Source organism: Nocardia sp. bgisy118, assembly GCF_057708605.1.
This window is the reverse complement of sequence record NZ_JBYISM010000033.1, coordinates 1-56,541: the sequence shown is the minus strand read 5'-3', so window position 1 is coordinate 56,541 and position 56,541 is coordinate 1. Positions and strand designations below refer to the sequence as shown.

The window sequence follows — 56,541 nt, the reverse complement described above, 5'->3', positions numbered from 1 at the left end:
GACCATCTCGAATGGACTTCCGGACCGTCGCGTGGTCGGCGAGCGATCCGAACTCGGGATCCGGCCGGACCGACGTCCGGGTGGGTCGCGAGAACCGGCCTTGGATCACGTGTGGACTTGCCCTCTGGGTGAAGCTGTGGCGCAACGGGATCTGTGACGCTGTGCTGGTTCTTTCGTAACGCTCGATGCCTCCCTCGGACGCCGGTTCGTGATGAACTCGGCGGCCGAAGAACGACCGTCGTCAATACTGTCACAATCCGTTATCCGAACGTTACAGATTTCCCGAACCAATGGAAAGCCCTGAGGCCGTGGGGCAACCAACCCTGGTGAGTGCATATCGGAACAGGGACGGGTCGCGAAGTGGGACTACGACGCGCATTGGCACCGCCCGGCCTTGAGCGCTGGCACTCTCGTGTATAGAGTGCTAGTGGCACTGGTGAACGTGGACGGCCGGGTAACCGTCCGCCCTCCGCATTCGCCGGGTGTCAGCAGTTGTGACTACTGAGCAGGGGTCCCGGCACCCGCGACGACGGGGCTATGCGCAGGGTCAGCACCGTGACCGAACCGATGGTCCGGGACAACAGTTCCGGACGACCGTAAATCCCCTGAAAGTGGAGGGCTCAACGTGGCGAGCGTGAACATCAAGCCGCTCGAGGACAAGATCCTCGTCCAGGCCAACGAGGCCGAGACGACGACGGCCTCCGGCCTGGTCATCCCGGACACGGCGAAGGAGAAGCCGCAGGAAGGCACCGTCGTCGCCGTCGGCCCCGGCCGCTGGGACGAGGACGGCGAGAAGCGCATCCCGCTGGACGTCCAGGAGGGTGACACCGTCATCTACAGCAAGTACGGCGGCACCGAGATCAAGTACCAGGGCGAGGAGTACCTGATCCTCTCCGCGCGCGACGTGCTGGCTGTCGTCAGCAAGTGACCGCGCTCGGCGCGGTCCGGATCGGATCGCGCTTCCCGGCCACGCCCGGGATCGAGTCGTAACGACGTTGCCCCGGTTCCCCTCCCAGCGGGGCCGGGGCAACGTCGTTTCAGCCCACCGGGCGGGTTCGCACGGCCCCACCGGGCCGGACCCGCCCAGGCATCCAAGGAAAAGGACTTATGGCAAAGCAGATCGAGTTCGACGAGAAGGCTCGCCGGGCTCTGGAACGCGGCGTCGACAAGCTCGCCGACGCGGTGAAGGTCACCCTCGGCCCGCGCGGTCGCCACGTGGTGCTCGCGAAGGCGTTCGGCGGCCCCACCGTCACCAACGACGGCGTCACCATCGCGCGCGACATCGACCTCGAGGATCCGTTCGAGAACCTGGGCGCGCAGCTGGTCAAGAGCGTCGCCACCAAGACCAACGACGTCGCGGGCGACGGCACCACCACGGCGACCGTGCTGGCCCAGGCGCTGGTGCGCGGCGGCCTGAAGAACGTCGCGGCGGGCGCCAACCCGATCGTGGTCGGCGCGGGCATCGCCAAGGCCGCCGAGGCGGTCTCCGAGGCGCTGCTTGCCGCGGCCACCCCGGTCTCCGGCGAGAAGGCCATCGCGCAGGTCGCCACCGTGTCCTCGCGTGACGAGCAGCTCGGCGAGATGGTCGGCAAGGCACTCACCACTGTTGGCAAGGACGGCGTCGTCACCGTCGAGGAGTCCTCGACGCTGGAGACCGAACTCGTCGTCACCGAGGGCGTGCAGTTCGACAAGGGCTACCTCTCGCCCTACTTCGTCACCGATGCCGACACCCAGCAGGCGGTGCTCGAGGACGCCCTGGTGCTGCTGCACCGCGAGAAGATCAGCTCCCTGCCCGACCTCCTTCCGCTGCTGGAGAAGATCGCCGAGAGCGGCAAGGCCGTGCTGATCATCGCCGAGGACGTCGAGGGCGAGGCGCTGTCCACCCTGGTGGTCAACTCCATCCGCAAGACCCTCAAGGCCGTCGCGGTGAAGGCGCCGTTCTTCGGTGACCGTCGCAAGGCGTTCCTGGACGACCTGGCCGTGGTCACCGCGGGCACCGTCGTCAACCCGGACATCGGCGTCACCCTGCGCGAGGCCGGCCTGGAGGTGCTCGGCAAGGCCCGGCGCGTTGTCGTCACCAAGGACGACACCACGATCATCGACGGCGCGGGCACCGCGGAGGACATCGCCGCCCGCAGCACGCAGCTGCGCCGCGAGATCGAGGCCACCGACTCCGACTGGGACCGCGAGAAGCTCGAAGAGCGCCTGGCCAAGCTGGCGGGCGGCGTCGCGGTGATCAAGGTCGGCGCGGCCACCGAGACCGCGCTCAAGGAGCGCAAGTACCGCGTCGAGGACGCGGTGAGCGCGGCCAAGGCCGCGGTCGAGGAGGGCATCGTCCCCGGCGGCGGTACCGCGCTGGTGCAGGCGGGCGCCAAGCTCGTCGAGCTGCGCGACTCGCTGTCCGGCGACGAGGCCGTCGGCGTCGAGGTGGTGCGGCGGGCGCTGCAGGCGCCGCTGTACTGGATCGCCACCAACGCGGGCCTGGACGGCGCCGTCGTGGTCAGCAAGGTCTCCGAGGGTAAGGAAGGCTTCAACGCCGCCACCCTCACCTACGGTGATCTGCTCACCGACGGCGTGGTCGACCCGGTCAAGGTGACCCGTTCCGCGGTGGTCAACGCCGCGTCGGTCGCCCGTATGGTGCTCACCACCGAGAGCGCCGTGGTCGACAAGCCCGCCGAGGAGGCGCACGACCACGGTCATCACGGTCACGCGCACTGACGCGTCGAGCGTGTGAAAGGCCCCCGGATGTTCGAATCCGGGGGCCTTTTCGTCGTGTGGGGGTCGGTGCGCCGCTCGGCAAGCCCGCTGCGGATCGTGAGAGGCGACAGGCGTCGGGTCGATCGCGCGGAAAAGGGACTACGCGAGACGCGCGGGAAGCGGCCCGGTGCGGAGACTTCGGCGCAGCAGACGACGCGGTCGCGCGCGGAAGCTCCGGCGGGGATGGCGAGCGGTCTCTCGGCGATCGGCGCGGGAGCGCGCGAGGTCACCGGAGATCGGTGCCGTGGCGCAGCCCTGGGCGCGCCGACTGGGGGTGTAGCTCAGGAGGCGACGGGAGGTTGCTCGGCAGCGATGGCCGCGAGCAACCGACCGCGAAGCGCGGCGGGCGGCGCGGTGGCCGTCACCGCCGCGAGCGCGGCCAAGGCATCCTTGGCCTGCCGCACCTCCGCGATGAACTCGGCGTGTAGCACCGGATCCTCGCCGTCGAGCAATTCCTGTACCGCGTGATGGTCTTCGTCGTCGATCGATCCGAGCGCGACGGTGTGCGCGAGATCGATCTGGGCTTCGTTCATCTCACGTCACCCCCAAACTTTTCTTCAGTCGTGTCAATCCATCCCGAATTCGGGACTTGACGGTCGGTAACCCTACGCCGAGATAGGTGGCCACCTCCGCGTAAGTTCGGCCGCCGTAGTAGGCCAGCGAGATGGCTTCTCGCTGGGTTTCCGTGAGGCCGGTGAGTCCCTCGAGGACCGCTTGCTGTTCGAGTCTGCGCTCGACCTCTTCGATCACCTCGTCGAACTCGTTGCCGAGAACCCTTATCCCGTACGCGACTTCGCGCAGGGTATGGGCCTGCTCGGCGCGGACCCGGTCGACGGCACGCCGATGGGCGAGCGTCATCAACCACGTCACCGCCGACCCCTTCGCGGGGTCGAAACTGGCTGCGGTACGCCAGAGCTGGAGATACACCTCTTGCGTGGTCTCCTCCGCGTACCCCGGATCGTGTAGCACCCGGAGCACCAGACCGAACACGCGCGCACACGTTCGGTCGTACAGTTCGGCGAAAGCTTCCTGGTCGGACTGGCCGCAGCGATGCAAGAGAGCGGCTAGTTCGATGCTTTCGGCTGCGCGTGCCGACACCGCAGAATCCACACTCGGTGGGAAGGCTTCTCTTCGGAACGAGTCGCCCTCTGCGGCTGGCGGCCGCGTTGTCACAACGCTCCATTCTGTGTCATCGGTCACTACCGTAGCGTGCCGCTATCGCCTCCTTCCAGTGGGGTGCCAGCAAACCGCAAGCAGCTCAGCTACTTTGCGGTGAACTCCCAAACGCCGGGCGAATTCAGATGTGACACGCCAACAGCAACCGATCGCCACCGGGCCGACAATCGCGCGGCTCCTGCTCGCCGCGACCGCGGGTACGGCGGTGGTGACCGCCTGATGCCGCGCGTCGGCGTCGGTTCCGGACCGGGACAGCGGTGTGCCATCGGGTTCGGCCGGGATCGTGTTTCTGGTGTTTCAGTGGCCGGTTATTTGCTAGGCATTCGGCGCGCCACGCGGTCCGGATGGGTCGCGGATTCGCGCTGTGGCTGCGGCGATGGCTGGTCGCGGCTCAGACGGCCATGCGACGGCGGTTGCGCCGCGCGTGCATCTCGCGCTCGGTCTCCGACATGCCGCCCCAGATGCCGTAGGGCTCGCTGACTTTCAGCGCGTGGCTGCGGCACTGCATGAGTACCGGGCAGGCGCGGCAGATCTCCTTGGCTCGCATCTCGCGTGCGGTGCGGGCGCGGCCGCGTTCGCCGTCGGGATGGAAGAACACGGCGGAGTCCACGCCTCGGCAGGAACCGCGCATCTGCCAGTCCCAGACGTCGGCGTTCGGTCCGGGGAGGTGGGTCGGCATGGGCATGGTGAACTCCTCGTATTGCGAGCTCGTCGGCGTTGTCGAGCAGTTGACTGCAACAGGTGGGGGACACGTGCGATCGGCGGTGTCCCTCGGCTCGCCCTTCCGGTCGCTGCAATTTCGCGCGGCGCCGTCCGTGGCGATGAGTTACGTTAGGGGTAGCCGCGAAATTCCGTCAATAGTTCGACGCACTGGTTTTCGAAATCTGGCAATGGCGAGATTTAACCTACCCGCTGTTTACTTTTAACGTGGGTTCCGGTGATACTGTTCGGTTGGCTAGAACGCGGCGGGTAGCTGCCTGTGTCGAGTATGTCAAGGTTTCCGCAGGTCGTGAGTCTTTTTTGGGACCGCTCACAGGTTACTGGTTCCATGGGGGACAGGTAACCGGAGTGACGGTGGCCACCGTACGGGCTGTGCGCGAGCACAGCCCATATGGCGGAAACGGGGCGCGGAGGTTAATTGCGCGAAACGCGCGTGAATTTGTGTCGCGGATGATCTCGCAATGCTGAGACGAGATTTACCTGATGGAAACATGGGCGGCGTACCAGAAATGCTGACAAGTAGCCAGGTCTTCGAGCCGCCATTTACTACGCGCGGTCGTCGGCCGCGGACGGGATAGAGTTCGCGCGTGTTCGCGCCAGTTCCGACCGTGGATGTCCGATATGAAGTCCTCGCTATGGGAGCCTTCGGGGCTCGTCCCGGCCTCGCCGCTGCCGAGTTGCCGGCCGCCGAGGACGCCCTGAGTTCCTGGCTCCGGGCGGTGATTCTCGGGGGACAGGGCCGCTACGCCGCGGCCCGCGCGGAATTGTCCGCGATGCGACGGCGGACCGCGGATCCGGTACTGCTCTCGTTGGCCGCGAGCACCGAGGGCTCGCTGCTGCGTCAACTCGGCTGGCACGCTGCGGCGTCCGGCCCGGACGGACGTGCGGCCGCGCTGGCGCTGCCGGGCGGCGACCTCGCATTCGCGCCCGCCGGGTCCGCGCCGGACCGCGTCGACGCGATCTGCGACGCCCTCACCGGCCTGGCCGCCGACGCGCTGGGCGCCGGCCGCCTCGCACTGGCGCGCAGGCTGCTCGACCGGAGCCGCGCCGCGCTGGATCCGGACGGCCTGCGATGGCGGGCCTGGATCCGCTGGCACTGGGTCAGCGCCGAGACCGCGTTGGCGTCGGGTGCGGCCCGGGAAGCGCTGCCGCACGCGCGCGACGCCCTCGCCCTCGCCGAGGCCGCGCCGTCGGTGCGGCACCGCGTCAAGTCCCGGCTCCTCGTCGCCGCGGCGACGGCCGCGTCGGGTGATGTCGAACACGCCCGAGTGCTGGCCGACACGGTGGCCGCCGAATGCCGGGAGCACGATCTGCTTCCGCTGCGCTGGGCGTGCGCGATGCTGCGTTCCGGCTTGTCGGATCCGGGCGCCGCGGGCGAGGCGGCAGCGTGCGCCGCGGGAATCGCCCGTCGTGGCGGGCGTTTTCGGCCACCGGGCGCCGCGTGACGGTCGGCGAGACGTTCTCGAGACAAGTGACCATGTTGCTCGGTTCCTCGTCGCCTATCGCTATTGTTAGATCCGTTCCGCCACATCCGCGGAAGCACAGGTCATCGGGCCCGTGCCACTTGTAACGCCAGGAATATCTCTGACGATGACGCACACGGGCGAAGAGTTGGACCTCGCCGTCGCTGCCGCAGCGCAGGGCGACAGATCCGCTTTAGCTCAGGTACTAGAGCTGATCCGCCCGCTGGTTGTCCGGTACTGCCGCGCGCGTATCGGCGCGGCGGAGCGTGGACAGCTCTCCGCGGACGACGTTGCGCAGGAGGTATGTCTGGCCGTGATGACAGCCTTGCCCAGGTATCAGGACCAGGGCAGGCCCTTCATGGCCTTCGTATACGGAATCGCTTCGCACAAGGTCGCCGACGCACACCGCAACGCCGCCCGTAACAAGGCGGAGGCGATGGCCGAAGTACCAGATGTCATATCCACCGACCAAGGACCGGAACAGCGAGCTCTCGAATCGGAGACGAGTAGGCAGATGAACCGTCTGCTCGCGACTCTCCCCGAAAAGCATCGAGAGATCCTGATCCTGCGATTGGTCATGGGTTTGTCAGCGGAAGAAACCGCGGTCGCCGTGGGCAGTACGGCGGGCGCTATACGGGTGGCCCAGCACAGGGCGCTCGCGAAACTGAAGTCACAAGTGGCGAGGGCAGGTGAAATGTATGGCTAGGGATGGCGAGCGCGGTCGGGGTGACTGGAAGGCGCGACGTGGATCGCGAAATAGCGGTCCCTACGCCGGGGGGACTGGTGACACCGGACCGGTGGACATCGCCGCGGTACGCCGTGACGATGTTCTGATCGACGCCATCGCCAGCGATGGACCGGTACAGACCGATAGCGCGGAGGAGTTTCAGCTAGCCGCACTGCTGGCTGACTGGCGTGCGGAACTGATTTCGCCGCCGCTGCCGAGCGCACCGGATCTGGACGCGGTCGTTGCCGCGGTCAACCAGGAGATCGGCGCGCGCAAGGTTCGAGTCGGCGCAGTCAACCGCGGCCGTCTTCGGCTTGTCGGTCCGATCGCGGGAACCGCGGCGGCATTGGCACTGGTCTTCGGCGGTGTGACGGCGTTCTCCTACAGCGCCGAGCCCGGCGATCCGCTGTGGCGGGTCAAAGAGGTCGTGTTCAGCGAGCAGGCGCAGACCACCGTGGTGCAGCGCGCAGGCAACGAGCTGGACCAGGCCGAGCAGGCTCTGGCGCAGCGCAATCCGGCGCAGGCGAAGGCGCTGCTGGAGCGCGCGTCGGTGAACGTCGACCAGGTCAGCGACTCGGGCAAGAAGCAGGATCTGGAGTCCGAGTGGCAGAAGCTGCTCACGCAGCTGCGTGAACTGTCGCCGGAGGCGGCGGCCGCGCTCGAACAGGCCACCACCACGAACCAGCCGCGGCCGACCGGCGCCACCGGTTCCACCACCACGCCGACGCAGCCTGCCCGCGAGACCACCACCATCACCAACATGATGGTGCCGCCGATCTCGGAGACCACGCCGCCGACCACCGTGGAGCCGGCTGGACCGACCGGACCTACCGGGCCGACCGGTGGTCCGACCGCGCCGACGACGCAACAGCCGGTGACCACCGTGCCGACCACGCCTGTCGAACAGCCGCCGAACCCGGGGCCGCCCACCACGCAGGCGCCGACGACGGTCGGCGTGCCGACCGGCGGAGATGTCGAAGCACCGACTCAGCCGGCGACGAGGTCGCCGATCCTGGAGGACGGGCCGGGCACGGTGAACATTCCGACCGCGCCCTCGGTCAGCCACACTCCGAGCAACTGAGCTCGGGCGTAAGCGAGTTCGTCTTCCCCCGGTGCCTGCCGGGTGTCCGGCCGGTCGCAGGTTGGATATTCACCGTGATCGCGTGTCGTTGATCGTGTGTCGTTCGACACCGACAAGAGGAGTGCGCGCACGCCGTGCGTCGGCGTGTCGCGGAGGCCGTGAGGGCCGTCACCCGAATACGCGCGCGTCGACCGATTGCCGACCGGCGGTCGGTATTTCGTCGTGTTCGGGTGTCGGGATCGCGAGATCAGCTGTCGAAGCCGTCGAACCCGTCGCCGTGGAATGCTTCGTTCATCGACGCGTCCGCGTAGCCCCTGCAGTAATCCCAGGTGACGTACGCCTCTGGCGTCGGATCGTAGGCGGGCTCGTGTGGCCGCACCGTGCCGTCGACCAACAACTGAAGCAGGTTGGCGCGCAACATGTCCCAGTCGTGGTAATGGTCCTGCCTACAGTCCTCGCAGCTGACGACGAGCCCGCGTATTCCGCGGTGCGCGAGCAGCGCTTCGTAGACCGCGAGGTCGGCGAGATCCTCCTCGACCGCAAGGCGCTCGTGGGGATCCAGCGGCTCGCCGGGCTCGATAGCGTCGAGCGCGGCGGACGGGTCGGAGGGGTCTCCGGCAAACGGATCCGGCGGCAAGCCAGGTGGTAGATGGTCACGCACACACCCACGGTACGCAGAACAGGGTGGTCTGCGCCAGCTATGTAGGGTGCCAGTTTCGCGACCGGGCGCGCCTCCGCCTGCCACTCCGGCCGGGTGCGGTCTTCCGCCGGACTTCGTCCCGGCTGCGCCCACTGGGCTCAGTTCATCGACGAGTTTGCGGGACAGATACCATAGGTGGCAGGCGCCGGACAGTTCCCGACACACTGACCTCGCCGCCACCGTCCATCCCATCAGTTGTGCGCGACGCCGGTCCATCCGGCGTCTCTCGCTTTCGACGTTCCAGGAGGGGTCGATCCGAATGAGTAATCCCGTACCGGGCGAACGACTGGCAGTCCGCCCCCCTACGGGTGGCGACGACCCGAACAAGATCGCCATGCTCGGCCTCACGTTCGACGACGTGCTGTTGCTGCCCGCCGCATCGGATCTGATTCCCAGTTCGGTGGAGACCTCGAGTCAGCTCACCAGGGAGATCCGGCTGCGCACCCCGCTGGTCAGCTCTGCCATGGACACCGTCACCGAGGCGCGCATGGCCATCGCGATGGCCCGTGCGGGCGGTATGGGCGTGCTGCACCGCAATCTGTCCGCCGCCGACCAGGCCGCCCAGGTGGAGACGGTCAAGCGCTCCGAGGCGGGCATGGTGACCGATCCGGTGACCTGTCGCCCGACCGACACGCTGGCCGAGGTCGACGCGATGTGCGCCCGGTTCCGCATCTCCGGCCTTCCGGTGGTGGACGAGACCGGCGCGCTCGTCGGCATCATCACCAATCGCGACATGCGCTTCGAGGTGGACCAGGACCGGCGCGTCGCCGATGTGATGACCAAGGCGCCGCTGATCACCGCCCAGGAGGGCGTCACCGCGGAGGCCGCGCTCGGGCTGCTGCGCCGCCACAAGGTGGAGAAGCTGCCGATCGTGGACGGCAACGGCCGCCTGCGCGGGCTCATCACCGTCAAGGACTTCGTCAAGACCGACCAGTACCCGAACGCCACCAAGGACCGCGACGGCCGTCTGCTGGTCGGCGCCGCGGTGGGCGTCGGCGAGGACGCCTGGTCGCGCGCCATGACCCTGGCCGACGCGGGCGTCGACGTGCTGGTCGTCGACACCGCACACGGACACCAGGTGCAGGTGCTGCAGATGGTCGCCAAGGTCAAGGCCGAGGTCGGCGACCGCATCCAGGTGGTCGGCGGCAACGTCGCCACCAGGGCGGGCGCGGCCGCGCTGGTCGAGGCGGGCGCCGACGCGGTGAAGGTCGGTGTCGGCCCCGGCTCCATCTGCACCACCCGCGTGGTCGCGGGCGTCGGCGCGCCGCAGATCACCGCGATCCTCGAGGCCGTCGCCGCGTGCAAGCCGCACGGCGTTCCGGTCATCGCCGACGGCGGCATCCAGTTCTCCGGCGACATCGCCAAAGCCATCGCGGCGGGCGCGTCCACCGTGATGCTCGGCTCGCTGCTTGCGGGCACCGGCGAATCGCCCGGCGAGCTGATCCTGGTGGGCGGCAAGCAGTTCAAGAGCTACCGCGGTATGGGCTCGCTGGGCGCCATGCAGGGCCGCGGTCAGGCCAAGTCGTTCTCCAAGGACCGCTACTTCCAGGACGACGTGCTCGCCGAGGACAAGCTGGTGCCCGAGGGCATCGAGGGCCGCGTGCCCTTCCGCGGCCCGGTGAATCAGGTGATCCACCAGCTCGTCGGCGGCCTGCGGGCCGGCATGGGCTACACCGGCGCGCAGTCCATCGCCGAGCTCCAGGAAGCGCAGTTCGTGCAGATCACCGCGGCTGGCCTGAAGGAGAGCCACCCGCACGACATCACGATGACGGTCGAAGCGCCGAACTACACCGGCCGCGGCTGACCCAACCGACGCGAGCCTCGGTAGCCGGGCAACCTGCCATCACAGGCCCGGCTGCCGCGGGCGGCGCGGGGAAGGGGCCCTGACGGAGTCGCCGGTCGAGTTCAGGACACCGGTGCACATTCCGGTTTTCGGCGCGAGGTACAGGACGCGATTGCGATCCGAGTGGGTACCCCGTGCATGATTAACCTGTTCGCGAGTCGACGTGCCCGCACGGGCGCTCCCTCCCGACCACCCCGAGGGCGAGTCTTACGAGCCCGTTCGCGGCCGTCTCGCTTCCGAGCGGTCGAAGCGCATGCGACGCAGTCGCGAGTCTCGACCGCTCGGAAGCGAGACATAAAAGGCCGCGAACACGCGCGCGCCAGCGCGCCAAAGACACGGCCGCGAACACGCGCGCGCCAGCGCGTAAATAAACACCGAAAGGACAGACAAGTGCGCGACATGGTCGAGATCGGCATGGGCCGGACGGCCCGGCGTACCTACGAACTGGACGATGTCGACATCGTTCCCTCGCGGCGTACCCGCTCGTCGAAGCAGGTGTCGCTGGCGTGGCAGCTCGACGCCTACCGGTTCGAGATTCCGTTCCTCGCGCACCCGACCGACGCCCTGGTGTCGCCGAAGTTCGCCATCGAGCTCGGCCGTCTCGGCGGGCTCGGCGTGATCAACGGCGAGGGCCTGTGGGCCAGGCACGCCGACGTCGAGGCGAAGATCGATCAGCTGCTCGAGCTGGTCGGCAAGGGCGGTTACGAGCGCGCGGTCGCCATGCTGCAGGAGCTGCACGCGGCGCCGATGCAGCCGGATCTGCTCGCGGCCGCGGTGGCCGAGGTGCGTGCGGCGGGCGTGACCGTCGCCGTGCGGGTCAGCCCGCAGAACGCCCGCGCGCTGACGCCCGCCCTGTTGCAGGCGGGCATCGATCTGCTCGTCGTGCACGGCACCATCATTTCCGCGGAGCACGTCGGTGACGGCGAACCGCTGAACATGAAGACCTTCATCGCGGAGCTGGACGTGCCCGTGGTCGCAGGCGGTGTCAGCGATCACCGCACCGCGTTGCACCTGATGCGCACCGGCGCCGCGGGCGTGATCGTTGGCTACGGCTCCTACCCCGGCGCGACGACCACCGGCGAGGTGCTCGGCATCGGGGTGCCGATGGCCACTGCCATCGCCGATGCCGCGGCCGCGCGCCGCGATTACCTGGACGAGACCGGCGGCCGCTACGTGCACGTCATCGCGGACGGCGATATCGCCACCTCCGGTCAGCTGGCGAAGGCGATCGCCTGCGGCGCCGACGCCGCCATGCTCGGGGTGCCGCTGGCGCTGGCCGCCGAGGCGCCGGGCCGCGGCTGGTACTGGCCGTCGGCGGCCGCGCACCCGTCGGTGCCGCGCGGTTCACTGCTGCACGTGGACGATCCGTGGGATCTGGGCGGCGAGTCCACCGAGCAGGTGCGCCCGAGCCTGGAGCGGGTGCTCTTCGGTCCGTCCGACGACCCGTTCGGCTCGCTGAATCTGGTTGGCGGCCTGCGCCGCTCGATGGCGAAGGCCGGGTACTCGGACCTGAAGGAGTTCCAGAAGGTCGGACTCAGCGTTCGCGCCTGAGGCCGTCCGCGTTCGCCTCGAGCCCGCGCCCGACCGATCGGGCGCGGGCTCAGCGCTGTTCGCTGTGCGAACCGGCGTCACCGCGCGTGTGTTGGCATCACGTGGTCGCGGAGGAACTGCCGGATCGTGTGATTCACCGGTTCCGGGTGGGTCATGGTGACCGCGAGGCGAGCGCCCGCGATCTCCACGTAGGTCGCCGACGCCAGGCCCGCGGCCAGCTGTTTGGCGCGGTCGTGCGTGATGCCGCTGTCGGTGGCGTGGATGACCAGTGCGGGACAGGTGATTTCGGGAAGCCGGTCGAGCACCGACTCCCTGGCGAGCAGGCAGCCCGCGGCGACCTCGATGCCGTCTCGGTCGCGGCCGAGCCAGCGTTTGGTCCAGATCGCCCGATACCAGTCGTCGTCGCCGATCAGCCAGGTGGCGAGCCGGCCGACCGCGTGCTCCCTGCTGTCGTCGTCGTACCACTCGTCGAGGAAGCGCTGGGTGGCCGTGGACTGCTCGGGCGTCGGTCCGTGCGCCTCGGTGCTGATGAGGATGAGTCCCGCGATCCGCTCGGGCGCGATGAGCGCGGCGCGCAGCGCGGTGAAGCCGCCCTGCGCCGTGCCGCCGAACACCGCGCGCTCGGCGCCGAGCTGGTCGAGCACGGTGAGCGCGTCGCGCGCCGCGGTCCAGTACGTGAAGGGTAGGCCCTGATCCCTGGTGCGTCCGTGCCCGCGAGCGTCCCAGGACACGATCCGGAATTCCGGCGCGAGCGCGGCCATCTGTGCAGCGAACATGGTGCGGTCCATGAGGAATTCGTGCGCGAGCAACACCACCGGACCGTTGCCGCCGCTGTCCTCGTAATGGATGTCGGCGTCTATCGCACGGGCGAAGGGCACGAGCAAGAGGATAACGAGCCGCGGCCCGGTCGATGCGGGATTCGAGCCGCCCGCTTCGAGATAGTCGGAGGAGGCCGAGGGCGCCCGGTGTGTCGGAGACAACGTGCCTGCACAGGGGACCTGCCCGTTGGTTCGGGCGCGCACCCGGCTCACTAGACTGTGGCCGTGGCAGAATCCCAGAGACCGGTCCTCGTCGTCGACTTCGGTGCCCAATACGCCCAGCTGATCGCTCGGCGGGTGCGCGAGGCAAGTGTGTACTCCGAGGTGATTCCGCATACCACCACCGTCGAGGAGATCGCCGAGAAGAACCCGCTCGCGGTGATTCTGTCCGGCGGCCCGGCCAGCGTGTACGCCGAGGGTGCGCCGCAGCTGGACGCGCGGCTCTTCGATCTGGGGCTTCCGGTCTTCGGCATCTGCTACGGCTTCCAGGCGATGGCGCAGGCGCTGGGCGGCACGGTCGCGCACACCGGCACCCGTGAGTACGGCCGCACCGAGCTGAACATCGACGGCGGCCTGCTGCACGGTGGTCTGCCCACCATCCAGCCGGTGTGGATGAGCCACGGTGACGCGGTCACCGACGCGCCGGAGGGCTTCGAGATCACCGGCACCACCGCGGGCGCGCCGGTCGCCGCGTTCGAGGACCGGGCCCGTCGCCTGGCGGGCGTGCAGTACCACCCCGAGGTGCTGCACTCGCCGCACGGTCAGCAGGTGCTCAGCCGCTTCCTGCACGAGCTCGCGGGCATCCCGTCCGCGTGGACGCCCGCCAACATCGCCGACGCGCTGATCGCGCAGGTCCGCGCGCAGGTCGGCGACGGGCACGCGATCTGCGGCCTGTCCGGCGGTGTGGACAGCGCCGTCGCGGCCGCGCTCGTGCAGCGCGCCATCGGTGACAGGCTGACCTGTGTGTTCGTCGATCACGGCCTGCTGCGCTCGGGCGAGCGCGAGCAGGTGCAGCAGGATTTCGTCGCCGCGACGGGCGCCAAGCTGGTCACCGTCGACGCGGTGGACAAGTTCCTCGGCGAGCTGAAGGGCGTCACCGATCCCGAGGAGAAGCGCAAGATCATCGGCCGCGAGTTCATCCGCTCCTTCGAAGACGCGGTGAGCGAGGTCGTCGCCGAGCACGGCACCGAGGACGGGCAGGCGCCCGAGGTCGAGTTCCTGGTGCAGGGCACGCTGTACCCGGACGTGGTGGAGTCGGGCGGCGGCAGCGGCACCGCGAACATCAAATCGCACCACAATGTCGGTGGGCTGCCGGAGGATCTGGAGTTCGAACTCGTCGAGCCGCTGCGGCTGCTGTTCAAGGACGAGGTCCGCGCGGTCGGCCGCGAGCTGGGCCTGCCCGAGGAAATCGTTGCGCGCCAGCCGTTCCCGGGTCCGGGCCTGGCCATCCGCATTGTCGGCGAGGTCACCGGTGATCGTCTCGCCACGCTGCGGCAGGCCGACGCGATCGCCCGCGAGGAGCTCACCGCGGCCGGGCTGGACCGCCAGATCTGGCAGTGCCCGGTGGTGTTGCTCGCCGACGTGCGCAGTGTCGGCGTGCAGGGCGACGGCCGCACCTACGGTCACCCGATCGTGCTGCGCCCGGTGTCCAGCGAGGACGCCATGACCGCCGACTGGACCCGTTTGCCGTACGAGGTGCTGGAGCGCATTTCGACTCGTATCACCAACGAGGTCGCCGAGGTCAACCGCGTCGTGCTCGATGTCACGAGCAAGCCGCCGGGCACCATCGAGTGGGAGTGATCCCCTGAGACCTCGACGGCCCCCGCACATGAGGTGTGCGGGGGCCGTCGGCGTTTCGGGATTCAGTCCGTCTCGGCGCGGCTCCAGCCGAGGCCGAGGACGAGGTGGCCGAGTAGTGTGCCGCCTCCGGCGTGGGCCCTGGCCGGCGTGACCGGCACGACCCGCGCGACGGGCGTGCCCGGTCGTTGCGGCGGCGTCGGATCGGCCGCGTCGGTCTCGAATTGTTCTCGCGCCATGAGGTTCTCCTGTGCGACTCGGGCCATCGCGCTAGTGCCGTCTGCGGGGGGAGATCACCAGCAGGACGCCGACGACGATGGCGGCGATGACGACGATCCAGCCGAAGGAGATCGCTCCGCTGGCCGTCGCGGTGGGGCCGATGAAGCCCCAGACGCTCACCGCGAGGGCGAGCAGGCCGACTATCAGCAGGGACGCCGACGGTCCGCGGCCTTCGGTCGGGTCGTTGGGGCGGGGTTGTTCAGCCACGCTGCACCTCCACACTGCCGAGATGAATGTCCACATCGAGGTCGAGCACCGGGGCGCCCGGGGTGTTCGGACCGGTGACGCCCTGCGGGCACAGGTTCTCGCCCATGTTGACGGTGCAATCGGTGCGAACGGTCATACCCGCCGGCACCAGGATGCGGGCCTCGCCCATCTGCACATCGACGTTCACCGTCCGGTTCTCGGTCAGGTTCAGCGAACGCAGGTCGAGCGTTCCCGAACCCATCGAGATCCGGTAATCCTGCTGTAGTTCGGCCATCGTCGCGGGCGTCCAGACGTGATCGCCCATGGCGCCCCTGTCGAATTCGATGGGTCCGATCATCGAGGCGAGCATGACGAAGCCGGCGAGCGGAGCGGTGACGACCAGCAGGCCGTAGCCGCGCCGCAGGAACGCGCCGAGCACCAGGCCGAGGCCGATCACGGCCAGGGCCACCGAGGCGATCCGGCCGGGCGTCATCCAGTCCACGCCCGCGGCGGCGATCGCGCCCGTACCCGCCGCGGCCAGGATGGCCAGGCCGAGCACGACCGGGGTGAGCCGGGAACGGGGACGCTTCGGCGGCAAGGCGACCACCGGGCGGGCCGGGGTCGGCTCGGGCAGGTCCCAGGCCAGCGGCGCCACGCCGAGCGGATCCCACGACGGCGGGGTCACGCCGGTGAAGGCCGCGGGCGTCGGGTGGGCCGGGATACGGGCAGGCTGTTCCGCGAGGGTCTTCGGCTCGGTGGGGGCTTTCGGCTCGGCGTCGGGCTTCTCCAGCGAAAGCGATTCCCCGGCGCTCGGCTGCGGTGACGAGGTCCGCGCTTCGAGCACTTCGGTTTTCGCGTCGGTCACCTCGGCGGGTTCGTCGACGCTTTTGTCCAGCGATACGGTCTCCGGCGCATCGGCGCGCAGCACGGGGGTCTCCGCCTCCGGCTCGCGCGGTGTGTCGGGAACGTAGGCGTCCGGCAGCTTGGTGTACGGGCTGTACACCGGCGGGACGTCGGGGACCGGGTAACCGGGGTTGCGCAGCGGGCCGGTCGGGAACGCGGCTCCGGGGTAGCCCGTCGCGGCGAGGCCGTCGGCGAACCCGCTGTCGGCGAAACCGCCGTCGAGTGCGCTGGTGCCCGGCGGCGGCTGCGGGCACCGCATGAACAGCATCCACCAGCCCGCCAGCATCAGGGCCAGGCTGATCATTCCGGAGCCCGCCAGCCCGACGCCGAACGGGCCGACCGTCGTGACCGCGATGGCCAGCGCCACGATCAGCACGACCGTCTTCGTCTGCGACTGTGAGCTGTGTCCCTTGCCGAACAGCGATTCGGCGGCCGAGGACTGATCCCCGGATTCGTTCAGCAGCAGCCAGGCGAGCAGGTACAGCACGATGCCCGCGCCGCCGAAGAAGGTGGACACCACGAACGCGACCCGCACCAGCACCGGGTCGACGTTGTAGCGCTGCCCGAATCCTGCCGCGACGCCCGCGACCGGACCCTGCCGCGGCAACCGGACGGGCCGCGTCTGCCACATCTGCTGCAGCTGATCGCCGAAGGTTGTTCTCGTCATAATCCCCATGGTGCGGCTGACCAGCGGCGCGGCGCATCGGGGGGAACCCTGAAATACATCCTGATCCGGTTGGACGGGCGGGCGCGGGCCCCGGCGATCACATCGTGAACGGATCCCCGAACACCGCGCCGTCCGCGGTCACCTCCGGCGTTTCCGCCGTGATGATCGCGTAAGCCTGCACCGTCAACGGCCCGCCGCAATCCTCGACGTGGACGCGCCGGTCCCGGCTGAACACGTACCCCGTGCTCCCTGGCAGCAGCTCCTTCTCGCCGACCGGCATGTCGACCACCTTGCCCGGGCTGATCGAGAGATCGACGCCGATCCCCGCGCTCAGGTACGGCCCGACGCTCACGTCCACCCCGGGCAGCAGCGACTCCGGCGTCAAACCCAGGTGCGCGTTCGCATCCGCGTCGATGCCGACCTCGGCCCCGAGATCGAGCTTTGCCTTCAGGTCGACCGCGCAGGCCACGAAGTACCCGGTCTTCAGGTGACCGGTTCCGTCCGACACCTGCCCGTAGAACGTATTGTCCAGGAACACGTCCCGATTCGTCGGCATGCCGTTCAGCGATCCCGTCGGCCGGGCCGCGTGCTCGGTGTGGCCCACCGTGAACTCCAGCCCGCCCGGGGCGGAGTACGTCTTCTCGTGCGGTGCGAGATCGACCGCCGCCGCCTGCGGTGCGAGCCCCGAGAGGCAACCCACCGCGATCGCGACAGCGGCCAGCCCAGACTTCCCATACATACGGGTATCCCCCTCGTTCCACGCCCGGGCTCCCTACCCGGCGCGACCACGGACTGCCCCCGTGGTCGCTTTCAGCATGGTCGGCGGTCCTGAAGGAATGCTTGGAAAGTCCCTGTAAGAGGGTGTGATTCAGGAGCAGGGTGGGCGGTAGGGGAGTTGGGGGAGGTGGCGTTGCCAGAGGTCCTCGGTCAGTAGGGAGCCGGTGACGTTGCAGATTCGATCGATGGCATGGGAGATGTCGAGGTCCCAGACGCGCAGCCCTCCGCCGGAGATGACGAGGTGGTTGCCGTGGGGGAGGAATTGGGCGGTCCAGTTCTCGCCGTCGCGCGGCGGTGCAATGGGGGCGCCGACCTGTCGAGGATTGGCGTGATCTGTCAAGTCCCACAGGGTTATTCGGCTGTCGCCACCTGTGATGACGGCGCTGCGGGAGTCTGCGGCGAAGGAGATACGGTCGACCGAAAGGCTGTCCGCGACGATCGGCGCGCTGATCGGTTGGATGTGGCTGCGGTCGCCGATGTCCCACACCTGCATCAGCTGGTTGTTCACCAGGAGCATCGTCCGGCCATCGGGAGCGAACTGTGCGGTGCTCAGGTTGGTGTCCAGGTCGGGAAGGGCGTTGCCGAGCGGGATAGGTCGTAGCGGATCGGCGAAGTCCCACAACGTGAGTGGCTCCCACACGACATGGCCCGGCACTAATGTGCGGACCGCGAGGAGGCTGCCGTCGCTGCTGAATGCGATGTCTCTCGCGCCGGCGACCGACACCTTTTCGCCGAGCGGGGTGGGGTTGGCGAGATCCTGGAGGCTCCACACTTGGAGCGAGTCGTCGTGTGACGTCACGGCGACCCGCCAATCCGGCCGGATCGCGTAGTGGTCGGTGCTCTCCAGCATTTTCGCCCAGTCGCCGAGACGACGCACGTTCGCCGGATCGGAGATGTCATACAGCGCGATGGGGCGTCCGAGCGAAGTGATGAGCAGGGTAGTGCCGTCTGGGCTGACCTTGGACGGGTAGCTGCCGGATTGGTGCGTGAAGCGACCTAGCAGCCGCCACCGCAACGGATCTCGGGTGTCCCAGATCTCGCTCGCGTCAGCGCCCGAATAGGTGACCGCGCGGTGGCCTGCCGCGTCGAAGAACGGAAAAGCCGACTTCTCTGCCGCGCCCGACACCAGTCCAGGCGGCATCGACCAGACGCGCAGGTTGCCGTCCGGGCCGCTCGCTGTCAGGGTCCGCCCGTCGGAACCGAACGCCAGGTCGGTGGGACCGCCGCGGCAGGGCATCGCCAAGCCGTTCGAGTACCGACAGGTCACCGGACTGATCGCCAGCGGCTCGTCGATAGGTGCGGGCCGGGACGGATCCGCTACGGTCCACAGTGCCGCCCGTTTGGTGGTGGCGACTGCGAGCACCAGGCCGTCCGGGCTGAAGGCGAACGACGACAGGACGAACTCGCCGATATCCACCGGTGCGCTGATCGGTGCGGGCGATATATCTCGCCCGACCCGCCACAGCCTCACCGCCGCCTGTTCCGCCTGCCGGTTGGGTCGCAGCGACCCGTCGCCCGTGCCGACGGCGAGAATTCGCCCGTCCGGGCGGAAGTCCATGTGGCGCAGTGCCGCCGTGTCGGCCTCGATCGGCGATCCGATCGGCACGATGCCCTCGGGGCGGCCGACGTCCCACAGCTGAATCCGCCCGTCGCTGGGCAGCGTAGTCGTAGACAGCTTGTTCGTCAGGACGGCCAACACCGGCTCGGTGGGGCTGAACAGCACGTCGGCACTGATGTCTCGTCCAAGCGGCAGCACCTGCCGAAGCTGTGGGCGAACGGGATCGGTGACGTTCCACAGCGTGACCGAGTCGGCGTTCACGGCGGCGAGGATGTTGCCGTCCGCACTGAAGCTCGTGGCCACGTACGGTCCAGCCTCGGCGCGCGGCAGCTCGGCCAACTGTCGTGGTGTGCCCGGCTCGGAGATGTCCAAGAGCCGCGTGACCTCGTTGCCGCTCGTCGCCATCACGCGACGGATCGGACTGAACCCGACATGCGAGATCTTGCCGGGGAGCTGCGTCAGCTTGCGGGGGTGCTGTGGGTTGCGCGTGTCCCACAGGTAGGCGACGCGGTCGTGGTCGACCGAGGCCAACAGCGCACCCCCTGGCTGCTGAGTCACCTCGACGTACCCGTTGACGTGGGCCGAGACGGTGGTCGCGAGTGGTTGATTCTGCGTGCTGAGCAGCTGGGTTCGCACCGCCTCGTCGCCGGGCCGCATCCGTTCGGCGACGAGATAGAGCTGCGCGGACAGCGAGGGATCGATGGCGCGCAGGCGCTGAGCCTCGGTCAGCACGGCGGCGAAATTCTTCTCCGCACGCTGTCGTTCCCCGAATTCGGTCTGGGTGTAGGCGGTGAGGCCGAGCACCAACAGCACCACTCCCGCCAACGCGAGACCGAGCCGGGTCAGCGAGGTGCGTCGGCGGGTCCGGCCGCGCGATGCGCGCGAGGCGTGCAGGAAGTCGTGGACTACCCCGTCGGCCGCCACGGCGTGGTCGAGCGCCGCCTCCAACCGGGACCCCCGATACAGCAGCGCCGGATCACGCCCCATCGAATCCCATTCGACCGCATCGGCTTCCACCCGCTGCCGCACCAGATAGCCGACCCGGTTCTCATCGATCCAGGCGCGCAGTCGCGGCCAGGCGTCGAGCACGATCTCGTGGGTGAGGAACACCGAGTCGGCGTCCAACGTCACAAGCCGGGTGCGCACGAGCAATTCCAGCGCCGTGGCGGCGGAGAGCGGGTCGGGACTGCGCTGCTGGAGTGCGGGGCGCACCGCGATGCGCCGGGTGTCGCGGGAGTCGCGCGCCACGGTGACGAGTCCGAGCAGGACGTCCTTCGCGGCAGACTGCTGCGGATCGGACAGTTCGCTCCACGCCTGTTCCGCGGTCGCGGCGACGGAGCCGACCACACCGCCCGCCGCGCGATAGCCCGCGACGGTCAGTTTGCGTCCCTCCCGGTGCTGCCAGGTGGCGGCCATGACGTGGGAGAGGAGCGGCAAGGCGCCAGGGTCGTAGCTCTGGCGGGTCCGATGGTCGCCGAGGCCGCAGAGTTCGGTGATGACGAGTTCGTCGAGTCCGGGTTCGAGTTTCAGTCCCGCGCGTTCGGCGGGGCCGGTGATCGCCTCGGTGAGCTCGTCGACGCGCATGGGGCCGAGCAGATAGCTGCGCTTTTCCAGGGACTCTTGCAGAACGGGATAGTCGAGGCAGCGGGCGTAGAAGTCGGCGCGCAGGGCGAGCACGACGGCGACGTTGTCGGTCTGTGTGGCGTGCCGATCGAGCAGCGCCAGGAACTCGTCGCGCTCCTGTTCGTCGGCGCAGACGGTGAACAGTTCTTCGAATTGGTCGATGATCAGCAGGAGCGATCCATCGGTCGACCTAGTCGCGGCGGCGCGGTCCTCGCCGGATGCTTTCACCGCGTCGGTGCTCGCGAAGTTCTCGCCCAGCACGCCAACAGTCTTCGCCGAGGCGATGCCAGCGGAGTCCTTGTCCTCCGTGCCGAATACTTTCGCCGAGTTGGTGTGGACAGAGTTCTTGCCTTGCGCGCCCGAGGGCTTCGCCGAGTCGGTGTCCGCGACGTCCCTGTCCTGTACGCCAGGAAACTTTGCCGTTTCCGTGCTCGCGGCGTTCTTCTCTTGCCCGCCAAGGGCCTTCGTCAACGAGTCCAGCGGATGCGCGCCGGGCGTCACTGTGACGATGTGCCAGTTACCTTGTCCCCGTGCGAGTTCGGACGACAACCCCGCCGCGAGCAGCGAAGACTTACCGGCTCCCGATGCGCCGATGAGCGTGACGATTCCGCCACCGTCGCGCCCAGTGTTCCGTACCAGCTCGGTGAGCTCCTCGGTCACCCGCTCGCGCCCGAAGAAGATGTCGCTGTCGGTGTTTCGATAGGACTGGAGGCCGAGGTAGGGGCACACGGCGTCGTCGGCGTCGTCGGGCGTCCACGAGTTCGACGCGGTCCACAGCCGCTTCCACTCCTGCGGGTCCGCGAGTTTCGCGGGCAGCGCGGTGCCGCGTTTCTTGGCGAGATCGATGAGCGTCAGCACCACCGGCAGCAGGGACTCGAAGCGGGCGGGCACATTTCGGCCCGCCTTCCAGTCGCTGATCCGCTGGGCGGACGCCGGGTTCGCCGCCGCGGCGGCCCGCATGCGGTTCTCCGCCTGGGCGGCGACCCTGCGCAGCGTCGGGTTGCCCGCAGCGGCATACAGGTCGGCGAATCGTTCAGCGAAAATCGCTCGTGGCGAACGAATTTCCCCCCGCAGCGCGTCCCCTGTCACGCGTGCCCACGGAAACGTTTGGGCGGTACGAACACAGGGACAATTTACCCGGCCGGGCCGCCGCTCACCTCCTCGACAGAGGCGGTGCGCCGCATCGCGCACCGCCTTCCATCTCGACCTCACAGGAAGATCGGGTCGCCGTAGACCGCTTCGCGCCCGCTGACTTCCGACGACTGCGCGTCGACGATCGTGTACGAGCGGATGGTGAGCGGACCGCCGCAATCCTGCACCGAGACGTGGAAATCGCGGCTGACGAGGTAGCCGGTGCCGCCGGGCGGCAGCTCTTTGGTACCGACCTCGAAGGGCTGGACCTTGCCCGGCGTGATCGACAGGTCGATGCTCGCGCCGATGTGCAGGTCGGGGCCGAGGCTCGCGTCCACGCTCGACGAGGCCGAGTCGCCGCTGCTGGAGCCGCCGACCTGGAATCCCGCGTCGAAGCCGATCGCCGCGCCGAGGTCGATGCCGACGGTCAGGTCGACCGCACAGGCGACCAGGTATCCGGCCTTCAGTGTTCCGGTCCCGCCCGCGTCGATCCGGCCGTAGAACGTGTCGTCGAGGAACACCTCCCGATTGGTCGGTATGCCGTTCAGCGGGGCCACCGGATGGAAGGCCTGATCGGAGTGTCCGACGGTGAACCGGAATCCGTTCGGCCCTTCGACCGTCTTCTCGTGCGGCGCCATCGGTGCCGCCCCGGCGAACGGGCTCCCCGTAAGGATCATGCAGACCACCAGGACGGCGGCCGAGAACAGCGACGCGAATACCGATATGTACTTCATGTGTTCCTCCCCGAAGTGCTTTCCCGCCGAAATGCGGGTGATCGAACCGGGTGATCCCGGTGGTGACCGGGTCTTCGGCGACCCAACGGAAAGGTATGGGGCGGTCGATGTCCGGGCCCAGCGCCGCAAGCGGGTCGTGAGCGGGAAAGCCCTGGTCGCGGCGTCGGTGCGGGTTTTCCGGACCGGCGAGGCGAGTGGGCGGGCCCGTGCCGCCGGTCGGGCTCGACGGCCGGGCGACAACTCGGCGGATGCTTGCATCTCCGCAGCTCAACAGGGTTCTTTGTCCGGTCCGGACGGCGTGGTGCGTCCGGATCGTGCTCCGGCTGGACCGGAAAGTCCGGGTTTCGGCGGGGCGGTTCTGCGTACCGGAATCGGTCAGCAGGCCGGGCGAACCGGTGGACCTTTGATTTCCGCAGTTCAACGGGATAGTCGGTCCAGAAGGACAACGTGGTGTGCCCGGTTCGCGATCCCCGCAGGGATGAGGGCGAGATCAGGGTGATTCCTGATGGCCGGGGTCGGGGGAGCGTGCCAGTATCGAAGCATGCACCCGACTGGTCCCGCGTTCGACGCTGCCCGCGGCGCCGCTCCGGGCTTCGGGAGCGCGCCCGGGTACGACGCCTCCCGCAGCTTCGGCGGCGGGCGCGGTCTCGGACCCGCCCCGGTGCTCGATCTCGGCAGACATCCGCAGCTGCGGCTGGTGCGCCGGTCCGGCGGACGGATCGTCGGCGGTGTCGCAGGCGGTCTCGCCGACCACCTCGGGCTCGACGTGTTCAAGGTGCGGATGGCATTCGTGCTGCTTTCCGCGCTGGCGGGGGCGGGCATCATCGCCTACGGCCTGCTGTGGATCTTCACCCCGAGCGGCGCCGATTCGGCCAAGCCGACCGGCACCGAGCGACGCCAGGCGATCGGTCTCGCGCTGCTCGGGCTCGGTCTCTCGGTGGCGGTCTCGTGGTTGATGAACGGCACCGTCGCGGCGAAGGTGATCGTGCCGATCGTCGTCGTCGCGGTAGGCGCCGCGCTGGTCTGGCGCGAATACGACACCGACGGCCCCCGTTCGCTGCTCGGCCTGCCCGCCCACCCCTCGGTGATCACCTGGGCGCGCGTCGTCGCGGGCGCCACCATGGTGGTGCTCGGGCTCGGCGTCGTCGTGCTGGCCAGGATCGACCTGAGCTCGCTCGGTTCCGCGCTGATCGCGGTGGCGGTCACCCTGATCGGCGCCGGACTGCTCACCGTCCCGCTGTGGCTGCGCATGATGCGCGCGCTGAACACCGAGCGCGCGGCCCGCATCCGCAACGAGGAACGCGAGGAGATCGCCTCGCATCTGCACGATTCCGTGTTGCAGACCCTGGCCCTGATCCAGCGTCAAGCGGACGACCCGCAGGAGGTGGCGCGGCTGGCCCGCAGCCAGGAGCGGGAACTGCGCAGGTGGCTGTTCGAGGATTCCGGTCCCGCGCAGTCGAGCCTGGCCGCGGCGCTGCGCACGATCGCGGGCGAGGTGGAGGACCAGCACGGCGTCAAGGTCACCCCCGTGACGGTCGGTGATGTCTCGATGGACGTCGACGACTCCGGAAACGGCCTGCCCAAGGAACATTTCACCGCGCTGCTCGGCGCCAGCAGGGAAGCGATGGTGAACGCCGCCAAGCACGCGGGCGTGCCGACCATCGATCTGTTCGCCGAGGCGGAGCCGCACCAGGTGAGCGTCTTCGTGCGCGACCGCGGCGCCGGATTCGACGTCGCCGCGGTGCCGCAGGACCGGCAGGGCCTCGCCAAATCCATCCGCGGCCGGATCGAACGCCGCGGCGGCCAAGTGGAGATCCTGTCGACTCCCGGTCGCGGCACCGAGGTGCGGATCTTCATGCCGCGCAGCGACTCCGGGGCGCACGAGGGCGCGGTCACCGACGCCGCGGGGGCCGGCGATCCGCCGACCGAGCGCGTCAGGCAGTCGGTGCGGTCCGGAAAGTAGTCGCGGAACCGGCAAGCGGTCGCACTCGGTCGAGTCGCGGGCGATGGACAACGTCGTGGCCGGGCCCGCGGTGTGGTACCGATGGAATGCGGACCTCCTCCTGGTGGGTCGGCGCAGTCAGGGTGGGTCGCTCCACCGAAGGTGAGGAGAAGCAGGTGAGCGTGCGGGTCTTTCTCGTCGACGATCACGCCGTGTTCCGTTCGGGTGTGCGCGCGGAGCTGAGCCGCGAGGCCGACATGGAGGTGGTCGGCGAGGCGGGCGGCGTGTCCGAGGCCATCGCCGGGATCAAGTCCACCCGTCCGGACGTGGTGCTGCTCGACGTGCACATGCCGGACGGCGGTGGCGTCGCGGTGCTGGCGGGTATCGAGGACGGCCCGGTGTGCTTGGCGCTCAGCGTGTCCGACGCCGCCGAGGACGTGATCGCGGTGATCCGCGCCGGCGCACGCGGCTACGTCACCAAGACCATCTCCGGCGCCGAACTCGCCGACGGCATCCGCAGGGTCGCCGGTGGTGACGCCGTCTTCAGCCCGCGACTGGCCGGATTCGTGCTCGACTCGTTCACCGGTAAGTCCCCGGTCCCCGAACCGCCGCTCGACCCGGAACTCGACTCGCTGACTCCGCGCGAACTCGAGGTCCTGCGCCTGCTCGCCCGCGGCTACACCTACCGCGAGATCGCCGAGAACCTCTTCATCTCGGTGAAGACCGTCGAGACGCACGCCTCCAACGTGCTCCGCAAAACCCAGCAGTCCAATCGCAATGCCCTCACCCGCTGGGCGCATCGCCGCCGCATCGATTAGTCCTCGCAAACCTTCCACACGCTTCGCAGCGGATACCCCTGCGAGGCGTGTGGAACGTCTGCGATGTGCCGTTACAGCGCGATGATGATGATGCCCATGATGATGAGCAGGCCGATGAAGAGGCCGATGGCTATGGCCAGGGGGGCGTTGTTGGGTTGGGATTTGGGAGCGCGCTGGGGGGCGGCAGGAGTAGTGGCTCTGGGGTTGGGAGCGGTGCGGTGAGGGCGGGGGAGAGGGGCCGAGTGCGGGCTGCGTAGGCCCGAGGCCGAATTCCGTGCCGCCCAGGGCGGGATGGTGCCGTCTTCGGTGCGCACGGGGGTGCCGAGGATATACGGCCCGGTACCGGGACCGAAAGCGGCGGTGAGGATTTCGTCGCGTGCCTCGGCCATGGTCGGCCTGCGCTGCGGCGCGGGCTCCATCATGTGCAGCAGGGCGTTGGTGAGGATGCCGCTGCGCGAGGGCGGAATGATCTGGGCCATCGCGGCGCGCTCCACCAGGACGTCGCTGTTCTCGTCCAAGCCGAACGGTGGCTGTCCTTCGATCGCGGTGTACAGCGTCGCGCCGAGCGAGAACACGTCGCTGGCCTCGGTCGGCTGCGCGCCGCGCGCCACCTCGGGCGGGAGGTAGGCGGGGGTGCCGGTGATGATCCCGTCCGGCTCGTCGGAGATCTCGCCTGCGCCGCGCGAGATGCCGAAGTCGCTGAGCTTGGCCATGCCGACGGCTTGGCCGCGGTCGGCGACGAGGATGTTGCCCGGTTTGATGTCGCGGTGGACGATGCCGACGGCGTGCGCGGCGGCCAGCGCGTCGGCGACCTGGGCGCCGATCTGTGCGACCTCGATCACCGGCAGCGTGTCGACCAGCGCCAGCGCCCGCGCCACGCTGCGCGAGGGCAGGTGTTCCATCACCAGCCATGGCTCGCCCGCTTCGAGCACCACGTCGTAGACGGCGATGGCGTGCTCATGCGACAGCTTCGCCGCGACCCGGCCCTCGTGCATGATCTGATTGCGCACCTCGGTGGCCTCGGCCTCGGGCAGTTCGGCGGTGGAGAGCACCTGCTTGATGGCGACCTCCCGGTCGAGCAGCCGGTCGTGCGCGAGCCACACCGCGCCCATGCCGCCGCCGCCGAGCTTGGACTTCAGGCGGTAGCGGCCTGCGACCAGATACTCGGGGCCGACGATGGGACGGGGGCGATCGATCATGGTGTGCAGGGTATCCGAATATCCCCGCGTCGCCGCGCCTCTTGCGCCGACAAGTGGCGGTGCGAGAACAAGTTACGGCGATACCTCGCTTTTCGGGCGGCCTGGCGTTCGGCGCCGGAAAAAGCCGGGCGCGGGGTGCGCGGTGATCCCGGGCGCGTCCGGTGCTCTTGACGGCATTCCGGGGGTGGGTTTCTACTTGAGGCGTATCGAACGTATATTCGATCAGAGATCGATAGCTGGATCGGTGCTGGCTTCCGTTCCTCCGCGTGGAGGTGGGGTCGGTCCGCTCGCTTCGCCTCGGAGTCCATCGTGGGAAGTAGGTGGTTGTGATGGGTTCGGACGTGCGGGTGGGGGAGACAGATAGACAACAGAAGCTGGCCGAGCTGCGCAGTCGGATGGCCGCCATCCCCGGCCGCGGCGAGTCGGCGGCCGCGCGCGTCCCGCATGCCGAGGACATGCGCCGCGAACCGCTACCGGTGCCCCGGGCCCTTGCGGAATTGTTGCCGGAGGGCGGTCTCGGCAAGGGTTCCGTGGTCGCCTACACGGGGGCGCGTTCGCTGCTCGCCGGTCTGCTCGCCGCGGTGACCGAGCACGGCGGGCACGCCGCGGTCGTCGGGGTGCCGAGATTCGGTCTGCTCGCGGCGGCGGAGATGGGCGCCGAGCTGGCACGGCTGGCCGTGATCGCCGATCCCGGCCCCGACCCGGTCGAGGTGGCCGCGGTGCTGCTGGACGGCCTCGACCTGGTCGTACTCGGGCTCGGCGGCGTCGCCGTCCCCCCGGCGCGCACCCGCGTGCTCGCCGCTCGCGCCCGCAGCAAGGGCGCCACCCTGATCGTCGCCGACGGCGATTGGCCCAACCCCACTCTGCGCCTCGACGCCCGTATCGCCGGATACGTCGGTCTCGGCACCGGACACGGCCGCCTGCGTTCCCTCAGCCTCGAGGTCGAGGCGCGGCACCGGGCGAGCCTGCCTCGGCGCGGACGAGTCGAACTGCGCCCCAGCGGTGGTCGTGTCGAATGGTTCGCCCAGGAGACCTCGCCCGCGCCCGTCGAACTGCCGATCGCGCGGGGTGCGGCGTCATGAGTCACCCGGAGACCGGCGCCACGCGGCGTCTCCGAGAGGAGCGGTGCGGCGACCGCCGTGGTGTCCAGAGTGGTGGTGCGGCACCGTGATCCGGCCGCGTGGCGCGACGCGGGTGCTCGCGGTGTGGTGTCAGGACTGGCCCGCGGTCGCGGCGGCGGCCGTGGCCGAGCTGCCGCCGACGCGGCCGGTGGCGGTGCTGTCCGCCAATCGGGTGGTGGCGTGCTCGGCGGTGGCGCGGGCCGAGGGGGTGCGGCGCGGGCTGCGACGCAGAGAGGCGCAGGCGCGGTGCCCGGAATTGTTTCTGGTGCAGGCGGATCCGGATCGGGATGCGCGACTGTTCGAGCCGGTGGTCGCGGCCGTGGACGCCACGGTGCCCGGCGTGGAGGTGCTGCGGCCCGGGCTGCTCGTGCTCGGCGCGCGCGGGGCGGCCCGGTTCTTCGGGTCCGAGGAGGCGGCCGCCGAACGGTTGGTCGACGCGGTGGCCGCGGTCGGGGTGGAGGCGCAGATCGGCATCGCCGACGAGCTGTCCACGGCGGTGATCGCGGCGCGGCGCGGGGCGATCGTGCCGTGCGGCGAGGGCGCGGAATTCCTGGCGCCGCTCGTGGTGTCCGAACTCGCGCTGGAGCCGAGCCTGGCCGCGCCGGAGCGCGCCGAGCTGGTGGACCTGTTGCACCGCTTGGGTTTACGCCGGATCGGTGATTTCGCGGCGCTCGGCCCCGCCGAGGTCGCCTCCCGCTTCGGCGCGGACGCCGTGCTCGCGCATCGCAGCGCGCGCGCCGTCCCGGAACGCCCGCCCGCCGCGCGCCGCCCGCCGCCCGAGCTCGCGGTGGAGCAGCGCTGCGACCCGCCGATCGACCGGGTCGACGCGGCCGCCTTCGCGGGACGCATGCTCGCCACCCGGCTGCACGCCAAGCTGTCCGACGCCGCGCTGGCCTGCACCCGGCTCGCGGTGTTCGCCGAAACCGAAGCGGGCGAACAGCTCTCCCGGATCTGGCGGTGCGCCGAGCCGCTCACCCCCGAGGACACCGCCGACCGGGTGCGCTGGCAGCTCGACGGCTGGCTGACCCGCCGCGATCGCCCCACCGCACCGGTTACATTGCTGCGCCTGGAACCCGTGGAGGTCGTGCGGGCGGGCGCGCTGCAACTCGGTCTGTGGGGCGGCGTCGGCGAGGAGGACGAGCGCGCCCGCCGCGCCCTGGTCCGGGTGCAGGGACTGCTCGGCGGCGAGGCGGTCCAGGTGGGAGTGCTCAGCGGCGGCCGCGGTCCCGCCGAACGCGTCACCATGGTCGTGCTCGGTGACGAACGGGTGCCCGCGGCCGATCCGGAGCTGCCATGGCCCGGCCGGCTACCGGAACCCGCCCCCGCGGTGCTGCTGCTGAACCGTCCCGTTGTGCGCCTGGAGGCGGCCGACGGAACGCCGGTCCTGGTCACCGAGCGCGGCCTGTTCACCGCCGACCCGGCCCGCCTGCACTGGGGCAGCCGCAGCTGGCCGCTGGCGGGCTGGGCCGGACCGTGGCCGATGGACGAGCACTGGTGGGTCCCCGATTCCGCCGCGGCGGCCCGCGCCCAGGTTCAGCTGGGCGGCGACGCGGGCGAGGTCCGGGTGTTGCTGCTCGTCTACAGCGACGAGTCGTGGCGAGCCGAGGGACTTTACGACTGATCCGCCCGCCAGTCCTGGCGCGCCGTCCAGTCACGCAGGCTGGTGGCTCCGGTCTCGAGCACCGACGGATCGGGTTCCGGAGGTGTCGGCGCTCCCGGGGGTGGCGGTGTGTATACCGAGGCGACGCCTTCGGCGGCCTCGATCCCGAGGTGCGGGGCGAGCATCTCCCGATAAGCGGTGGGAGATATGGAATTCCACCGCACCGGGTGTCCGAGGGCTGCGCTGAGTTCGGCGGCGACCTCGTCTCCCGTCAGTGCCTGTGGGCCCGCCACGATTCGCAGCGGGGGTCGAGCCGTCGCAGTGATCAAGGCCGCGACGGCTGCGCCGAGATCGTCCAGCGCGACCCATGGGACGGGTATTTCCCGCGGCAGCGGGTAGGCGATCTCTCCGGCGCGCACGAGCGGGGCGGACCAGGGCGCTACGAGGTTCTCCATGTACTGCCGAGCGGGTGCGACCACCGTGGCCGCCTCGATGTCGCGGGACAGTTCGGCGGACAGCAGCACGCGGGCATCCACGAACGGCACGCCGACGGGCGCGGGCGGCATCACGCTGCCGGTATTGAGAACGACTCGCCGCACGCCTGCCTTGCGGAGTCCGGCCAGCACGGACTCGGCCTGCCGGACGGCGAGGTCGGTGAAGACCAGCGGCAACTGCACGATCACGGCGTCGGCGCCCGCGTACGCGGCGGCCAGCGACTCGGGTTCGAGTAGATCGGCCTGGACCGGCTCGGCATCCGGATGCAGCCGGGTAGAAGAAGAGCGGACGATGCCCCGGACGCGGTGCCCCGCCGACAGCAGCCCGCGGACGATGGCCGCGCCCTGCGTTCCGGTCGCGCCGTGGACGATCACGGTTGATGTGTTCATGCTCGCGACGTTAGTTTCCAGAATGAAGCAATACCTAGAAAGTGATATAGTTTTCCAATGGGAACTATTGGCGTTGAGCAGCTGAAACGCTTGCAAGAAGCCGCTTGTTCTGGCTGCGGTGTAGAACGCACGCTGAAGGTCCTGGACGGAAAGTGGACGACGCTGATCGTCCGAGAACTACTGTCCGGCCCCAAGCGCTTCGGCGACCTGCGCGCGGCACTCGGTTCGCCGAGTGCCAAGACCCTCACCGATCGCCTCCGCGCCCTCGAACACCAGCGGATCCTCACCCGCACCGTCTATGCCGAAGTCCCGCCCCGCGTCGTCTATCAGCTCACCGAAGACGGCGAGAGTCTCAGCGACATCTTCTACGCCATGTTGAAGTGGGGCGAGGAACACCCTCTCGTCGAGGACTGACAGCCGCGCCGAACGGTGCCTTCCGGCGAGTTCGGCGTCGCTCGGACGGCGTTCGGCCGCTGTGATACTGCCGACAAATCCTGGGTGGCGGCCGGGTGGTGGTCGGTACCCTCGAACATCGTGGATCTGACGGTTGCCCGGATGGCGTTCGGTGGGGTGCAGATCGCCTTTCGTGATTCGGGGGCGGTCGACGACACGCCCGTCGTGCTGGTGCACGGGATGGGCGGGGACGGGCACACCTGGGATCGCTTCGCGCGCCGGTTGGCGCGGACCGGGCGACGGGTGATCATCCCGGATCTGCGTGGGCACGGCCGCAGCGCGCACACCGATTCCTACCGATTCGACGAGTTCGGCGCCGACGTGCTGCGCCTGTGCGAACACCTCGACCTGCGCCAGGTGGATCTCGTCGGGCACTCGCTCGGCGGTTACGCGGTGTCCTGCGTCGCGCAGGAGCGGCCCGAGCTGGTGCGCAGGCTGGTGATCGAGGAGTGTCCGCTTCCGCTGCGCTCCGGTGACGAGGAACTGCGGCTGACCCGCCGTTTCCCCACCATCCCCGAACTCTGGCACGCCACGACCAGCCTGATCCGGCACCCGCGCGCCGTGCTGGCCTTCGACCGCTCGATGACCCGCACCGCACTGGAGCAGTTCCGCAAGCCGAACCCGGAATGGTGGGACCGGCTGTCCGACATCACCGCACCCACGCTGGTACTGCGCGGCGGGCCGGGCGGCATGGTCGATCCGGAGAAGCTGGCGGTGCTGCTCGACTTGGTTCCCGACTGCACCGCCACCCCGTTCTCCTGCGGCCACAGCATCCATCGCGACCGGTACCGTGAGTTCGAGGCCGTGGTGCTGCCGTTCCTCGCGCGGTGAACGCCTTCGACGGCTTGCCCTGTTCGTCGGCCTCGGCCGACGTCCCGCTGCCCGGCACCGCGACGCGGGTGAGCGGATGGCTCTGCGTCGAACATCCCGGCGCGTGGGGTCGTGACGTGATCGGCGACGAGGTGCTCGGTCCCGGCATCACCGCGGAACTCGCCGCGCGCACCACCGCCGCGCGGGTGCGCCCGACCCTGATCCGTCGCCCCGGACGCAGCGAATTCACCGGAGTCCGAACGGTTCTGCTGGTCAACTCGCGCGCCGAAGGCGGCTGGTGCGAGCGGCTCGAGATCGCCGACCTGAAGCAGTTGCTCGACATCGATCTCCACCTGCTCGACGGTCCGCCGCCGGGCCTCGGGGAACTGGTGACCGATCCGCTGGTCCTGGTATGCGCGCACGGCAAGCGCGATCAGTGCTGCGCCATGCTCGGTCGCCCCATCGCCGCGGCGTTGTCGGCCGCTCATCCCGGCCGGGTCTGGGAGTGCTCGCACACCGGCGGCCATCGCTTCGCGCCCGCCATGGTGCTGCTGCCTTCGGGACTCACCTACGGGCGCGTCGACGCCGCCGCCGCGAACGCTGCCGTTGCGGCCGTGCACCGCGGCGAGGTGGCGCTCACCGGTCTGCGCGGGCGCAGCGGACACAATCCCGTCGAACAGGTCGCCGAACTCGCGGTGCGCGCCGAGGTCGCCGCGGGCCTGGACGACCTCACGGTGCGCTCGGAACCCGAAAACAACTCCGTCGCAACAGATCCCACATACGTGGGCAGCGCGCTCGTCTGCCACCACGACGGCAGGCGCTGGCGCGTCACCGCACGGACGGTCGCCTATGCCCCGCGACAGGCCAGCTGCGGCGCGGGCCCGAAACCGGTCACCGCGTTGGTCGCCGACCCCATCCAGCCGCTGCCCTGACCCCCGGGCTGGCGTGCTTCGGATGCTGGCGCGGCCGGGCGGCGCGGGGCAGGTAATGTCCCGACGACAAGCCGGTCGAGGGAGGGACGCGATGACGACACCGCCGTGGGGATCGAACATGCCGGGTTATCCGCCCGGACCACCGCACGGTGGCGTGCCGGGATATCCGCCGCAACCCCACGGTGCGCCTCCAGTTCCGCCGCCCGGCGGGTATCCCGTTCCGCCGCAAGGCCACCCGGCCCCGCCCGGCTATCCCGCCCCGCCACCGCATGGGCACCCGGCTCCGCCGCCCGGCTACCCGGTCCCGCCGCCGGGCTATCACCAACCGCCACCACCCGCTCAGCCGAACCTCGAATTCGCAGGCACCCCAGCGGTCAAGGCGTATCTCGCCGCGGTGACGCATCACATGACCGTCGGCCGGATGCAGATCGCGCAGCACATGGTCGGTCCGCTGATGAGCCTGGTCGGCGTCACCGCGGTGATCGCGACCGCGCTGAACCCGATCGATCTCGTGCTCTGCGTCGCCACGCTGGAGGAGATCTCGCCCGCCGCCGTCGACGACTTCCCGCGCCAGGTGGACGGTTTCGCCAAGAATCAGCGCAGACGGAGTGTGTTCGGGGTGAAGGGCGGCGCGATGGGAGTGGCGGCGCTGGTATCCGAACGCGTCCACCCCGCCGCCGTGCAGGCGCTGCGCAATCGGCCGATGAGCTTCGGCTCGGTGGTGACGCCCGCGGTAGTGGATCTGGGGAATCGGCAGCTGCACATCGCCGCCAACACGCCCGCCGTCGGCCTGGCGATGTGGCACAGCGTGCGCTCGCAGGCGCGGGCCTACCTGCCGGAGCCGCGCCTGGTCCTGGGGTAGTCCCCGGTCACCAGTGGGTGCCGGGGACCCAGCGCGCGGCGCGGCGCAGCACGGTGCCGGTGACTCGGCGCGCGGTGGATGGCTGCTGCGGTTCCGGTTGCGTGGCAACGGGTTCCACGTCGTCCTCGATGTCGGTGATCTCGCCCTTGGCGGCGGGGGAGTCCGGCAGCGCACGGTAGTAGCGGTGCAGCATGCGGTCGCGGAGCTTGGGTGTGAGCAGCGCGCCGTACTCGGCGAAGGTGCCGATCGGGACGTCGATCCGCTTGGGGCGCTCGGTGAGCGCGCGCACGATCGTGGCCGCCGCCCATTCCGGTGATTCCGACGGGCCCTGGTCGCCGCTCGGTGTGATCATCGGCGTGCGCACCAACGGCATGTGGATGGTGGTGAAGGTGACGCCGTCGGCCATGGTCTCCACGGCGGCCACCTCGGTGAACTTGTCCAGCGCCGCCTTGCTGGCCAGGTACGCGGCGAATCTGGGGGTCGCGACCTGCACGCCCGCGCTGCTGATCTGCACGACGTGGCCGAACTTGCGCTCGCGCATCTGGGGCAGCAGGGCGAGCGTCATGCGCAGCGCGCCGAAGTAGTTCACCGCCATGGTGCGCTCGAAGTCGTGCAGGCGGTCGGTGGAGCGGTGGATGGCGCGGCGGATGGAGCGGCCCGCGTTGTTCACCAGCATGTCGACGTGGCCGTGCTCGTCGAGGATGGTCTTGACGGTGTGGTCGACGGAATCGGAATCCGTGACGTCGCACTGGTATCCGTATGCCGAGCCGCCCGCGGCACGGATCTCGTCGACCACGGTCGCGAGCTCGTCGCCGCGGCGGGCCAGCAGGAACACGGTGGCGCCCTTGGCGGCCACGGCCGCCGCGGCGGCCCGGCCGATGCCGGAGGAAGCGCCGGTGATGAGGACGTGCCTGCCGGTCAGGTCCCGGTTGCGGCGGTTGCGTCGGCTCTGCCCGCGCGCACCGGCGTCGTCGGCGGAAGCTTGGGTCATCGGGTTGCTCCTTTGTCGCGGTCAACGGAGACGGCCAGGGTTGGCACGAACTTACTCTGAAGTAAGTTTACCCGCCAAGTGGCGCTCGTCACGCCCGAGGACATGGCCGAACGAACCTCGAATACATCGAACATATGTGCGATACTCGTGCGCATGGCGGACGATCGGATGGCGGACATCTTTGCCGCGGTGCGGCTCGGCAGCGGAAACCCGGAAGCGGCGCGGCGTGCGCTCGGCGCGCTGTGGGAGGAATTGGACCCGTCCGGTGATCCCTTGCAGCGCTGCGTGATCGCGCATCATCTAGCCGTCCTACAGGAAGCGGACGAGGACGCGCTGAGCTGGGATCAGCGCGCGCTCACCGCGGTGTTCGGGCCCGGTATCCCGCTGGACGAGGGCCTGCGCTGCTTCCTGCCCTCGCTGTACCTGAATCTGGCCGACAGTCACCGCAGGCTCGGCGACTTCGACGGCGCGCGAATGCAATTGGCGATCGCGCGCGGCCACCTGCGGATCCTGGCCGACGACGCCTACGGCGAGATGATTCGCGACGGGCTGGATCGGGTGGATGCCGCGGTGGCGGCCGGCTCCACCGCGCGCGTTCGCGGGGACTGATCGACCGGGGAAGCGGGTGGGCGGCGGATCGATGAGGGGTTCGCCGCCCGCCTGTTGCGACTCGGTATCCGTTGAGGATGCCCGCGCGCGTCTCTCTTCTATCGAATGTATGTTCGACTGAGGAGGTGATACGTCATGGGTTGGAGCAACGGGCCCCCGACCTGGGCGGAACTGGAGCGGGTGCTCTCCGGTCGGCCCGGCCGGACCAACCCGGACGCCATGTACCCGGGCGACGGCGGTGACAGCCCGGCGTGGTCGCGCAAGCGCGAGCCGTACGTGGCCGAGCCGATGCGCCCAGACGGCCCGACGGTGCCGTACGCGGAACTGCACGCGCACTCGGCCTACAGCTTCCTCGACGGCGCCTGCCAGCCCGAAGAGTTGGTGGAGGAGGCGGTGCGGCTGGGGCTGGAGGCGATCGCGCTCACCGATCACGACGGCTTCTACGGAACCGTGCGCTTCGCCGAGGCGGCCAAGGAATGGGGGATGACGACCGTCTTCGGCGCGGAACTGTCGCTGGGACCGCCGGACGCGCGTCGGCGCGCGACGGAAGCGGCCACGCACGCCGACGCGCCGGATTCGGCGCCGCGCACGGGCGAGCCGGACCCGGCCGGACCGCACCTGCTCGTGCTGGCCCGCGGCCAGGAGGGTTATCGGCGGCTCTCCCGCGAGATCGCCGCCGCCCACTTGGCCGCGGGGGAGAAGGGCATTCTCCGCTACGACCTCGACGTCCTCACCGCGGCGGCGGGCGGCCACTGGCACATCATGACCGGCTGCCGCAAAGGCCACCTCCGCCGCGCGCTCGCCGAGGACTTGCGCGCGGGCGACACCCGCCTGGTGCGAGCCGAGGCCGCGCTGCGCGAACTCACCGAACGCTTCGGCGTCGAACGGGTGGGCGTGGAACTCACCCACCACGGCGTCCCGGAGGACGACGAGCGCAACGCCCACCTGATCGACCTGGCCGACCGGCTCGGTCTTCCCGTGATCGCCACCACCGGAGCGCATTTCGCCGCGCCCGCGCAACGCCGCCGCGCCATGGCGCTGGCCGCCGTCCGGGCCAGGCGGAGCCTGGACGACATCGCGGGCTGGCTCGCACCCACCGGCGGCGCGCACCTGCGCTCCGGCGCGGAGATGGCGCGGCTGTTCGCCGCCTGCCCCGACGCGGTGGCCAATGCCGCGGCGCTGGCCCGTGAGTGCGCCTTCGACCTGCGCCTCATCGCGCCCCAGTTGCCGCCCTTCGACGTGCCGGAGGGCCACGACGAGAACACTTGGCTGCGCGAACTCGCGCTCACGGGAGCGGGCCGCCGCTACGGCTCGCCGCGGGAGAACCCGGCGGCCTACCGCCAGATCGAACACGAGCTCGAGGTGATCGAGCAGCTCGGCTTCCCCGGCTACTTCCTGGTGGTGCACGACATCGTCAGTTTCTGCGCCGACAACGACATCCTGTGCCAGGGCCGGGGTTCGGCGGCCAACTCCGCGGTCTGCTTCGCCATCGGCATCACCAATGTCGATCCGGTGGCCAATCAGCTGTTGTTCGAACGCTTCCTCTCGCCGGAACGCGACGGCCCGCCCGATATCGACGTGGACATCGAATCCGATCGCCGGGAGGAGGCGATCCAGCACGTGTACGCCAAGTACGGCCGCGAATACGCCGCCCAGGTGGCCAATGTGATCACCTATCGCGGCAAGTCGGCGGTGCGCGATGCCGCACGCGCGCTGGGCTTCTCGCCCGGGCAGCAGGACGCGTGGAGCAAACAGGTGAGCCGCTGGTCCGGCGTCGCGGCCGAGACCGGCACCGACATCCCCGACGAGGTCCTGCGTTTGGCCGCCGACATCGAGGGGCTGCCGAGGCATCTCGGCATCCACTCCGGCGGCATGGTGATCTGCGACCGTCCCATCGCCGACGTGTGCCCGGTGGAGTGGGCGCGGATGCCAGGCCGCAGCGTATTGCAGTGGGACAAGGACGATTGCGCCGCGGTCGGGCTGGTGAAGTTCGACATGCTCGGGCTCGGCATGCTTTCCGCGCTGCACTACATGATCGATCTGGTGCGCGAGCACAAGGGCGTCGAGGTGGAGCTGCACAAGCTCGACCTGAAGGAAGCCGCCGTCTACGAAATGCTCTCGCGCGCCGACTCGGTCGGCGTCTTCCAGGTGGAGTCGCGGGCGCAGATGGCCACCCTGCCCCGGCTGAAGCCGCGCGATTTCTACGACCTGGTGGTGGAGGTCGCGCTGATCCGGCCCGGTCCCATCCAGGGCGGCTCGGTGCATCCGTACATCCGCCGCCGCAACGAGCGCGAAGAGGTGACCTACGACCATCCGGCGCTGGAGAATTCGCTCGGCCGCACCCTCGGCGTTCCGCTGTTCCAGGAGCAGCTGATGCAGATGGCCGTCGACGTCGCCGGTTTCACCGCCGCCGAGGCCGATCAGCTCCGCCGCGCGATGGGTTCCAAACGCTCACCGGAGCGCATGGAACGGATCAAGGCCCGTCTCTACCAGGGCATGCGGGAGCTGCACGGCATTACCGGCGAGGTCGCCGACCGTATCTACGAGAAGCTCTACGCCTTCGCGAATTTCGGCTTCCCGGAAAGCCATTCGCAGAGTTTCGCCGCGCTGGTGTTCTACTCGGCGTGGTTCAAGCTGCATTATCCCGCCGCGTTCTGCGCCGGATTGCTGCGCGCCCAGCCGATGGGCTTCTATTCCCCGCAATCCCTGGTCGCCGACGCGCGCAGGCACGGTGTCGCGGTGCACGGTCCGGACATCAATGCCAGTCTCGCCGACGCCACCGTGGAGGCGGCGGGCTCCGAGGTCAGGCTCGGGCTGGCCGCGGTTCGTCATCTCGGCACGGAGCCGGCCGAGCGCATCGTCGCTGCCCGCCGCGAAAGCGGTCCGTACACTTCGTTTCTCGATCTGACCGGACGGGTGCCGCTCACCGTCGCCCAGGCCGAATCGCTGGCCACCGCGGGCGCGCTCGGCAGCCTCGGCATCAGCAGGCGCGAGGCGCTGTGGGCGGCGGGCGCCGCGGCGGGGGAGCGCGCGGATCGGCTGCCCGGCACCGGGGCGGCGACCACCGCGCCCGCCCTGCCCGGTATGAGCGAGCTGGAGCTCGCCGCCGCCGACGTGTGGGCCACCGGGATCTCACCGGGCAGCTACCCGACCGAATTCCTGCGTCCCCAGCTCGACGCGCTCGGTGCGATCCCCGCCGCCGGATTGCTCGCCGTCCCCGACGGTTCCCGGGTGCTGGTCGGCGGAGCGGTCACCCACCGCCAGCGACCCGCCACCGCCGCGGGCGTCACCTTCCTCAACCTGGAGGACGAGACCGGCATGGTGAACGTGGTCTGCTCGGTCGGGCTGTGGACCCGCTATCGCCGCTTGGCCCAGGGCGCCACCGCCCTGCTCATCCGCGGCCGGGTGCAGAACGCGGAGGGCGCGGTCAGCGTTGTCGCGGAACACCTTCAGCGGCTGCATCTGCGGATCGAGGGGAAGTCGCGCGACTTCCGGTGAGCGTGTCAACGCACATCGGCGTCAGCCAGGCGGCGCCGCACGCACCGTGGCGAGTTTTGCGGGTGGTACCCTATATGGCATGATCAAGACGACCGTGTACCTCCCCGAAGATCTGGAGGTCCGGCTCGACGCCGAAGCCGCCGCGACGGGGGTGAGCAAGGCGGAACTCATTCGACGGGGGATCACCATGCTGCTCGACTCATCGGACAGGCCCAAGGATGATCGACCGCTGCCGGTCTTTCGCAGCGGTCGATCGCGCAGTGCGGAAGAGATGGACGACGCGGTCTACGACCACATCAAGTCACGGGCGGCGCGGCGGTGATCATCGTTGCCGATACTTCAGCCCTCTTCGCGGCTTTCGATCAGGATCAGGTGGAGCATGAGCAAGCGCTCCTGGTCATGGAAACCGAGACATTGGTGATTTCACCACTGGTCATGACCGAACTGGATCACCTCGTCCACCGCGACCTCGGATTCGAGGCGGCGATGCAGGTCACCGATGCTCTGCTGGGACGTCTGATAGACGGGCGCTACAAGCTTGCGGAGTTGAAGCACGTCGATCTCGCGGCCGCGCAGTCGATTCGCGCCAAATACGAGGGTCTCCGGCTCGACTTGGCGGACGCTGTCGGCGTCGCGCTCGCCGATAAGTATCGGACGGATTGCATATTCACGTTGGACCAGCGTGACTTCCGGGCGATCGAGCCGCTGACGCCAGGCGTTGACACCTTCCGAATCCTGCCCGCCGATCTCTGACACTTCGGATCGGGAAGTCGCGCGACTTCCGGTGAGCGTGTCCACGCGCTCGCGGCTCATCAACGCGGGGAACGAGTTCGGTGACCGTACGCACCGTGAGGGTTACGCTGCGATCATGCGGAAGCTTGCTGTGCTGTGCGTCGGTCTGCTCGGGTTGGCGCTGCTCGTCGGCTGCGGCGCCGACAAAAGTGCCGATTCGGGGGGGTCGACGGCAGTGACGGCCAGGCCCGCGCCGGTGTCGCCGCCCGGATTCCGGGAGCAGGCGCCCGCGCCGGGCGAGGGACGCGGACAGGACGCCGACACCGTCGACCGCAAGGAGGTCGTCACCGGCAGTATCGAGCTCACGGCGGGCGATCCGATCGTGGCCGCGGCGCGGGTCGCCGACCGGGTGCGCGAGGCGGGCGGCCGGGTGGACAGCCGCACCGAGCAGCCCGGCACCGACGACATCGAGCCCAGCGCCTCGCTGACCGTGCGGGTACCCGCGGACAAGACCGACGCGTTCGTCAACGGTCTCGGCGGAATCGGCACCCTCACCCGGGTGAGCACCAACCGCGAGGACGTCACCATGCAATGGGAGGACCTGGACGCCAGGATCAAGGCGCTGCAAGCCTCGGTCGACCGCCTGCGCGCGCTGATCACCACCGCCGCCACCACCGCCGACCTCATCGCCGCCGAGCAGGCGCTGTCCAGCCGCCAGGGCGAGCTCGACAGCCTCACCGCCCAGAAACGCCTCCTCGACGATCAGGTCGCGCTGTCCACCCTCACCATCGAGATCACCACGACCGCCAAGGATTCCGACGAGGGACCGAGCAACTTCTGGGATGGCGTCGTCGCGGGCTGGAACTCCCTGGTCGACTGGCTGAAGGACGCGATCGTGTTCATCGGCAAGGCGATTCCCTGGCTCGGCTTCCTCGCGATCGTCGGCGGTATCGTCTTCGCCCTCGTCCGCGTCGTGCGTCGCAAGCGCCGGGCCACCCCCGAAACCCCGGCCGCCGCTACCCATTCCGCGCAGCCGGTGACCACTCAGACAGGAGCCCCCGATGCCCCCGACAGTGGTCAGGGCGATCATCAAACCCAACAGCCGTAAAGGCCCGCTCGTGGAAGCCCTCCCCGACGGCACGCTCCAGCTCTACGTCCGCGCGCCCGCGGTCGAAGGCAAGGCCAACAAGGCCGCCATCGAACTCCTGGCCGACCACTACGACGTCCCCAAAACCGCCGTCCGCCTCACCGCGGGCGCCACGTCCCGCCACAAGCGCTTCGAAATCGATGCTTAGACGGTGCCGGAGGTACGCCCCTAGACCCCGCCAGGGAAACCGAGCTGGCGCCAGGCTTCGTACACGGTGACGGCGGCGCAATTGGAGAGATTCATCGAGCGCCTGCCGGGCAGCATCGGGATGCGCACGTGGGCGGTGACGTGCGGGTCGTCGAGCACGTGGTCGGGGAGACCGGTGGGTTCGGTGCCGAAAAGCAGGACGTCGCCGGGTTGGTAGGCGATGTCGGTGTACCGGGTCGTCGCCTTGGTGGTGAAGGCGTAGACGCGTTCCGGCCGCAACGCCTCCCATGCCGCGGGCAGGCTCTCGTGCACGGTGACCGAGGCCAGATCGTGGTAGTCCAGTCCGGCACGGCGCAGCTTGGACTCCGAGAGATCGAATCCCAGCGGCTCGATCAGGTGCAGCTCACAACCGGTCCCGGCGACCAGGCGGATCGCGTTGCCGGTGTTCGGCGGAATACACGGCTCATGGAACATCAGGCGGAACACGGAATCAGTCAATCAGGCCGGCCGTGGAGGGTTTCGGAGCGGGTGCGGGTGGCAGGGGTTCATCTGCAAGAATCGGTGCCGTGACCGATGTCGACGCGTCCGCCGGACGACACGCAGGCGGTAGCCGTGCCGCGCAGTTCCTGCGCTGTCACCTGCCGATGGTGGCCGTGATGCTGGTCGTGCTGGTCGCGGTGGTGTTCGTGGCCTCGGATCGCTGGCGCCGCGGCGCGTTGTTCTTCGGCGGTGCGACGCTGTTGGCCGCGACCTTCCGTTTGTGCCTGCCGAGCGCGCGGGTGGGGCTGCTCGCGGTGCGCAGCAAACCGTTCGACGTCGGCGCGCTGAGCCTGCTCGGCTCCGCCATCGTCTTCCTGGCGGCCACCATCAACACCCTCGGTGTCGGCTGATCCCTCCGAGCGTTTCGACGCCGTCGCTGGACGGCGCGCGCTGGTTGGGTGGCACCGGCCGAGAAGCACAGCGACGCGCGAAACCGCTGTGTCCCAGCTGGTCTCGTGCGACGGGGAGGCTGTGGCTACCGGTTCTCGCGCGCCAGGCGCATGGTCTCGATGAGCAGTTTGGAAACGGCCGCGGCCTCGGTGAGGAATCCGTCGTGGCCGTCGCGGGAATGCACTACTTCCAGTCGATCGCAGCCGGGCAGCGCGTCGGCCAGTTCCTGCTGGGTGCGCAGCGGGTACAGGCGGTCGGAGTCGACGCCGCCCACCACGCACGGCACCGGCGTCGCGGCCAGCGCCGCTCGGATTCCGCCGCGTCCACGACCGACGTCGTGCCGGTTCATAGCCTCGGTGAGCAGCACGTAGGTGGCGGGATCGAAACGCTTGCAGAGCTTTTCGGCCTGGTGGTCGAGATAGCTCTGCACCGCGTAGCGGCCGCCGCGCCACGGGTCCTCGGAGCCCTGCGCCCGATTCTCGAAGCGGTGGTCGAGTTCGCCCTCGGTGCGGTAGGTCAGGTGCGCGATGCGGCGGGCGATGCCCATGCCGGTCCTCGGCGTGCGGCCAGTGTCGTGATAGTCGCCGCCCTGCCAGTCCGGATCGGCCTTGATGGCCGCGATCTGGGTGGTCTGGGTACCGATCTGGTCCGCGGTGGCGCGGGCGCCGACGGCGAGCACCAGCGCCGCGGCCACCCGCTCGGGCTTGCCGATCATCCACTCCAGCACCCGCATGCCGCCCATCGAGCCGCCGACCACCGCGGCGAGCCGCTCGATGCCGAGCAGATCCAGCAGCGCGGCCTCGGCGGTCACCTGATCGCGGATGGAGATCTCCGGGAAACGCGAGCCCCACGGTTCGCCGTCGGGCGCGGGCGAGGACGGTCCGGTGCTGCCTTTACAGCCGCCGAGCACGTTGGTCGCGATGACACACCATTCGTCGGTGTCCACCGGCGCGCCCGGTCCGACCATGCCCTCCCACCAGCCGGGCTGCGAGTGCACGTCGTCGGGCGTGCCGACGACGTGCGAGTCACCGGTCAGAGCGTGCTCGACGAGCACCACATTGTCCAGGGCGGGGGAGAGTTCGCCCCACCGCTGCACCGCGAGGTGCACGTCCGGGATCACCGTGCCGCTTTCCAGCCGCACGTCCCCGATGGCGATCACGCCCGGCCGACCGTCCGGCGGTGGCAGCAGGTCGACACCGGACGCCGGGCGGGCGGGGCTCTGATCGGTGCTCACGGTCACGTCGTCGCCGCCGTGAATCCGGCGCGCAGATCGGCCAGAATGTCGTCGATTCCCTCGATGCCGACGGCGAGACGGACCAGTCCCGGGGTGACGCCGGAGGCCAGTTGCTGCTCGGGCGTCAGCTGGGAGTGCGTAGTCGAGGCCGGGTGGATCACGAGAGAACGCACATCCCCGATGTTAGCGACGTGGCTGTGCAGGACTAATGCGTCCACGAACTTCTTGCCCGCGTCGACGCCGCCGCGCAGTTCGAAGGAGACGATCGCGCCGGTCCCCTTCGGCGCCAGCCGCTTGGCCCGCTCGTGCCACGGCGAGTCGGGCAGCCCCGCGTAGAAGACGGATTCGACGGCGGGGTGCTCGGCCAGGAATTCGGCGACCGCCTGCGCGTTGGCGACGTGGCGCTCGACGCGCAGGCTGAGCGTCTCGATGCCCTGCGCGATGAGGAAGGCGTTGAACGGCGAGACCGCCGCGCCCAGATCGCGAAGCAGCTGCACGCGGGCCTTCAGCGCGTACGCGGGTGCGCCGAGATCGGCGAAGACCGCGCCGTGGTAGCTGGGGTCCGGGGTGGTGAAGCCGGGGAAGCGGGACTCGCCGTTGTCGTCGCGGACGGTCCAATCGAAGGCGCCACCGTCGACGATCACGCCCGCGACAGCGGTGCCGTGCCCGCCCAGGTACTTCGTGGCCGAATGCACCACGATGTCGGCGCCGTGCGACAGCGGCTGGATCAGGTACGGGGTGGCGACCGTGTTGTCCACGATGAGCGGGATCCCGGCGGCGTGCGCGACCTCGGCGATGCCGGGGATGTCGAACACGGCGCTGCTCGGGTTGGCGATGGTCTCGCCGAAGAACGCCTTGGTGTTGGGCCGGATCGCGGCGCGCCACTGCTCGAGATCGTCCGGGTCCTCGACGAACGAGACCTCGATGCCGAGCTTGGGCAGCGAGTAGCGGAACAGGTTGTAGGTGCCGCCGTAGAGGTGCGGGCTGGACACGATGTGGTCGCCCGCGGCGGCCAGGTTCAGGATCGCGTAGGTCTCGGCGGCCTGCCCTGAGGACAGCAGGAGTGCCGCGACGCCGCCTTCCAGAGCGGCGATGCGCTGCTCGACCACGTCCTGGGTCGGGTTCATGATCCGGGTGTAGATGTTGCCCGGTTCGGCGAGCCCGAACAGCGCGGCCGCGTGGTCGGTGTCGCGGAAGGCGTAGGAGGTGGTCTGGTAGATCGGCAGCGCGCGGGCGCCGGTGCTCTGATCGGGGGCTTGGCCCGCGTGGATCTGCTTGGTCTCGAAGGACCACAGGGCAGGATCGAACTCGGCCGCGACGGGGTCGGTCATGTCATGCTCCACAAGAGTTGTTCGCCGGAACTAACGAGATCGGGAATGCGGTCTATCCACAACAACACAATTTCCGGGAACCTCCTGACAGCGCGCTTGCCCTCGACCGTCGAGGGCCCGGTCATCACCCGGAGCACCCCACCGCTGCTGGAGGGTTGCCGTCCAGCGAGCCGGGGCTTGGCGCTGGCACTCATGACCTGACGGACATGGTAGCTGGCGGGCGGTCAATGACCGAAATTCGTAGCCGATCTCACTTCGCCGATTCGGCAGGCGGTTCGGTGCAGACCCGCATGAACTCCGCGTACGCGTCGAGCAAGGTCTCCTTCGACGCACGCACCGCGGTGGCCGGATCGCCGTCCATGATCAGCGCATCGTGCGCGTCCATCGCCAAATGGCACAGCATCTGCCAGGTGGAGACGATCAGCCGGACGGAAAGCGCCCCCTGCGTGGTGTCGAGGCGCTCGGCCAGCACGGCGGTGATGGCGTCGGATTTGTTGTCGGCGAACTCCAGCGCGCGGCTGTTGACCGAAGGGCAGTCGCGCGCGATCCGCTGCATCTGCTGAAACCTGCGGAACGAGACCGGCGAGTTCTCGGTGGCAGCGTCATCGATCACCCGCAGGTAGGCATTGCACAGCGCGCGCAGTTCGTTGCCGCCACACGGCTCTTCTCGCAACTTGTCGGCAACCATTTCGCCGAAGTCGAGGACGGGCGCGAGGACGATGTCCTCCTTCGTCTCGAAGTAGCGGTTCACGGTGCGTGGCGAGACGTCGGCCGCGTTGGCGATCTGCTCGACCGTTGTCGCGTCGAAGCCCTGGGCCTCGCAGAGCTCCAGCGCGATGCTCGTGATCCGCATCCTGGTCTGCTGCTTCTTGCGCTCGCGCAGGCCGATCGGGCGTTCTCGCATCGCGGTATCGCCGCATCCTCGGTTCGCAGGCGCGGCGTTGTCCCCGGTCACGGCGGGATTGCCGACCGTGTCCGGACTCGGCGTCGGTGATTCGAGCATCTCCCCACTGTAACGCAGATCCCACATCAACTGTCCTATCCAGGCAAATGTCTGACTGCGACATTTTTCTATTGACGCCAAATGTCGGCCGATGACAGGATTGCTGCCACGCCACTTCGGACGATTGAGGAGACAAAGTGAGCGAGACTTCGACAGCCGTGCACGTGCCGGAGGGCCGGCGCGACTCGGCCCGCTGGCTGGCATTGGGGGTGATCGGTCTGGCCCAGCTGATGGTGGTCCTCGACGCGACCATCGTGACGATCGCGCTGCCATTCGCGCAGCGTGACCTGGGCATCAGCGAGGGCGACAAGCAATGGGCCCTCACCGCGTACACACTGATCTTCGGCGGACTGCTGCTGCTCGGCGGCCGTCTGGCCGACTTTCTCGGCCGCCGCCTGATCTTCATGGTCGGCCTGGTCGGCTTCGCCGCCGCGTCGGCGCTCGCGGGTCTGGCGCAGAACGGCGCTCAGCTCTTCGCGGGCCGGGGACTTCAGGGCGCCTTCGCCGCACTGCTCGCACCCGCGGCGCTCGCGCTGGTCTCGGTGACCTTCACCGAGGCGAAGGAACGGGCCCGGGCCTTCGCGGTGTTCGCGGGCATCTCCGCGGGCGGCGCGGCCATCGGGCTGATCGCGGGCGGCGCGCTCACCGAATACGCGTCCTGGCGGTGGACCCTGCTGGTCAACACCCCGATCGCGATCATCGCGCTGGTCGGCGCGCTCGCGTTCGTGATCAAGGACGTGCCCGTCGCCCGGACCGGCGGCTACGACGTGCCCGGCGCCGTCACCGTGACGGCAGGCCTGATCGCCATCGTGTACGGCTTCAGCCGCGCCGCCGAGCACGGCTGGACCTCGGGCGGCACCCTCGGGCTGCTCGCGGCCGGGCTCGCGCTGCTGATCGCGTTCGTCGTGATCGAGCGTCGTTCCTCGAATCCGCTGTTGCCGCTGCGCATTCCCGGGGAGACCAACCGCGGCGGCGCGCTGCTCGCCGCGTTGCTCATCCCCATCGCGATGTTCGCGATGTTCCTGTTCCTGAGCTTCTACTTCCAGGTCACGCTCGGCTACTCGCCGCTGAAGGCCGGTGTCGCGTTCCTGCCGTTCCCCGCGGGCATCGCGATCTCAGCGGGCGTCACCAGCGCGTTGCTGCCGAAGCTCGGGCCGCGGCCGCTGATGGTGGTGGGCGCCGCGCTCGGCGTGGTCGGGCTGATCTGGCTCGCGCAGCTGAGCTACGGCGACAGCTATGCCGCGGGCGTGCTGCCCGCCCAGCTGCTGATCGCGCTCGGCATGGGTCCGCTGTTCGTCGGGATGCAGGCGGTCGCGCTGCACCGGGTGGACGAGGCCGACGCCGGTGTCGCGAGCGCGTTGCTCAACGCGGCCCAGCAGGTCGGCGGCGCGGTCGGCACCGCGCTGCTCACCACGATCTCGGTGCAGGCGGCGAAGGATTACTTCGCCGACAACCCGACCGTCAGCGACCTGGCCGCCCGCGCCGCCATCCACAGCTACGACGTCGCGTTCTACGTCGGTGCGGGTTTCTTCCTCGCCGCGATCCCGGTGATCGCGCTGATGATCAAGGCCGGACCGGAGCACTTCGCCGAGGACGCGGAGGAGGGCGCTCGGATTCCGATCGCGGTCTGATTCGGACCGGGCATAGCCCGCGCATCGGATCCTCGCAGATCCGGTGCGCGGGCGGTGTCGCCTCCGGCGGTCGTCCAGTTCCCGCCCAGGTCGGAGTGGTCGATCGCCCCGGGATGACATTATGGAGAAAGTGGTTGGGGTCACAGGGGGGCTACTCGTCGGTAACTCGGCGCGTCGTCCGCACAGTGGGCCCTCCCCGCACGGTGAGATCGTCGGCAGCAGTACGCTTGTCTTGCTTGCACCACACGTCCCGCAAACAACGCGGTACATATACGTTGTCTGTTGAACAGCTGGGGTCCGCTCACAAGCGTGTTCGCCTGGCCGTGCAATAAGGGCACCATCCTAGGAGGACACGAAGATCCATGTCCAAGATCAAGGTTGAAGGCGCCGTCGTCGAACTCGACGGTGATGAGATGACCCGGATCATCTGGCAGTTCATCAAGGACAAGCTGATCCACCCGTACCTCGACGTGAACCTCGAGTACTACGACCTGGGCATCGAATACCGGGACAAGACAGACGACCAGGTCACCATCGACGCGGCCAACGCCATCAAGAAGCACGGCGTCGGCGTGAAGTGTGCCACGATCACGCCGGACGAGGCCCGCGTCGAGGAGTTCGGCCTCAAGAAGATGTGGCGCTCGCCCAACGGCACCATTCGCAACATTCTCGGCGGCACCATCTTCCGCGCGCCGATCATCATCTCCAATGTTCCGCGACTGGTTCCCGGCTGGACCAAGCCGATCATCATCGGCCGCCACGCCTTCGGCGACCAGTACCGCGCCACCGACTTCAAGGTCTTCGAGGCGGGCACCGTCACCCTCACCTTCACCCCCGAGGACGGCAGCGAGCCGATCGTGCACGAGGTCGTGAAGATGCCGGAGGACGGCGGCGTCATCATGGGCATGTACAACTTCAAGAAGTCCATCGAAGACTTCGCGCGGGCGTCGTTCAACTACGGCCTGCAGCAGAACTACCCGGTGTACATGTCGACGAAGAACACCATCCTGAAGGCCTACGACGGCATGTTCAAGGACACCTTCCAGGAGGTCTTCGACGCCGAGTTCAAGAGCCAGTTCGATGCGGCGGGCCTGACCTACGAGCACCGTCTCATCGACGACATGGTCGCCTCCTCCATGAAGTGGGAGGGCGGCTACGTCTGGGCCTGCAAGAACTACGACGGCGACGTGCAGTCCGACACCGTGGCCCAGGGCTTCGGTTCGCTGGGTCTGATGACCTCGGTGCTGCTCACCCCGGACGGCCAGACCTGTGAGGCCGAGGCCGCGCACGGCACCGTCACCCGGCACTACCGCCAGCACCAGCAGGGCAAGCCGACCTCGACCAACCCGATCGCGTCGATCTTCGCCTGGACCCGCGGCCTCGAGCACCGCGGCAAGCTGGACAACACCCCCGAGGTGATCGGCTTCGCGCAGACCCTCGAGGACGTCGTCATCAAGACCGTCGAGGGCGGCCAGATGACCAAGGACCTCGCGCTGCTCGTCGGCGGCGACCAGGGTTACCTGACCACCGAGGAGTTCCTCGGCGCGCTCGACGCGAATCTGGCTCGCGCGCTGCGCTGAGTCCACACCGGGGGCCGGGCGTGATCCGTCCGACCCCGACCGGCGCTGGGACTTCCCAGCGCCGGAGGTTGAACCGGGCACCCGCCCACCTCGCGGTGAACGGGTGCCCGACGTGTATCCGGGAACGCCGCGGCGGATCCCGATGACGCCGGTGCGGCCGTCGCGTGCGGCACGCCGTGTGTGTCGGTCGAGTGCCGATGCGCCGCGGTCCATTCGCGCGGCGTGCTCAGCTCCCGGAAGACGCCGGTGTGTCGACCAGTCCGGCGAATGCCCTGGTGAAGCTGGCCGTTCCGTGCCCGCGTTCGACCTCGGCGTCGAACAGGCGCTGCAATGGATCGAGCAGATCCGTTGCCACGCCTTGGTTTCGGCTGGTGGTGCGGATGTCGACGAGCCCGGTTGCGTTGACCGCGAGATCGGAGAAGTTCACCGAGAACTCCCGCGAGTCGATCTCGGCGGCCAGCGTCGGCAGCATGTCGAGCAGCGCGCGCAACCAGGGCACCAGGAACGTATCGGTGAAGTCCACCGCGGAGACCTGCTCGGTGTGCACCATCGCCGTCGCCTGGAAGAACCCGCCGAACAGGCCGTACATCCCGCCGAGCACCGCCATGTCGTGCAGCGCCGCGAGGCCCGCGTCGGTCCCCACGTACCTCGTCGCGCCCAGTTCCCTGACGACGTCCGCGAATTCGGCCTCGGCGTCGGCCGCGCCGCTGTAGACGAGCAGCGTATCGGGTGTGCCCACTGTCTGCGGGACGCCGAAGATGCCGCCGTCCAGCAAGCGCGCGCCGTGCTCGGCGAGCCGGTCGGCCAGCTCGCGCGCGGTGTCGGGCCTGCCGGTGGCGACGTTCAGTACCGTGCGTCCGTTCAGCGCCGAGCCCAGCGGGGCCAGTTGGTCTCCGGCGGCCGCGGTGTCGGCGAGCACGGTGACGATCAGTTCGCCCGCCGCGACCGCGTCCGCGACGTTGTCGGCGCGCCGTGCGCCCAGCTCGTCGAGGTGAATCGCCTTGCCCGGCGTGCGATTCCACACCGTGGTCGGGTGCCCGTTGCGCAGGAAGACCTCGGCGATCGCCGTGCCCATCCGTCCGAGACCCAGCACGGTGACCGATGCCTTGCTCATGATTCCTCCGTCGTGTCGTTCTGTCGGGTGGGCGCCCGCCGACCAGTCTTCGCGCTCGGGTCGCCGAGACGTGAGTGGCAGAACTGACGCCGATCGAACTATTCCTGCCATACTCGAGGAATGAGCGAGCGAATCATGTGCCAGCGCGCAGAGCGAACGCCGAAGCCAAGCGTCAGCGGGGCGCGGGCATGAGTGGTCGAACCGTCGCCATGGCCATCGCTCCCGGCGCGCTGCACCCGTGGGATCTGTACGAATTGGGTGTCGTCGCCTCGATTTTCGGCACGCCGCAGCCGGATCTGGCGGAGCCCTGGTACGAGCTGAAGGTCTGCTCGGTGACACCGCAGCCGGAGACCCAGCCGATCGGTTTCGGCGCCTTCCTGCGCGCCGAGCACGGTCTCGACGACCTGCTCACCGCCGACACCGTGATCGTTCCTTCGGTGGCCAACGAGTGCGTCACCGCTGAACGCGAACTGCCACCCGAATTGCTCGACGCGCTGGCGGCCGCGCATCGCGGGGGCGCGCGCATGGTCGGGCTCTGCGACGGCACCTTCGCGCTGGCGGCCGCGGGGCTGGTGGACGGGCGGCGCGTGGCCGCGCACTGGGTGCACGCGGAGATGCTGGCGAAGCGCTTCCCTGCCATCGAGGTCGACGACTCGGTGCTCTACGTCGACGACGGCGACGTGCTCACCAGCGCGGGCATGACCGCGGCGGTCGACCTGTGCCTGCACCTGGTGCGGCGCGATCTGGGCGCCGAGGTGGCCAACCAGCTGGCGCGCCGGATGGTCATCCCGCCGCACCGGTCCGGCGGTCAGGCCCAGTACGTGGACCGGACGGTGCCCGCGCACCCAGCGGACGACCTGGGCGTGGTGCTCCAGTGGGCGGCCGAACACCTCGACGAGCCGTTGACCGTGGACACGTTGGCGGCCAGAGCCAATATGAGCCCGCGCACCTTCCATCGCCGCCTGCACCGCTCCACCGGAGCCACTCCGATGCAGTGGTTGCTGAATCAGCGACTCGCGCATGCCCAATCGCTGCTGGAGACTACCGACTTCAACATCGAGCGGATCAGCCGCCTGTCCGGCCTGGGGACCGCGACCAACCTGCGCAGGCATTTCGCGTCCGTGATCGGCGTGACGCCCGCCGGGTACCGGAGGACCTTCGCGCGCCGGGAGTCGATCGGCTGACCTGTCCCACTTGCTGGAATATCGAGTGAGCTGGGCGAATACGGCGGCAGGCGGTGGTCTAACTCACGTCGGATCGGGGAGCGATCCGGCTCGCGCGCCGGTTACATGAAGACGTGACGAGCCAGGTAGCCACCCATCAGCCCGACCCGCCCGAGAAGGCGCGGACCGATTGGCATGTCCCCGCGATGCTGGCACTGGCTCTGGGCGGCTTCGGCATCGGCACGACCGAGTTCGTCACCATGGGATTGCTGCCTGATATCGCGCAGGCTATGAACGTCTCCGAGCCGATCGCCGGTCACGCGGTGTCGGCCTATGCGCTCGGTGTGGTGATCGGCGCGCCTGTACTGGCCGCGCTCTGCGCGCGGGTTCCGCGCAAGCGCCTGCTCATCGCCTTGATGATCGCGTTCACCGTGGGCAACGCGGCCACCGTGGTGGCGCCGAACTTCCAGACCTTGGTCGCCGCGCGCTTCGTCTCGGGTCTGCCGCACGGCGCCTATTTCGGCGTCGCCTCGCTGGCCGCCGCCACGCTCGCGCCGGCAGGCCGGCGCGCCAAAGCCATTGCCGCGGTTATGCTGGGGTTGAGCGCCGCCAATGTCGTCGGCGTTCCCACAGCCACCTGGCTCGGCCAGCATCTCGGCTGGCGGGACGCCTTCCTGGTGGTCGCCCTGATCGGCATCACCACGGTCGCGGCGCTCGTGCGATTCGTGCCGGAACTCACCGGCATCAAAACCACCAACCCGATGACCGAACTCGGCGCGCTGCGTCGTTCGCAGGTATTGCTGACCTTGGCGGTCGGGGCCATCGGCTTCGGCGGCATGTTCGCCGTCTACACCTACATCACCACCACCCTCACCGATGTGGCGGGTATGTCGCTCGGCCTGGTGCCGGTGGTGCTGATGCTGTTCGGTCTCGGCATGGTGGCGGGCAATATCGTGGGCGGCGTGCTCGCCGATCGCGGCGTCGATCGCGCGATCTTGCTCGCGCTGGTCGCCATGTCCGTGGTGCTGGCGGGTTTCGTCGCCGCGGCGCAGCACCCGGTCACCGCCGGGCTCGGCGCGTTTCTGGTCGGCGCGACCGGCGCGGCGCTCGCCCCCGCTTTGCAGACCCGCCTGATGGACGTCGCCGCCGACGCCCAAACCCTCGCCGCCGCACTCAATCACGCGGCCTTGAACATCGCCAATGCCGCGGGCGCTTGGCTCGGCGGCCTCGTCATCGCCGCGGGCCTCGGCTACACCGCTCCCGCCGCCGTCGGCGCGGGCCTCGCGGTGGGCGGTACGCTGCTGTTCGCCGTCACCGTGTGGATCGCCCGGCGCACCGAAACGCCAGAACATACAGATCTGTATGTAAGTGTAGAATCGTCGGAATGACCAGGACCGCCGCCGACAAGCCGCAGCGCCGAACCCAGGAGCAGCGCAGCAGCGAGATGCGCGTCCGGCTGCTCGACGCCACCATCGACTGCCTGGTCGAATACGGCTACGCGGGCACAACGACGCCGCGGGTCGCCGAGCGCGCGGGGGTCACGCGCGGGGCGCAGGTGCACCACTTCGGGTCCAAGAACGATCTCGTCGTCGCCGCGATCAGTCACCTGGCTCAGCGCCGCGCGGAGACCGCGATGCGGGAGATGGCCAAGGTCGAGAGCGGCGCCGATCCGGTCGCCGCGGCGCTGGACTTCCTGTGGGAGCTGCACCAGGGCCCGCTGTTCATCGCGACCGTCGAGCTGTGGGTGGCCGGCCGGACCGATCCGGTGCTGGCCTCGGCCATGGAGAAGGTCGAGCCGTTCGTCAACAACGCGGTGCTGATGGCCGTGGCCCGCTTCGTCCCGGACGAGATGCGCCGCAAGGACGCTCGCGATTTCGTCTACACCGCGATGGACGCCCTGCGCGGCATCCTCATCTCGAACTTCATCGAGCCCGACACCGACCGGGCTCGTCGGCGCTGGGTCCGCGCGTCGGCGAATCTGCGCGCCGCAGCGGTGGCGAGTCTCGTTCCGCGATTGCAGTGATGCGACGCGCGCCGACGCTGAATCACGCTGGCGCCGAAGCTCGCCGATGCCGGAGCTGCCCTGTCACTGTCTCCATCTCTGAGGCTCCGCAGGCTGCCTCCGGCAAGGCGTCATGTTTCACCGATGCCGACGCCGAAGCGCGCCACGCCGAAGTGCCCCGATGCATCGGTCATGTTGTCGTCAAGTCCGTCTCATCTGATTCGGCGGATTTCTGAATGCCGCGGGTCGACGGAGGAGGCGGGGGTTGTCATCGCGGGCGCTCGGTATGCGGCGGCGGCTTCTTGCAGCTCGTTCAGAACGATTCGGCCGGGGTAGTAGCGGTGCGGGTATCGGTTTCGGTAGTAGCAGCGCCAGTAGCTGGCGACGCGTTGGCTGGTGAGGTGGACGAAGTCGGGGTTGGCGGCGGCGAACCGTCCGTAAGCCTCGTGCTGGGCAGTGTCGACTGTGACGACATCGGTGAGTCCCCGCTTGATGTCGATGACAATGTCGACCACGTATTCACCGACGAGCTTGATGACGAAGGGGACGATCCACGGATCGGTGGCGCCGATGATCTGGTTGAGGTGGTGCTGGCGGACGTAGCCGTCGCTGTGGCGGCTGTAGAGGCAGTGCAGGATCTTGGTCTGCGTCGCAGACAGTTGGGCTGAGGTGTCGTCCGATGGAGCGGGGGTGCACAGGCGGTAAGGGATCGCGAGGTGCTCACCTTCGACAAGGACGTTGAAACCCCGAGAGAGCACCGGATATCGCGCTGGCGGCAGGCCCTGCGCGACGACGCGTACGTCATCGGCGAGGGCTGCGGGGAATGCTGCGAGAAGGACGAGTTCGAGTGCGGTGTTCAGATGGTTTATCGGGTGCGGCGAGATTGTAGGCCGGTCTGCACGAGGGGCTGGTCCGGCAGGCCAGCGTGACAGTCGGCCGGTGAAGGCCCGTGCGTCATGGACAGCGGAGGTTGGGTTGAAACCGAATTCGCCCCACTGCGGCTCGGTGAGCCCGGACCGGATCATGTCGGACCAGTCGGCGCGGGCCACCAGCGCCGAGTAATCGGCGGCCAGAGCGGCGACCTTGTCCGAGGGCCAATCCAGTTCCGGGGGCGAATCATTCAGCAATTCCGTGATGGTTCGCACGCTACGGATGCGTGGGAGGGTCGGAGCAGCGGCGGTGAGTAATTCGCAGTAGCGAACCAGCACTGGTAGCGCATCGGGGTAGTTCCGGATATCCGTGGTCGGTTCACCGACGATCAATGCGTCCAGGATGTCGGCAGCGCCGTCCAGTAGTTCGTCATCGACGGAGGACTCGAGCAGAGCGTCGCGGAGATCGCCTGTGGTGGCCGCGATGTGGGCGAGGTATGCGGTCATCACGTTGTTACGGAAGCCGGTCCGCAACAACCAAGCTTTGATCTCGGGATCTCGGGATCCCGTCAAACGCTGTACGGCGTGGACACGTCCCCATCCGTCGACCCGGCGAGCAAGCTGAAATACCGCACGATCACGATCGGGTTGGGAATTGGCCAGTGCGACAGCCGCGTAGAGCGTGAGTTCGCCCAACCCGCCCAGTAGTAGCAGCAACTCCCGATCCCGTTCGTCGCCGACCACGCCCAACATGACGATGCCGAGGGCCACCGCATTGCGGCGAGTGCCGCGTTCTGTCAGCTGCCGTGCTACCGACCGCACATCCTCGACGGGCAAGTCGATCGAGCGCAGCTCACGAACCAGGTCATCAGCCAGATCGAATGCGCGGCAATCAGCGAGTTGGTCGTGCAATACCTCGATCGCCGCACCACCGGGTGCCTCAACGATCTCTGCGATCGCCGTGACCACCGCAGCGGCAGAAGATGAATTGATTGGAGCCTTGAAGTATTGGCTCTCTACGCCGACGAGGACAGTCGATTTCGGGAATTCGCATTCGTTGGGTAGGCCGTCCGGAAGCGGACTACCCCCGGCACTCCACGGCCCTGGACCGTGCAAGGCGCTGAGATCGACCGCATAAGCAAGAAGAGTGGTCTGATCATCGGAAACCAGCCACTCCCCGGGCGTCACCGGCAGGGGCGCGCGGCGCCCTTCCCACAAGAGAAGATCACGGCCACACCGTATCGGACTGTCATTCCGCCTGCAAGATTCGCGCTGCCCTCGTCACGGGCGTCCGCACCTGAGCATCCTCGCGGGTTCGAGTGAGAACTCGCCACGGTTGCGGCAGATCGCGTGAGAAACGACAGATCAGGTGAGAACTGACACCACGCGCTCGCCTGTGGGGTTGCCGAGTCGCGGGCAGTGGGGCGCATCCGGTTGACATATCAGCGGCAGATGGCGCAGATACACAACTAGTTGTATGTCCGTCAACGCTTGATTGACCTGCCCATTCGCCATCTGGAACCACGAGTATCGGATAACCCTTGCGGTCTTACATACAGCTTTGTATGTTTGTTTCAGCTCGATCCGGTCGGATCGGACGCTGATGTCCGTCGCCCGCGCCACCGGTGCATCGCCACGGCGCGCGCAGGCCCGAAGTGAGGAGTTCGATGGCGAACAACGCCCACCCGTCGCCCGACCACCACCCCCCATCGACTCGCTTCGCGAGCAGGGTTTATGTCGTCGGCGTCGGCATGACGAAATTCGAGAAGCCGGGCCGTCGCAAGAACGAGGACGGCACCGACTGGGACTACCCGGACATGGCCCGCGAGTCGGGCACCAAGGCCCTCGCCGACGCGGGCATCGATTACCGTGAGGTCCAGCAGGCCTACGTCGGCTACGTCTACGGCGAATCCACCTCCGGCCAGCGCGCGGTCTACGAACTGGGCATGACCGGTATCCCCGTGATCAACGTCAACAACAACTGCTCGACCGGGTCGACCGCGCTGTACCTCGCGGCGCAGGCGATCCGCGGCGGGCTCGCCGACTGCACGCTGGCGCTCGGCTTCGAGAAGATGCAGCCCGGCTCGCTCGGTTCCACCTGGGACGATCGCGAGCAGCCGATGGCCAAGCACGTCATGGCGCTGGCCGAGATCTCCGAGGTGCTCTTCCCGGTGGCGCCGTGGATGTTCGGCGCGGCGGGCCGCGAGCACATGAAGGAGTACGGCACCACCGCCGAGCACTTCGCCAAGATCGGCTACAAGAACCACAAGCACTCGGTGAACAACCCGTACTCCCAGTTCCAGGACGAGTACACCCTCGACGACATCCTCGGCGCGCGGATGATCTACGACCCGCTCACCAAGCTCCAGTGCTCGCCGACCTCCGACGGTTCCGGCGCGGTCGTCCTGGCGAGCGAGGACTTCGTGAACTCGCACGATCTCGCCGGGCAGGCCGTCGAGATCGTCGGCCAGGCCATGACCACCGACTTCGCCTCCACCTTCGACGGCACCGCGAAGAACCTGATCGGCTACGACATGAATGTCCAAGCCGCACAGCAGGTCTACCGGCAGGCGGGCCTCGGTCCCGAGGACTTCCAGGTCATCGAGCTGCACGACTGCTTCTCGGCCAACGAGCTGCTGCTCTATGAGGCGCTCGGCCTCTGCGGCCCCGGCGAGGCGGGCGCGCTGATCGACGCCAACCAGACCACCTACGGCGGCAAGTGGGTCGTCAACCCCTCGGGTGGCCTCATCTCCAAGGGACACCCACTGGGCGCCACCGGCCTGGCGCAGTGCTCCGAGCTCACCTGGCAGCTGCGCGGCACAGCCGACAAACGCCAGGTCGAGGGCGTCACCGCCGCGCTACAGCACAACATCGGCCTCGGCGGTGCCGCGGTCGTGACCGCCTACCGGCGCGCCGACCGCTGACCGGCGAAAACCCTTACCCGACAGGAGCAATCATGGGACACATCGAAGCCACCAAGGACGTCAACGCCACTCCCGAGGCGCTGTGGGCGGTCGTCTCCGACCCGCAGACCTGGGACAAGTGGTTCACCATCCACGAGCGCTTCATGGAGGAACCGCCCACCGTCTTGGCCGAGGGGTCCAAGCTGGTGGCGAAGATCGTCATGCTCGGCATGGCCAACAAGCTGGAGTGGACCATCAAGGCGGTCGAGGCCCCGAACAAGCTGACCCTCGGCGGCACCGGAATGGCCGGGGTGAAGACCGAATTCACCTTCGACATCCAGCCCAAGGGCGCGGGCAGCACCATCCTGGTGTCCGGTGACTTCGAGGGCGCGCTGATCAAGGGCGCGCTCGGCAAGGCGGTCGAGAAGGACGGCATCAAGCAGTTGGACAAGTCGCTCGAGCAGCTCGACGCGCTGGCCTCGGCGTAGGTGTCGCGATGACAGCGGAAACCACCGCGTCCCGGGGGGGGGGGGGGGGGGGAGAGG

Annotated in this window: 50 protein-coding genes and 1 riboswitch; of the genes, 30 read left to right on the top strand and 20 right to left on the bottom strand. The window is 68.9% G+C overall.

Features of this window, described 5'->3' with window-relative positions; all coding sequences use genetic code 11:
• The first annotated feature begins 625 nt into the window (after positions 1-625).
• Both groES and groL read left to right on the top strand, forming a co-directional pair.
• A complete protein-coding gene (gene groES, locus AC3EO7_RS31470) occupies positions 626-928 on the top strand; it encodes a co-chaperone GroES (RefSeq protein ID WP_014349218.1) in 303 nt (100 codons plus the stop codon).
• 179 nt (positions 929-1,107) lie between these two features.
• Positions 1,108-2,718 carry a chaperonin GroEL gene (gene groL, locus AC3EO7_RS31465; RefSeq protein WP_431964226.1) on the top strand — a complete coding sequence of 537 codons (1,611 nt, stop codon included), beginning with the start codon at positions 1,108-1,110 and terminating at the stop codon, positions 2,716-2,718.
• Between the two features lie 320 nt (positions 2,719-3,038).
• Here groL and AC3EO7_RS31460 read toward each other — a convergent pair whose 3' ends face one another.
• The 3 genes from AC3EO7_RS31460 to AC3EO7_RS31450 form a co-directional block, all read right to left on the bottom strand.
• A complete protein-coding gene (locus tag AC3EO7_RS31460; protein ID WP_357407582.1) occupies positions 3,039-3,290 on the bottom strand; it encodes an RskA family anti-sigma factor in 252 nt (83 codons plus the stop codon).
• A gap of 1 nt (position 3,291) precedes the next feature.
• On the bottom strand, positions 3,292-3,867 hold the full coding sequence (locus AC3EO7_RS31455; protein WP_431964228.1) for a sigma-70 family RNA polymerase sigma factor: 576 nt from the start codon (positions 3,865-3,867) through the stop codon (positions 3,292-3,294).
• Positions 3,868-4,324: 457 nt separating this feature from the next.
• Positions 4,325-4,618: a WhiB family transcriptional regulator gene (locus AC3EO7_RS31450; RefSeq protein ID WP_067784918.1), complete on the bottom strand. Its 294-nt coding sequence runs from the start codon at positions 4,616-4,618 to the stop codon at positions 4,325-4,327.
• Between the two features lie 622 nt (positions 4,619-5,240).
• Between AC3EO7_RS31450 and AC3EO7_RS31445 the strand changes: the two genes are divergently transcribed.
• The 3 genes from AC3EO7_RS31445 to AC3EO7_RS31435 all read left to right on the top strand — a co-directional run bounded on the left by AC3EO7_RS31445 (position 5,241) and on the right by AC3EO7_RS31435 (position 7,924).
• Positions 5,241-6,098 carry a hypothetical protein gene (locus AC3EO7_RS31445; protein ID WP_435593190.1) on the top strand — a complete coding sequence of 286 codons (858 nt, stop codon included), beginning with the start codon at positions 5,241-5,243 and terminating at the stop codon, positions 6,096-6,098.
• A gap of 145 nt (positions 6,099-6,243) precedes the next feature.
• Positions 6,244-6,822 carry a sigma-70 family RNA polymerase sigma factor gene (locus tag AC3EO7_RS31440; protein WP_067784912.1) on the top strand — a complete coding sequence of 193 codons (579 nt, stop codon included), beginning with the start codon at positions 6,244-6,246 and terminating at the stop codon, positions 6,820-6,822.
• 91 nt (positions 6,823-6,913) lie between these two features.
• On the top strand, positions 6,914-7,924 hold the full coding sequence (locus AC3EO7_RS31435; RefSeq protein ID WP_435593189.1) for an anti-sigma-D factor RsdA: 1,011 nt from the start codon (positions 6,914-6,916) through the stop codon (positions 7,922-7,924).
• A 247-nt stretch (positions 7,925-8,171) separates the two neighbouring features.
• Here the strand turns inward: AC3EO7_RS31435 and AC3EO7_RS31430 are convergent, their stop codons facing one another.
• Complete coding sequence (locus AC3EO7_RS31430) at positions 8,172-8,585, bottom strand: DUF5319 domain-containing protein (RefSeq protein ID WP_011207424.1); 414 nt, start codon at positions 8,583-8,585, stop codon at positions 8,172-8,174.
• A 298-nt stretch (positions 8,586-8,883) separates the two neighbouring features.
• Here AC3EO7_RS31430 and guaB point away from each other — a divergent pair, with 298 nt between their 5' ends.
• Positions 8,884-10,428, top strand: a complete 1,545-nt coding sequence (guaB, locus tag AC3EO7_RS31425) for an IMP dehydrogenase (RefSeq protein ID WP_431964234.1) — start codon at positions 8,884-8,886, stop codon at positions 10,426-10,428.
• A gap of 429 nt (positions 10,429-10,857) precedes the next feature.
• Positions 10,858-12,018 (top strand): GuaB3 family IMP dehydrogenase-related protein, encoded by a 1,161-nt coding sequence (locus AC3EO7_RS31420; protein WP_141807277.1) that lies wholly within the window; start codon positions 10,858-10,860, stop codon positions 12,016-12,018.
• Between the two features lie 77 nt (positions 12,019-12,095).
• Here AC3EO7_RS31420 and AC3EO7_RS31415 read toward each other — a convergent pair whose 3' ends face one another.
• Positions 12,096-12,896 (bottom strand): alpha/beta fold hydrolase, encoded by an 801-nt coding sequence (locus AC3EO7_RS31415; RefSeq protein ID WP_431964237.1) that lies wholly within the window; start codon positions 12,894-12,896, stop codon positions 12,096-12,098.
• Positions 12,897-13,055: 159 nt separating this feature from the next.
• On the opposite strand from AC3EO7_RS31415, the gene guaA reads away from it, so the two are divergent.
• On the top strand, positions 13,056-14,636 hold the full coding sequence (guaA, locus tag AC3EO7_RS31410; RefSeq protein WP_435593188.1) for a glutamine-hydrolyzing GMP synthase: 1,581 nt from the start codon (positions 13,056-13,058) through the stop codon (positions 14,634-14,636).
• A 62-nt stretch (positions 14,637-14,698) separates the two neighbouring features.
• Here guaA and AC3EO7_RS31405 read toward each other — a convergent pair whose 3' ends face one another.
• The 6 genes from AC3EO7_RS31405 to AC3EO7_RS31380 all read right to left on the bottom strand — a co-directional run bounded on the left by AC3EO7_RS31405 (position 14,699) and on the right by AC3EO7_RS31380 (position 22,491).
• The gene (locus tag AC3EO7_RS31405) at positions 14,699-14,872 is read right to left on the bottom strand and encodes a hypothetical protein (RefSeq protein WP_431964241.1); all 174 of its coding nucleotides are present in this window, start codon (positions 14,870-14,872) and stop codon (positions 14,699-14,701) included.
• Between the two features lie 31 nt (positions 14,873-14,903).
• Positions 14,904-15,119 (bottom strand): hypothetical protein, encoded by a 216-nt coding sequence (locus tag AC3EO7_RS31400; RefSeq protein ID WP_435593187.1) that lies wholly within the window; start codon positions 15,117-15,119, stop codon positions 14,904-14,906.
• Entirely contained in the window at positions 15,112-16,677 is a 1,566-nt protein-coding gene (locus AC3EO7_RS31395) for a PspC domain-containing protein (protein WP_431964245.1), read from the bottom strand. Before AC3EO7_RS31395 ends, AC3EO7_RS31400 begins: the two co-directional genes overlap by 8 nt.
• Positions 16,678-16,765: 88 nt before the next feature.
• Complete coding sequence (locus tag AC3EO7_RS31390) at positions 16,766-17,407, bottom strand: MspA family porin (protein ID WP_435593186.1); 642 nt, start codon at positions 17,405-17,407, stop codon at positions 16,766-16,768.
• Positions 17,408-17,536: 129 nt separating this feature from the next.
• Positions 17,537-21,715: an NACHT and WD repeat domain-containing protein gene (locus tag AC3EO7_RS31385; RefSeq protein WP_435593185.1), complete on the bottom strand. Its 4,179-nt coding sequence runs from the start codon at positions 21,713-21,715 to the stop codon at positions 17,537-17,539.
• A gap of 119 nt (positions 21,716-21,834) precedes the next feature.
• A complete protein-coding gene (locus tag AC3EO7_RS31380) occupies positions 21,835-22,491 on the bottom strand; it encodes an MspA family porin (RefSeq protein ID WP_431964251.1) in 657 nt (218 codons plus the stop codon).
• Positions 22,492-23,032: 541 nt separating this feature from the next.
• Here AC3EO7_RS31380 and AC3EO7_RS31375 point away from each other — a divergent pair.
• The gene (locus tag AC3EO7_RS31375; protein ID WP_431964253.1) at positions 23,033-24,454 is read left to right on the top strand and encodes an ATP-binding protein; all 1,422 of its coding nucleotides are present in this window, start codon (positions 23,033-23,035) and stop codon (positions 24,452-24,454) included.
• A gap of 161 nt (positions 24,455-24,615) precedes the next feature.
• Positions 24,616-25,251: a response regulator gene (locus AC3EO7_RS31370; protein WP_357407925.1), complete on the top strand. Its 636-nt coding sequence runs from the start codon at positions 24,616-24,618 to the stop codon at positions 25,249-25,251.
• Positions 25,252-25,322: 71 nt separating this feature from the next.
• On the opposite strand, the gene AC3EO7_RS31365 is transcribed toward AC3EO7_RS31370, so the two are convergent.
• Positions 25,323-26,450: a serine/threonine-protein kinase gene (locus tag AC3EO7_RS31365; RefSeq protein ID WP_431964255.1), complete on the bottom strand. Its 1,128-nt coding sequence runs from the start codon at positions 26,448-26,450 to the stop codon at positions 25,323-25,325.
• A gap of 329 nt (positions 26,451-26,779) precedes the next feature.
• On the opposite strand from AC3EO7_RS31365, the gene AC3EO7_RS31360 reads away from it, so the two are divergent.
• Positions 26,780-27,532 carry a hypothetical protein gene (locus AC3EO7_RS31360; protein ID WP_431964257.1) on the top strand — a complete coding sequence of 251 codons (753 nt, stop codon included), beginning with the start codon at positions 26,780-26,782 and terminating at the stop codon, positions 27,530-27,532.
• 85 nt (positions 27,533-27,617) lie between these two features.
• Positions 27,618-29,192, top strand: a complete 1,575-nt coding sequence (locus AC3EO7_RS31355; protein WP_435593184.1) for a DNA polymerase Y family protein — start codon at positions 27,618-27,620, stop codon at positions 29,190-29,192.
• On the opposite strand, the gene AC3EO7_RS31350 is transcribed toward AC3EO7_RS31355, so the two are convergent.
• On the bottom strand, positions 29,183-30,055 hold the full coding sequence (locus AC3EO7_RS31350; RefSeq protein WP_435593183.1) for an NmrA family NAD(P)-binding protein: 873 nt from the start codon (positions 30,053-30,055) through the stop codon (positions 29,183-29,185). The genes AC3EO7_RS31355 and AC3EO7_RS31350 overlap by 10 nt on opposite strands.
• A gap of 57 nt (positions 30,056-30,112) precedes the next feature.
• Here AC3EO7_RS31350 and AC3EO7_RS31345 point away from each other — a divergent pair, with 57 nt between their 5' ends.
• From AC3EO7_RS31345 to AC3EO7_RS31330, 4 genes are all read left to right on the top strand, one after another.
• The gene (locus tag AC3EO7_RS31345) at positions 30,113-30,469 is read left to right on the top strand and encodes a winged helix-turn-helix transcriptional regulator (RefSeq protein WP_435593182.1); all 357 of its coding nucleotides are present in this window, start codon (positions 30,113-30,115) and stop codon (positions 30,467-30,469) included.
• Between the two features lie 141 nt (positions 30,470-30,610).
• The gene (locus AC3EO7_RS31340) at positions 30,611-31,339 is read left to right on the top strand and encodes an alpha/beta fold hydrolase (protein ID WP_431964540.1); all 729 of its coding nucleotides are present in this window, start codon (positions 30,611-30,613) and stop codon (positions 31,337-31,339) included.
• Positions 31,336-32,250 carry a ferredoxin family protein gene (locus AC3EO7_RS31335; protein WP_435593181.1) on the top strand — a complete coding sequence of 305 codons (915 nt, stop codon included), beginning with the start codon at positions 31,336-31,338 and terminating at the stop codon, positions 32,248-32,250. The genes AC3EO7_RS31340 and AC3EO7_RS31335 overlap by 4 nt, the downstream gene beginning before the upstream one ends.
• 91 nt (positions 32,251-32,341) lie before the next feature.
• The gene (locus AC3EO7_RS31330) at positions 32,342-33,112 is read left to right on the top strand and encodes a hypothetical protein (RefSeq protein ID WP_435593180.1); all 771 of its coding nucleotides are present in this window, start codon (positions 32,342-32,344) and stop codon (positions 33,110-33,112) included.
• 7 nt (positions 33,113-33,119) lie between these two features.
• Here AC3EO7_RS31330 and AC3EO7_RS31325 read toward each other — a convergent pair whose 3' ends face one another.
• On the bottom strand, positions 33,120-34,103 hold the full coding sequence (locus tag AC3EO7_RS31325) for an SDR family NAD(P)-dependent oxidoreductase (RefSeq protein ID WP_435593179.1): 984 nt from the start codon (positions 34,101-34,103) through the stop codon (positions 33,120-33,122).
• A 153-nt stretch (positions 34,104-34,256) separates the two neighbouring features.
• On the opposite strand from AC3EO7_RS31325, the gene AC3EO7_RS31320 reads away from it, so the two are divergent.
• The 6 genes from AC3EO7_RS31320 to AC3EO7_RS31295 all read left to right on the top strand — a co-directional run bounded on the left by AC3EO7_RS31320 (position 34,257) and on the right by AC3EO7_RS31295 (position 40,237).
• On the top strand, positions 34,257-34,712 hold the full coding sequence (locus AC3EO7_RS31320; RefSeq protein WP_431964271.1) for a hypothetical protein: 456 nt from the start codon (positions 34,257-34,259) through the stop codon (positions 34,710-34,712).
• A gap of 135 nt (positions 34,713-34,847) precedes the next feature.
• On the top strand, positions 34,848-38,210 hold the full coding sequence (locus AC3EO7_RS31315; protein ID WP_435593178.1) for an error-prone DNA polymerase: 3,363 nt from the start codon (positions 34,848-34,850) through the stop codon (positions 38,208-38,210).
• Between the two features lie 79 nt (positions 38,211-38,289).
• Positions 38,290-38,532 (top strand): ribbon-helix-helix domain-containing protein, encoded by a 243-nt coding sequence (locus AC3EO7_RS31310; RefSeq protein ID WP_431964275.1) that lies wholly within the window; start codon positions 38,290-38,292, stop codon positions 38,530-38,532.
• Positions 38,529-38,963: a type II toxin-antitoxin system VapC family toxin gene (locus AC3EO7_RS31305; RefSeq protein WP_068060888.1), complete on the top strand. Its 435-nt coding sequence runs from the start codon at positions 38,529-38,531 to the stop codon at positions 38,961-38,963. Before AC3EO7_RS31310 ends, AC3EO7_RS31305 begins: the two co-directional genes overlap by 4 nt.
• Positions 38,964-39,078: 115 nt before the next feature.
• Positions 39,079-40,050: a DUF4349 domain-containing protein gene (locus tag AC3EO7_RS31300; RefSeq protein WP_435593177.1), complete on the top strand. Its 972-nt coding sequence runs from the start codon at positions 39,079-39,081 to the stop codon at positions 40,048-40,050.
• Positions 40,004-40,237, top strand: coding sequence for a DUF167 domain-containing protein (locus AC3EO7_RS31295; RefSeq protein WP_435593176.1), 234 nt, complete (start codon positions 40,004-40,006; stop codon positions 40,235-40,237). The genes AC3EO7_RS31300 and AC3EO7_RS31295 overlap by 47 nt, the downstream gene beginning before the upstream one ends.
• Positions 40,238-40,257: 20 nt before the next feature.
• Here the strand turns inward: AC3EO7_RS31295 and AC3EO7_RS31290 are convergent, their stop codons facing one another.
• Positions 40,258-40,722 (bottom strand): tRNA (cytidine(34)-2'-O)-methyltransferase, encoded by a 465-nt coding sequence (locus AC3EO7_RS31290; protein WP_431964283.1) that lies wholly within the window; start codon positions 40,720-40,722, stop codon positions 40,258-40,260.
• A gap of 158 nt (positions 40,723-40,880) precedes the next feature.
• On the opposite strand from AC3EO7_RS31290, the gene AC3EO7_RS31285 reads away from it, so the two are divergent.
• Entirely contained in the window at positions 40,881-41,126 is a 246-nt protein-coding gene (locus tag AC3EO7_RS31285; protein ID WP_431964542.1) for a DUF3017 domain-containing protein, read from the top strand.
• A gap of 125 nt (positions 41,127-41,251) precedes the next feature.
• Here the strand turns inward: AC3EO7_RS31285 and metX are convergent, their stop codons facing one another.
• The 3 genes from metX to AC3EO7_RS31270 form a co-directional block, all read right to left on the bottom strand.
• Positions 41,252-42,400, bottom strand: coding sequence for a homoserine O-acetyltransferase MetX (gene metX, locus AC3EO7_RS31280; RefSeq protein ID WP_431964285.1), 1,149 nt, complete (start codon positions 42,398-42,400; stop codon positions 41,252-41,254).
• Between the two features lie 2 nt (positions 42,401-42,402).
• Positions 42,403-43,731, bottom strand: coding sequence for a bifunctional o-acetylhomoserine/o-acetylserine sulfhydrylase (locus AC3EO7_RS31275; protein ID WP_431964287.1), 1,329 nt, complete (start codon positions 43,729-43,731; stop codon positions 42,403-42,405).
• An 87-nt stretch (positions 43,732-43,818) separates the two neighbouring features.
• Positions 43,819-43,929: riboswitch (SAM riboswitch) on the bottom strand.
• Positions 43,930-43,981: 52 nt separating this feature from the next.
• Positions 43,982-44,734 (bottom strand): TetR/AcrR family transcriptional regulator, encoded by a 753-nt coding sequence (locus tag AC3EO7_RS31270; protein ID WP_431964289.1) that lies wholly within the window; start codon positions 44,732-44,734, stop codon positions 43,982-43,984.
• Positions 44,735-44,871: 137 nt separating this feature from the next.
• Here AC3EO7_RS31270 and AC3EO7_RS31265 point away from each other — a divergent pair, with 137 nt between their 5' ends.
• Positions 44,872-46,365, top strand: coding sequence for an MFS transporter (locus AC3EO7_RS31265; RefSeq protein ID WP_431964291.1), 1,494 nt, complete (start codon positions 44,872-44,874; stop codon positions 46,363-46,365).
• A gap of 362 nt (positions 46,366-46,727) precedes the next feature.
• Positions 46,728-47,945 carry an NADP-dependent isocitrate dehydrogenase gene (locus tag AC3EO7_RS31260; protein WP_431964293.1) on the top strand — a complete coding sequence of 406 codons (1,218 nt, stop codon included), beginning with the start codon at positions 46,728-46,730 and terminating at the stop codon, positions 47,943-47,945.
• A 226-nt stretch (positions 47,946-48,171) separates the two neighbouring features.
• Here the strand turns inward: AC3EO7_RS31260 and AC3EO7_RS31255 are convergent, their stop codons facing one another.
• The gene (locus tag AC3EO7_RS31255; RefSeq protein WP_435593175.1) at positions 48,172-49,059 is read right to left on the bottom strand and encodes an NAD(P)-dependent oxidoreductase; all 888 of its coding nucleotides are present in this window, start codon (positions 49,057-49,059) and stop codon (positions 48,172-48,174) included.
• A 188-nt stretch (positions 49,060-49,247) separates the two neighbouring features.
• Between AC3EO7_RS31255 and AC3EO7_RS31250 the strand changes: the two genes are divergently transcribed.
• The 3 genes from AC3EO7_RS31250 to AC3EO7_RS31240 all read left to right on the top strand — a co-directional run bounded on the left by AC3EO7_RS31250 (position 49,248) and on the right by AC3EO7_RS31240 (position 52,245).
• On the top strand, positions 49,248-50,243 hold the full coding sequence (locus AC3EO7_RS31250) for a helix-turn-helix domain-containing protein (RefSeq protein ID WP_435593174.1): 996 nt from the start codon (positions 49,248-49,250) through the stop codon (positions 50,241-50,243).
• Between the two features lie 185 nt (positions 50,244-50,428).
• A complete protein-coding gene (locus AC3EO7_RS31245) occupies positions 50,429-51,610 on the top strand; it encodes an MFS transporter (RefSeq protein ID WP_435593211.1) in 1,182 nt (393 codons plus the stop codon).
• Entirely contained in the window at positions 51,607-52,245 is a 639-nt protein-coding gene (locus tag AC3EO7_RS31240) for a TetR/AcrR family transcriptional regulator (protein ID WP_431964301.1), read from the top strand. Before AC3EO7_RS31245 ends, AC3EO7_RS31240 begins: the two co-directional genes overlap by 4 nt.
• Positions 52,246-52,436: 191 nt before the next feature.
• Here the strand turns inward: AC3EO7_RS31240 and AC3EO7_RS31235 are convergent, their stop codons facing one another.
• Positions 52,437-54,311, bottom strand: a complete 1,875-nt coding sequence (locus AC3EO7_RS31235; RefSeq protein ID WP_435593173.1) for a hypothetical protein — start codon at positions 54,309-54,311, stop codon at positions 52,437-52,439.
• A gap of 449 nt (positions 54,312-54,760) precedes the next feature.
• Between AC3EO7_RS31235 and AC3EO7_RS31230 the strand changes: the two genes are divergently transcribed.
• Both AC3EO7_RS31230 and AC3EO7_RS31225 read left to right on the top strand, forming a co-directional pair.
• Entirely contained in the window at positions 54,761-56,017 is a 1,257-nt protein-coding gene (locus AC3EO7_RS31230) for a lipid-transfer protein (RefSeq protein ID WP_431964305.1), read from the top strand.
• Positions 56,018-56,049: 32 nt separating this feature from the next.
• Positions 56,050-56,484, top strand: a complete 435-nt coding sequence (locus tag AC3EO7_RS31225; RefSeq protein ID WP_431964307.1) for a type II toxin-antitoxin system Rv0910 family toxin — start codon at positions 56,050-56,052, stop codon at positions 56,482-56,484.
• Positions 56,485-56,541 lie beyond the last annotated feature (57 nt).

Excerpts from the sequence above, each read along its gene's own strand:
- groL (WP_431964226.1), top strand. The coding sequence starts at position 1,108 with ATGGCAAAGCAGATCGAGTTCGACGAGAAGGCTCGCCGGGCTCTGGAA.
- AC3EO7_RS31325 (WP_435593179.1), bottom strand. The coding sequence starts at position 34,103 with ATGACCCAAGCTTCCGCCGACGACGCCGGTGCGCGCGGGCAGAGCCGA.
- AC3EO7_RS31405 (WP_431964241.1), bottom strand. The coding sequence starts at position 14,872 with ATGGCGCGAGAACAATTCGAGACCGACGCGGCCGATCCGACGCCGCCG.
- AC3EO7_RS31360 (WP_431964257.1), top strand. The coding sequence starts at position 26,780 with ATGGGTTCGGACGTGCGGGTGGGGGAGACAGATAGACAACAGAAGCTG.
- AC3EO7_RS31345 (WP_435593182.1), top strand. The coding sequence starts at position 30,113 with ATGGGAACTATTGGCGTTGAGCAGCTGAAACGCTTGCAAGAAGCCGCT.
- AC3EO7_RS31460 (WP_357407582.1), bottom strand. The coding sequence starts at position 3,290 with ATGAACGAAGCCCAGATCGATCTCGCGCACACCGTCGCGCTCGGATCG.
- AC3EO7_RS31225 (WP_431964307.1), top strand. The coding sequence starts at position 56,050 with ATGGGACACATCGAAGCCACCAAGGACGTCAACGCCACTCCCGAGGCG.
- AC3EO7_RS31300 (WP_435593177.1), top strand. The coding sequence starts at position 39,079 with ATGCGGAAGCTTGCTGTGCTGTGCGTCGGTCTGCTCGGGTTGGCGCTG.
- AC3EO7_RS31250 (WP_435593174.1), top strand. The coding sequence starts at position 49,248 with ATGAGTGGTCGAACCGTCGCCATGGCCATCGCTCCCGGCGCGCTGCAC.
- AC3EO7_RS31270 (WP_431964289.1), bottom strand. The coding sequence starts at position 44,734 with ATGCTCGAATCACCGACGCCGAGTCCGGACACGGTCGGCAATCCCGCC.
- AC3EO7_RS31245 (WP_435593211.1), top strand. The coding sequence starts at position 50,429 with ATGCTGGCACTGGCTCTGGGCGGCTTCGGCATCGGCACGACCGAGTTC.
- guaB (WP_431964234.1), top strand. The coding sequence starts at position 8,884 with ATGAGTAATCCCGTACCGGGCGAACGACTGGCAGTCCGCCCCCCTACG.
- AC3EO7_RS31315 (WP_435593178.1), top strand. The coding sequence starts at position 34,848 with ATGGGTTGGAGCAACGGGCCCCCGACCTGGGCGGAACTGGAGCGGGTG.
- AC3EO7_RS31260 (WP_431964293.1), top strand. The coding sequence starts at position 46,728 with ATGTCCAAGATCAAGGTTGAAGGCGCCGTCGTCGAACTCGACGGTGAT.
- AC3EO7_RS31450 (WP_067784918.1), bottom strand. The coding sequence starts at position 4,618 with ATGCCCATGCCGACCCACCTCCCCGGACCGAACGCCGACGTCTGGGAC.
- AC3EO7_RS31395 (WP_431964245.1), bottom strand. The coding sequence starts at position 16,677 with ATGGGGATTATGACGAGAACAACCTTCGGCGATCAGCTGCAGCAGATG.
- AC3EO7_RS31230 (WP_431964305.1), top strand. The coding sequence starts at position 54,761 with ATGGCGAACAACGCCCACCCGTCGCCCGACCACCACCCCCCATCGACT.
- AC3EO7_RS31320 (WP_431964271.1), top strand. The coding sequence starts at position 34,257 with ATGGCGGACGATCGGATGGCGGACATCTTTGCCGCGGTGCGGCTCGGC.
- AC3EO7_RS31240 (WP_431964301.1), top strand. The coding sequence starts at position 51,607 with ATGACCAGGACCGCCGCCGACAAGCCGCAGCGCCGAACCCAGGAGCAG.
- AC3EO7_RS31285 (WP_431964542.1), top strand. The coding sequence starts at position 40,881 with ATGGTGGCCGTGATGCTGGTCGTGCTGGTCGCGGTGGTGTTCGTGGCC.
- AC3EO7_RS31375 (WP_431964253.1), top strand. The coding sequence starts at position 23,033 with ATGCACCCGACTGGTCCCGCGTTCGACGCTGCCCGCGGCGCCGCTCCG.
- AC3EO7_RS31275 (WP_431964287.1), bottom strand. The coding sequence starts at position 43,731 with ATGACCGACCCCGTCGCGGCCGAGTTCGATCCTGCCCTGTGGTCCTTC.
- AC3EO7_RS31365 (WP_431964255.1), bottom strand. The coding sequence starts at position 26,450 with ATGATCGATCGCCCCCGTCCCATCGTCGGCCCCGAGTATCTGGTCGCA.
- AC3EO7_RS31340 (WP_431964540.1), top strand. The coding sequence starts at position 30,611 with ATGGCGTTCGGTGGGGTGCAGATCGCCTTTCGTGATTCGGGGGCGGTC.
- AC3EO7_RS31330 (WP_435593180.1), top strand. The coding sequence starts at position 32,342 with ATGACGACACCGCCGTGGGGATCGAACATGCCGGGTTATCCGCCCGGA.
- AC3EO7_RS31380 (WP_431964251.1), bottom strand. The coding sequence starts at position 22,491 with ATGAAGTACATATCGGTATTCGCGTCGCTGTTCTCGGCCGCCGTCCTG.
- AC3EO7_RS31255 (WP_435593175.1), bottom strand. The coding sequence starts at position 49,059 with ATGAGCAAGGCATCGGTCACCGTGCTGGGTCTCGGACGGATGGGCACG.
- AC3EO7_RS31440 (WP_067784912.1), top strand. The coding sequence starts at position 6,244 with ATGACGCACACGGGCGAAGAGTTGGACCTCGCCGTCGCTGCCGCAGCG.
- AC3EO7_RS31390 (WP_435593186.1), bottom strand. The coding sequence starts at position 17,407 with ATGTATGGGAAGTCTGGGCTGGCCGCTGTCGCGATCGCGGTGGGTTGC.
- AC3EO7_RS31350 (WP_435593183.1), bottom strand. The coding sequence starts at position 30,055 with ATGAACACATCAACCGTGATCGTCCACGGCGCGACCGGAACGCAGGGC.
- AC3EO7_RS31295 (WP_435593176.1), top strand. The coding sequence starts at position 40,004 with ATGCCCCCGACAGTGGTCAGGGCGATCATCAAACCCAACAGCCGTAAA.
- AC3EO7_RS31310 (WP_431964275.1), top strand. The coding sequence starts at position 38,290 with ATGATCAAGACGACCGTGTACCTCCCCGAAGATCTGGAGGTCCGGCTC.